General features: G+C 60.9%; 58 protein-coding genes and 5 tRNA genes. 18 read left to right on the top strand and 45 right to left on the bottom strand.

Translation table 11 applies throughout. From position 1 onward, the window contains the following. Positions 1-188: 188 nt before the first annotated feature. Positions 189-2,594: a TonB-dependent receptor gene (locus QMX97_RS14190; RefSeq protein WP_282397104.1), complete on the bottom strand. Its 2,406-nt coding sequence runs from the start codon at positions 2,592-2,594 to the stop codon at positions 189-191. Between the two features lie 255 nt (positions 2,595-2,849). Between QMX97_RS14190 and QMX97_RS14185 the strand changes: the two genes are divergently transcribed. Continuing rightward, positions 2,850-3,701 carry a lipopolysaccharide biosynthesis protein gene (locus tag QMX97_RS14185; RefSeq protein WP_282397103.1) on the top strand — a complete coding sequence of 284 codons (852 nt, stop codon included), beginning with the start codon at positions 2,850-2,852 and terminating at the stop codon, positions 3,699-3,701. Positions 3,702-3,759: 58 nt separating this feature from the next. Here the strand turns inward: QMX97_RS14185 and QMX97_RS14180 are convergent, their stop codons facing one another. From QMX97_RS14180 to thrS, 10 genes are all read right to left on the bottom strand, one after another. Continuing rightward, positions 3,760-4,308, bottom strand: coding sequence for a cytochrome b/b6 domain-containing protein (locus QMX97_RS14180; RefSeq protein ID WP_106803202.1), 549 nt, complete (start codon positions 4,306-4,308; stop codon positions 3,760-3,762). A gap of 249 nt (positions 4,309-4,557) precedes the next feature. Then, a tRNA-Pro gene (locus QMX97_RS14175) sits at positions 4,558-4,634 on the bottom strand. Positions 4,635-4,724: 90 nt separating this feature from the next. After that, positions 4,725-5,081, bottom strand: a complete 357-nt coding sequence (locus QMX97_RS14170; protein ID WP_003174972.1) for a MerR family transcriptional regulator — start codon at positions 5,079-5,081, stop codon at positions 4,725-4,727. Next, complete coding sequence (ihfA, locus tag QMX97_RS14165; RefSeq protein ID WP_002553164.1) at positions 5,062-5,364, bottom strand: integration host factor subunit alpha; 303 nt, start codon at positions 5,362-5,364, stop codon at positions 5,062-5,064. Before ihfA ends, QMX97_RS14170 begins: the two co-directional genes overlap by 20 nt. A 3-nt stretch (positions 5,365-5,367) precedes the next feature. Next, positions 5,368-7,746, bottom strand: coding sequence for a phenylalanine--tRNA ligase subunit beta (gene pheT / locus QMX97_RS14160; RefSeq protein ID WP_282397102.1), 2,379 nt, complete (start codon positions 7,744-7,746; stop codon positions 5,368-5,370). Positions 7,747-7,772: 26 nt separating this feature from the next. Next, complete coding sequence (pheS, locus tag QMX97_RS14155) at positions 7,773-8,789, bottom strand: phenylalanine--tRNA ligase subunit alpha (protein ID WP_034099107.1); 1,017 nt, start codon at positions 8,787-8,789, stop codon at positions 7,773-7,775. Between the two features lie 109 nt (positions 8,790-8,898). Next, positions 8,899-9,255 (bottom strand): 50S ribosomal protein L20, encoded by a 357-nt coding sequence (gene rplT, locus QMX97_RS14150; protein WP_002553161.1) that lies wholly within the window; start codon positions 9,253-9,255, stop codon positions 8,899-8,901. 30 nt (positions 9,256-9,285) lie between these two features. Then, entirely contained in the window at positions 9,286-9,480 is a 195-nt protein-coding gene (rpmI, locus tag QMX97_RS14145; protein ID WP_002553160.1) for a 50S ribosomal protein L35, read from the bottom strand. A 60-nt stretch (positions 9,481-9,540) separates the two neighbouring features. Continuing rightward, positions 9,541-10,092 (bottom strand): translation initiation factor IF-3, encoded by a 552-nt coding sequence (gene infC / locus QMX97_RS14140; protein WP_169850653.1) that lies wholly within the window; start codon positions 10,090-10,092, stop codon positions 9,541-9,543. Continuing rightward, positions 10,092-12,014, bottom strand: a complete 1,923-nt coding sequence (thrS, locus tag QMX97_RS14135) for a threonine--tRNA ligase (RefSeq protein ID WP_065903656.1) — start codon at positions 12,012-12,014, stop codon at positions 10,092-10,094. The genes infC and thrS overlap by 1 nt, the downstream gene beginning before the upstream one ends. 367 nt (positions 12,015-12,381) lie before the next feature. On the opposite strand from thrS, the gene QMX97_RS14130 reads away from it, so the two are divergent. Further along, positions 12,382-12,696, top strand: coding sequence for a hypothetical protein (locus QMX97_RS14130; RefSeq protein ID WP_083221367.1), 315 nt, complete (start codon positions 12,382-12,384; stop codon positions 12,694-12,696). A 289-nt stretch (positions 12,697-12,985) separates the two neighbouring features. Next, a complete protein-coding gene (locus QMX97_RS14125) occupies positions 12,986-13,198 on the top strand; it encodes a cold-shock protein (protein ID WP_003234260.1) in 213 nt (70 codons plus the stop codon). Between the two features lie 74 nt (positions 13,199-13,272). Here the strand turns inward: QMX97_RS14125 and QMX97_RS14120 are convergent, their stop codons facing one another. Together QMX97_RS14120 and QMX97_RS14115 are read right to left on the bottom strand one after the other, a co-directional pair. After that, complete coding sequence (locus QMX97_RS14120) at positions 13,273-13,593, bottom strand: I78 family peptidase inhibitor (protein WP_282397101.1); 321 nt, start codon at positions 13,591-13,593, stop codon at positions 13,273-13,275. Positions 13,594-13,737: 144 nt separating this feature from the next. Next, positions 13,738-14,046: a hypothetical protein gene (locus QMX97_RS14115; protein WP_065903662.1), complete on the bottom strand. Its 309-nt coding sequence runs from the start codon at positions 14,044-14,046 to the stop codon at positions 13,738-13,740. Positions 14,047-14,217: 171 nt separating this feature from the next. Here QMX97_RS14115 and QMX97_RS14110 point away from each other — a divergent pair, with 171 nt between their 5' ends. Further along, a complete protein-coding gene (locus tag QMX97_RS14110; protein ID WP_010209115.1) occupies positions 14,218-14,430 on the top strand; it encodes a hypothetical protein in 213 nt (70 codons plus the stop codon). A gap of 33 nt (positions 14,431-14,463) precedes the next feature. On the opposite strand, the gene QMX97_RS14105 is transcribed toward QMX97_RS14110, so the two are convergent. From QMX97_RS14105 to QMX97_RS14075, 7 genes are read right to left on the bottom strand one after another with little or no spacing between them, the layout of a single operon-like run. Continuing rightward, entirely contained in the window at positions 14,464-15,492 is a 1,029-nt protein-coding gene (locus tag QMX97_RS14105) for a nucleoside hydrolase (RefSeq protein WP_262133242.1), read from the bottom strand. 25 nt (positions 15,493-15,517) lie between these two features. Beyond that, positions 15,518-15,922 (bottom strand): D-ribose pyranase, encoded by a 405-nt coding sequence (gene rbsD / locus QMX97_RS14100; RefSeq protein ID WP_065903671.1) that lies wholly within the window; start codon positions 15,920-15,922, stop codon positions 15,518-15,520. Further along, on the bottom strand, positions 15,919-16,836 hold the full coding sequence (rbsK, locus tag QMX97_RS14095; protein ID WP_282397100.1) for a ribokinase: 918 nt from the start codon (positions 16,834-16,836) through the stop codon (positions 15,919-15,921). The genes rbsD and rbsK overlap by 4 nt, the downstream gene beginning before the upstream one ends. Positions 16,837-16,859: 23 nt before the next feature. Beyond that, positions 16,860-17,882, bottom strand: coding sequence for a LacI family DNA-binding transcriptional regulator (locus QMX97_RS14090; RefSeq protein WP_120449179.1), 1,023 nt, complete (start codon positions 17,880-17,882; stop codon positions 16,860-16,862). Between the two features lie 3 nt (positions 17,883-17,885). Beyond that, a complete protein-coding gene (locus QMX97_RS14085; RefSeq protein ID WP_010209107.1) occupies positions 17,886-18,863 on the bottom strand; it encodes an ABC transporter permease in 978 nt (325 codons plus the stop codon). After that, on the bottom strand, positions 18,860-20,413 hold the full coding sequence (locus QMX97_RS14080) for a sugar ABC transporter ATP-binding protein (protein WP_065903699.1): 1,554 nt from the start codon (positions 20,411-20,413) through the stop codon (positions 18,860-18,862). Before QMX97_RS14080 ends, QMX97_RS14085 begins: the two co-directional genes overlap by 4 nt. 57 nt (positions 20,414-20,470) lie before the next feature. Beyond that, entirely contained in the window at positions 20,471-21,427 is a 957-nt protein-coding gene (locus QMX97_RS14075; RefSeq protein WP_065903701.1) for a sugar ABC transporter substrate-binding protein, read from the bottom strand. Positions 21,428-21,990: 563 nt separating this feature from the next. On the opposite strand from QMX97_RS14075, the gene QMX97_RS14070 reads away from it, so the two are divergent. The 3 genes from QMX97_RS14070 to QMX97_RS14060 all read left to right on the top strand — a co-directional run bounded on the left by QMX97_RS14070 (position 21,991) and on the right by QMX97_RS14060 (position 24,203). Further along, positions 21,991-23,079, top strand: coding sequence for an asparaginase (locus QMX97_RS14070; RefSeq protein ID WP_065903702.1), 1,089 nt, complete (start codon positions 21,991-21,993; stop codon positions 23,077-23,079). A gap of 178 nt (positions 23,080-23,257) precedes the next feature. Next, complete coding sequence (locus tag QMX97_RS14065) at positions 23,258-23,509, top strand: DUF1654 domain-containing protein (RefSeq protein WP_177343942.1); 252 nt, start codon at positions 23,258-23,260, stop codon at positions 23,507-23,509. Positions 23,510-23,513: 4 nt separating this feature from the next. Beyond that, positions 23,514-24,203 carry an endonuclease I family protein gene (locus QMX97_RS14060; RefSeq protein WP_065903705.1) on the top strand — a complete coding sequence of 230 codons (690 nt, stop codon included), beginning with the start codon at positions 23,514-23,516 and terminating at the stop codon, positions 24,201-24,203. A gap of 31 nt (positions 24,204-24,234) precedes the next feature. Here QMX97_RS14060 and QMX97_RS14055 read toward each other — a convergent pair whose 3' ends face one another. Continuing rightward, the gene (locus QMX97_RS14055) at positions 24,235-24,600 is read right to left on the bottom strand and encodes a penicillin-binding protein activator LpoB (protein WP_065903706.1); all 366 of its coding nucleotides are present in this window, start codon (positions 24,598-24,600) and stop codon (positions 24,235-24,237) included. Between the two features lie 263 nt (positions 24,601-24,863). Between QMX97_RS14055 and csrA the strand changes: the two genes are divergently transcribed. The 3 genes from csrA (at position 24,864) to QMX97_RS14040 (ending at position 25,911) form a co-directional block, all read left to right on the top strand. Further along, complete coding sequence (csrA, locus tag QMX97_RS14050) at positions 24,864-25,058, top strand: carbon storage regulator CsrA (protein ID WP_027604095.1); 195 nt, start codon at positions 24,864-24,866, stop codon at positions 25,056-25,058. Between the two features lie 210 nt (positions 25,059-25,268). Next, the gene (locus tag QMX97_RS14045; RefSeq protein WP_106803193.1) at positions 25,269-25,520 is read left to right on the top strand and encodes a hypothetical protein; all 252 of its coding nucleotides are present in this window, start codon (positions 25,269-25,271) and stop codon (positions 25,518-25,520) included. Positions 25,521-25,614: 94 nt separating this feature from the next. Further along, positions 25,615-25,911, top strand: a complete 297-nt coding sequence (locus QMX97_RS14040) for a hypothetical protein (protein WP_106803192.1) — start codon at positions 25,615-25,617, stop codon at positions 25,909-25,911. Positions 25,912-25,930: 19 nt separating this feature from the next. On the opposite strand, the gene QMX97_RS14035 is transcribed toward QMX97_RS14040, so the two are convergent. After that, the gene (locus tag QMX97_RS14035; protein ID WP_282397099.1) at positions 25,931-26,608 is read right to left on the bottom strand and encodes an HAD family hydrolase; all 678 of its coding nucleotides are present in this window, start codon (positions 26,606-26,608) and stop codon (positions 25,931-25,933) included. Positions 26,609-26,818: 210 nt separating this feature from the next. On the opposite strand from QMX97_RS14035, the gene QMX97_RS14030 reads away from it, so the two are divergent. From QMX97_RS14030 to QMX97_RS14010, 5 genes are all read left to right on the top strand, one after another. Next, positions 26,819-27,589, top strand: coding sequence for an alpha/beta hydrolase (locus tag QMX97_RS14030; protein WP_065903721.1), 771 nt, complete (start codon positions 26,819-26,821; stop codon positions 27,587-27,589). Positions 27,590-27,701: 112 nt separating this feature from the next. Continuing rightward, positions 27,702-27,947 carry a DUF2790 domain-containing protein gene (locus QMX97_RS14025; RefSeq protein ID WP_065903723.1) on the top strand — a complete coding sequence of 82 codons (246 nt, stop codon included), beginning with the start codon at positions 27,702-27,704 and terminating at the stop codon, positions 27,945-27,947. Positions 27,948-27,989: 42 nt separating this feature from the next. Then, complete coding sequence (locus QMX97_RS14020) at positions 27,990-28,661, top strand: heavy metal response regulator transcription factor (protein WP_065903725.1); 672 nt, start codon at positions 27,990-27,992, stop codon at positions 28,659-28,661. Next, positions 28,658-30,058: a heavy metal sensor histidine kinase gene (locus tag QMX97_RS14015; RefSeq protein WP_282397098.1), complete on the top strand. Its 1,401-nt coding sequence runs from the start codon at positions 28,658-28,660 to the stop codon at positions 30,056-30,058. Before QMX97_RS14020 ends, QMX97_RS14015 begins: the two co-directional genes overlap by 4 nt. A 222-nt stretch (positions 30,059-30,280) precedes the next feature. After that, on the top strand, positions 30,281-30,493 hold the full coding sequence (locus QMX97_RS14010; protein ID WP_282397097.1) for a hypothetical protein: 213 nt from the start codon (positions 30,281-30,283) through the stop codon (positions 30,491-30,493). A gap of 16 nt (positions 30,494-30,509) precedes the next feature. Here the strand turns inward: QMX97_RS14010 and pcp are convergent, their stop codons facing one another. From pcp to QMX97_RS13995, 3 genes are read right to left on the bottom strand one after another with little or no spacing between them, the layout of a single operon-like run. Further along, on the bottom strand, positions 30,510-31,151 hold the full coding sequence (pcp, locus tag QMX97_RS14005; protein WP_282397096.1) for a pyroglutamyl-peptidase I: 642 nt from the start codon (positions 31,149-31,151) through the stop codon (positions 30,510-30,512). A 7-nt stretch (positions 31,152-31,158) separates the two neighbouring features. Further along, positions 31,159-32,109, bottom strand: a complete 951-nt coding sequence (locus QMX97_RS14000; RefSeq protein WP_065903735.1) for a DUF979 domain-containing protein — start codon at positions 32,107-32,109, stop codon at positions 31,159-31,161. Next, positions 32,106-32,822: a DUF969 domain-containing protein gene (locus tag QMX97_RS13995; RefSeq protein WP_065903737.1), complete on the bottom strand. Its 717-nt coding sequence runs from the start codon at positions 32,820-32,822 to the stop codon at positions 32,106-32,108. The genes QMX97_RS14000 and QMX97_RS13995 overlap by 4 nt, the downstream gene beginning before the upstream one ends. A gap of 339 nt (positions 32,823-33,161) precedes the next feature. On the opposite strand from QMX97_RS13995, the gene QMX97_RS13990 reads away from it, so the two are divergent. Beyond that, a complete protein-coding gene (locus QMX97_RS13990) occupies positions 33,162-33,707 on the top strand; it encodes a DUF4410 domain-containing protein (protein ID WP_065903742.1) in 546 nt (181 codons plus the stop codon). 68 nt (positions 33,708-33,775) lie between these two features. Here the strand turns inward: QMX97_RS13990 and QMX97_RS13985 are convergent, their stop codons facing one another. Next, complete coding sequence (locus tag QMX97_RS13985) at positions 33,776-34,405, bottom strand: flagellar biosynthesis protein (protein WP_282397095.1); 630 nt, start codon at positions 34,403-34,405, stop codon at positions 33,776-33,778. Between the two features lie 186 nt (positions 34,406-34,591). On the opposite strand from QMX97_RS13985, the gene QMX97_RS13980 reads away from it, so the two are divergent. Further along, a complete protein-coding gene (locus QMX97_RS13980; protein ID WP_282397094.1) occupies positions 34,592-36,019 on the top strand; it encodes a DHA2 family efflux MFS transporter permease subunit in 1,428 nt (475 codons plus the stop codon). 16 nt (positions 36,020-36,035) lie between these two features. Here the strand turns inward: QMX97_RS13980 and QMX97_RS13975 are convergent, their stop codons facing one another. Both QMX97_RS13975 and QMX97_RS13970 read right to left on the bottom strand, forming a co-directional pair. Further along, complete coding sequence (locus QMX97_RS13975; protein WP_120449185.1) at positions 36,036-36,470, bottom strand: hypothetical protein; 435 nt, start codon at positions 36,468-36,470, stop codon at positions 36,036-36,038. 148 nt (positions 36,471-36,618) lie between these two features. Next, positions 36,619-36,695, bottom strand: a tRNA-Val gene (locus QMX97_RS13970). A 184-nt stretch (positions 36,696-36,879) separates the two neighbouring features. On the opposite strand from QMX97_RS13970, the gene QMX97_RS13965 reads away from it, so the two are divergent. Further along, positions 36,880-38,163 carry an FAD-binding oxidoreductase gene (locus tag QMX97_RS13965; protein ID WP_065904552.1) on the top strand — a complete coding sequence of 428 codons (1,284 nt, stop codon included), beginning with the start codon at positions 36,880-36,882 and terminating at the stop codon, positions 38,161-38,163. A gap of 194 nt (positions 38,164-38,357) precedes the next feature. Here the strand turns inward: QMX97_RS13965 and QMX97_RS13960 are convergent. The 17 genes from QMX97_RS13960 to QMX97_RS13880 all read right to left on the bottom strand — a co-directional run bounded on the left by QMX97_RS13960 (position 38,358) and on the right by QMX97_RS13880 (position 55,169). Continuing rightward, a tRNA-Asp gene (locus QMX97_RS13960) sits at positions 38,358-38,434 on the bottom strand. A gap of 106 nt (positions 38,435-38,540) precedes the next feature. Further along, positions 38,541-38,617, bottom strand: a tRNA-Asp gene (locus QMX97_RS13955). 55 nt (positions 38,618-38,672) lie between these two features. After that, a tRNA-Val gene (locus tag QMX97_RS13950) sits at positions 38,673-38,748 on the bottom strand. A 99-nt stretch (positions 38,749-38,847) separates the two neighbouring features. Next, complete coding sequence (locus QMX97_RS13945) at positions 38,848-39,612, bottom strand: SDR family oxidoreductase (protein WP_065904573.1); 765 nt, start codon at positions 39,610-39,612, stop codon at positions 38,848-38,850. Between the two features lie 11 nt (positions 39,613-39,623). Further along, on the bottom strand, positions 39,624-40,835 hold the full coding sequence (locus QMX97_RS13940; RefSeq protein WP_282397093.1) for an O-succinylhomoserine sulfhydrylase: 1,212 nt from the start codon (positions 40,833-40,835) through the stop codon (positions 39,624-39,626). A gap of 65 nt (positions 40,836-40,900) precedes the next feature. After that, a complete protein-coding gene (purF, locus tag QMX97_RS13935) occupies positions 40,901-42,406 on the bottom strand; it encodes an amidophosphoribosyltransferase (protein WP_065904549.1) in 1,506 nt (501 codons plus the stop codon). A gap of 41 nt (positions 42,407-42,447) precedes the next feature. Next, positions 42,448-43,005 carry a CvpA family protein gene (locus QMX97_RS13930; RefSeq protein WP_003192538.1) on the bottom strand — a complete coding sequence of 186 codons (558 nt, stop codon included), beginning with the start codon at positions 43,003-43,005 and terminating at the stop codon, positions 42,448-42,450. 256 nt (positions 43,006-43,261) lie between these two features. Beyond that, positions 43,262-43,924 (bottom strand): SPOR domain-containing protein, encoded by a 663-nt coding sequence (locus QMX97_RS13925; protein ID WP_106803184.1) that lies wholly within the window; start codon positions 43,922-43,924, stop codon positions 43,262-43,264. Further along, entirely contained in the window at positions 43,908-45,215 is a 1,308-nt protein-coding gene (gene folC / locus QMX97_RS13920; protein WP_282397092.1) for a bifunctional tetrahydrofolate synthase/dihydrofolate synthase, read from the bottom strand. Before folC ends, QMX97_RS13925 begins: the two co-directional genes overlap by 17 nt. Then, positions 45,212-46,132 (bottom strand): acetyl-CoA carboxylase, carboxyltransferase subunit beta, encoded by a 921-nt coding sequence (gene accD / locus QMX97_RS13915; RefSeq protein WP_025856447.1) that lies wholly within the window; start codon positions 46,130-46,132, stop codon positions 45,212-45,214. Before accD ends, folC begins: the two co-directional genes overlap by 4 nt. A gap of 244 nt (positions 46,133-46,376) precedes the next feature. Continuing rightward, positions 46,377-47,009, bottom strand: coding sequence for a phosphoribosylanthranilate isomerase (locus tag QMX97_RS13910; RefSeq protein WP_065904545.1), 633 nt, complete (start codon positions 47,007-47,009; stop codon positions 46,377-46,379). 64 nt (positions 47,010-47,073) lie between these two features. Continuing rightward, complete coding sequence (gene truA, locus QMX97_RS13905) at positions 47,074-47,898, bottom strand: tRNA pseudouridine(38-40) synthase TruA (protein WP_106803181.1); 825 nt, start codon at positions 47,896-47,898, stop codon at positions 47,074-47,076. 214 nt (positions 47,899-48,112) lie between these two features. Next, on the bottom strand, positions 48,113-50,674 hold the full coding sequence (locus QMX97_RS13900; protein WP_282397091.1) for a FimV/HubP family polar landmark protein: 2,562 nt from the start codon (positions 50,672-50,674) through the stop codon (positions 48,113-48,115). Positions 50,675-50,835: 161 nt separating this feature from the next. Further along, positions 50,836-51,840 (bottom strand): aspartate-semialdehyde dehydrogenase, encoded by a 1,005-nt coding sequence (locus QMX97_RS13895; protein ID WP_282397090.1) that lies wholly within the window; start codon positions 51,838-51,840, stop codon positions 50,836-50,838. 251 nt (positions 51,841-52,091) lie between these two features. After that, positions 52,092-53,204, bottom strand: a complete 1,113-nt coding sequence (gene asd / locus QMX97_RS13890; RefSeq protein ID WP_005789767.1) for an aspartate-semialdehyde dehydrogenase — start codon at positions 53,202-53,204, stop codon at positions 52,092-52,094. Between the two features lie 64 nt (positions 53,205-53,268). Further along, positions 53,269-54,351, bottom strand: a complete 1,083-nt coding sequence (gene leuB, locus QMX97_RS13885; protein WP_065904535.1) for a 3-isopropylmalate dehydrogenase — start codon at positions 54,349-54,351, stop codon at positions 53,269-53,271. Positions 54,352-54,404: 53 nt separating this feature from the next. After that, positions 54,405-55,169, bottom strand: a complete 765-nt coding sequence (locus tag QMX97_RS13880; protein ID WP_106803177.1) for a class I SAM-dependent methyltransferase — start codon at positions 55,167-55,169, stop codon at positions 54,405-54,407. Positions 55,170-55,343 lie beyond the last annotated feature (174 nt).

Below are 55,343 nucleotides of genomic sequence, written 5' to 3'. Positions count from 1 at the left end.
GGGCTGCGTAGCAGCCCCAAAACAGATCAGCATGGAATGCCTGGCACACCGCATTTTGCTTGAAAGGGGCTGCTGCGCAGCCCAACGCGGGGCAAGCCCGCTCGCCACAAAAGATCCTGCGCACCCCGTCCTGCAGGCTCACCTTAGAAAGCCTGAGAAAGCCCCCCCAGGCATACCCGTCACAGCGATCAGAAATCGACAGTAGCCGACAGCAAATACGTACGCGGTGTCGACAGGGTCAGCCCCGGCTCGCTGTCATCCGACGCTCCCGCCGAACTCCAGTAGCGTTTATCGGCGACGTTTTCCACGTTCGCGCGCAAGGTAATGTGCTTGTCATCCACCTTGAACGCATAGCGCGCGCCGACGTCGACACGGTTCCAGGCGTCGATCTCCTTGACGTTGGAGGTGTCCAGGTACTGCGAGCTGGAGTAGATGCCACGGCTGGTCAGGGTCAAGCCTTCGAGGCCCGGCACATCCCATTCGGCGCCGAGGTTGACGTTGTACTTGGGCGTGGCCGGCGCGCGGTTGCCGTTGGTGGCGCCGTTGGTGGTGTCCTGCAGCTTGCTGTCGATGTACATCACCCCGCCGAGCAGGCGCACGCCCTTGAGCGGCTCGCCGAACATGCTCAGCTCCGCACCGGTGTTCTGGCGCTTGCCGTTGGGACCGAACACCGTCGTGATGGCATTGGTTTCGTAGGCAGGCTGCTTGATACGGAACACCGCAGCGGTCACCGCAAAGGCGCCGGCGTCGTATTTGGCGCCGACTTCCACCTGGCGGCTGATGAACGGCGGGAAGATTTCATCGTCGTTGGCCGAGGTCGACGGCGCGACCTTGCCCTGGCTCAGGCCTTCCATGTAGTTGGCATACAGCGACAGTTTGTCGGTGGCCTTGAACAACAGGCCACCGGACGGCGAAACCTTTTCCTCGTCGTAGGCGGTGCGGCCTTTGACCCCGTTGTTCCAGTCATCCACCTTGACCCGCTGCCAGCGCGCGCCGAGGGTCAACAGCAGGCGGTCGTCGAAGAAGCCCAGGGTGTCGGACAACGCCACGCCGCTGAAGCGGTTCTCGGTGTAGACCTTCGGATCGGGGCGGGTTTGCACCGAGGGTGTCGGTATCTGCACCGGGTTGTAGAGGTTGCTGCGACCCTGCGCATACCGTGCGCCGCCGTTTTCGAAATCCATATAGAAGTAGCTGGCGGCCAGGTTGACCTCATGGCTCACCGAGCCGGTCTGGAACCAGTTGCGCACGCCGGCGGTGTAGGTGCGCACATTTTCATCGCGGGTGAAATCGCGCGGCAGCACCAGGAAGTCGCCGGCGGCGTTGGTCACAGACACTGCATGGCGCAGGAAGTCGTGGTTACTTTTGCGCGCGCCCATACCGCCGTACAGCATCACGTTATCGCTGAGGTCGTACTCGGCGTTGACCGTCCCGAAGGTGTCGTTGGTGCTGGCCTTGCTCCAGGACTGCGCGTAATTGCGACGCACATCATTGGCGCTCGGCACCGGCGCATTGGCTGCCACCTGCACCCGCTCCTGCGGGGCATCAGTGTCGCGCTCGGTGTGACCGATATCCGTGGAGAGGCGCAGGCGCTCGCCACGAAAATCCAGGCCGAGCACGGCCATTTCACGGTCGACACTCTGGTGGTCCCACTCGGTGTCGCCGGACTGCTTGACGCCGTTGAAGCGGATACCGAACTTGTTGTCCTCGCCAAAGCGCCGCCCTACATCCACGGCGCCGCCGGCCTGGCTGTCGGAGGCCCAGTTGCCGGTAAACGAGTTGATGTCCTTGTCGGTGGCGCGCTTGGGCACCACGTTGATCCCGCCGCCCACGCTGCCACGCGGCGAGATGCCGTTGATCAACTGGGTCGGGCCTTTGAAGATGTCGACGCGGTCGGCCATTTCCATGTCGATGGTGTAGGTCGGCAACACGCCGTAGAGGCCGTTGTAGGCCACATCGCTGTTGAACAGGCTGAAGCCGCGGATGGTGAACTGTTCATAGCGCCCACCGGCCGGGTTGGTGGCGCGTACCGACGGGTCGCTGGCAATCAGGTCACCGAGCGTGCGCGCCTGCTGGTTTTTCACCGCGTCCTGGGTGTAGGTGGTCATGCTGAACGGGGTTTCCATGAAGTCCCGCGTGCCCAGCAGGCCCTGCGAGCCGCGCCGCGCCACCTGGCCACCGGCGTAGGTGTCGCCGTCGTAAAGGCCGGTGGTGCCGAGAATCGAGGTCGGCGCCAGCTCCAGGCTGCTGCCATCCGGTATCGGCACCAGCATGTAATCGCGGTCGCCCATCGGTTGCAATTGTAGGCCCGACCCTTGCAGCAAGCGGGCAAAGCCCTCCTCCACCCCATATTCACCGGACAAGCCACTGCTGCTGCGGCCGCTGACCAGCGCCGGGTCGACGGACAGGTTGACGCCCGACAACCCGGCAAACCGGGTCAGCGCCGCGCTCAGGCTGCCGGCCGGCACCTGGTAACTGCGCCGGGCGGCGGTGTCTTCGGCATAGCTGACGGGGACGAACAACGGGCTGGCGCTGAGGCTCAGCATCAGGCTCAGTTTCAGCAACGGGCGCAAGCGCAAAGGTAGAACTGCGGGCATTGGAGGAAGCTCTCGATTTTGTTCACTTGCCTGGAATGACAGGCGAGGCGAAAAAAGGGGACAGGCTTCGGCCAACTTTCTTCAACATCGCAGGGAAATGGCGACGCCACCTCCCTGAAAAATGGGGAAAAGAGCCACAAGAGTTTCGGATTTTTCGAAGCGTCCGTTTATGTAGTCTTTTTTATAAAGGAACTCCCACGAAGCTTCCGGGTCGGCTGATGTACCTATTTTCATTTCACTACACGGATGGGTCGGATGAAACAGATGTCCTTCGTCGAGACCGAGCATGCTGGCGCCGCCAAGGACGCTCTGTATGCCCGCCTCTCAGGCCCCAGGCACGGTAACGCAAGCCAGCAGGCTGTGCACGACTTTGATAGCTGTCGGAATATCGAATCAGGCGCCGTATTCATTATTGCCTCCGGCCTGTCAGCCAAGTCGTTTCCGTTCGAAACGTTTGCGCACGTGCCTATGATCACGATGAATGGCGCTGTCTCGATGTTTCTGAACACAGACATCCAACCGTTTTTTTACGCCTGCACCGACAGAAGCTTCTCCAAGCAACAGCCGGATTTATTCAAATACGCTATGGCAACCAGCAAACGCGTGGCGCTGTGGGAGGACCACGCGCAATCGTCCCGTGCGCGTCCGACCGGGCAGCTCTATCGGCTGACCAAGGCGAAAAGACCCTCCTGGCTCGATGCGGCCATGGGCAGACACGCTGCCCTGGTGGCCGACCACTCCCTGCTCGCAATGCGCAAAAGGCCGGTAGGCTTCAGCAAAGACATGAGCAAGGGCTTTTTCGACGCACGAACCGTGGCCTACCTGGCCATCCAGTTGGCCTACCACGCAGGCTTCACCAAGGTCTTTCTGGTCGGCGTCGACCTGCATGAAAATTCGGGACGGTTCTACGAGACCCAAGACTCGGTCAAGTCGCCCTGCGGGCTCGATGAGCACTATGAAACCCGCATCCTTCCCTCGCTCGAACTGATGTCCAGGAAGGTCATGGGTAATGACTTCATGGTGTACAACTTCTCCGACTGCTCGCGGATCCCCGAGAGCGTCATACCCCGCGTGACGCTGGGGGAAGTCCAGGCGATGCTCCAGTAAGCCTGCGCGCAGCACTTCCAGGGCCCAAGCCCTGGAGCGCGCCGATCACGCTCCCTCTTCAATCGCCGCGGCCGGGCAGCATGCCTGCGAGCACGTTGTCCTTGTCTATGAAGTGATGCTTCAGCGCCACCAATGCATGCCCACCCACAAGTACCCCGCATAGCCAGGCAGTGTAGGTGTGGATGGCCTTCGCCAAGTCATAGAGACTTTGATCGGGCTCCACCAGCGGCGGCAACAGCAACAACCCGGCGAGCAGGATGGGTTTGTCTGCAACCGAACTCCAGTACCAGCCAGACATCGGCAACCCCACAAGCGCGACGCCGTACAACAGCAGATGACCGACGAACGCGCCCCGCTGCATCAGCGGGCTCATCGTCGCAGGCATCGCCGGGGCCGCATGTGTAAGGCGCCAGCCAACACGCAGCACGATAAGCAAGAGCAGAACGCTGGCCATCGCCTTATGGACAAAGGTGAGCTGGTGCTGAGGGTTAAGCTCATCGCGCCAATGCACCGCCACAATCCCGACAAACCAAGCCACCACCCAGATCAGCGCCATGCCCCAGTGCAACCACTTCGCGGTGGCCGTATAGCTTTCTGCCTTCGACATTCGGATAGCCCTCCCTTTTTGAGAAGCTTGGATTATCGTCAATGGGCGTTATCGAAAAACCGTAAAATGCCGATGATGATGATCGAGTTTTCTGATTTTTCAGGGGGGATGGAGGGTCTTCAGATAGGCTGCAGCAGTAGCAAAGTGGGGACTACACCGACCTTCGTGGCCAGCCTGCGAGGCGCGATTACTTTTTTACGGGCATGAAAAAGCCCAATCGTTTCAGATTGGGCTAAGTCATTGAAAATATGGTCGGGACGGAGTGATTCGAACACTCGACCCCTAGCACCCCATGCTAGTGCGCTACCGGACTGCGCTACGCCCCGACTAGGCGTGTTACTGGGTTTGCTTCGCAACGAAGCGATCAGGAATATACCGCAAGCTTTTGAAATGTGGAAGTATTTTAAAAGCCGGATTTATTTCTTCAAAACCACCAGCACATCTTCGAGTTCGGAGATCATCTGGCGGATCAGTTGCTTGTACTGGGTGGTGTCGTCTTTGGCTTCATCACCGGACATGCGCTGGCGCGCACCACTGATGGTGAACCCCTGGTCGTACAGCAACGCACGGATCTGTCGGATCATCAGCACATCCTGGCGCTGATAATACCGACGGTTCCCGGTGCGTTTGACGGGGTTGAGTTGAGGAAACTCCTGCTCCCAATAGCGCAGCACGTGCGGCTTTACCGCGCATAGCTCGCTGACTTCACCAATGGTGAAGTAGCGTTTGCCTGGGATGACGGGTAGCTCGTCGTTATGACTTGGTTCCAGCATAAGCCTCAACTCGGGCCTTCAACTTCTGCCCTGGACGAAAGGTGACCACACGGCGAGCCGTGATCGGGATTTCTTCTCCCGTTTTTGGATTGCGGCCAGGCCGCTGGCGTTTGTCCCGCAGGTCAAAATTGCCGAAACCGGACAATTTGACCTGCTCATTGTCTTCCAGAGCGTGCCTGATCTCTTCAAAAAACAGCTCGACCAATTCCTTGGCCTCGCGTTTGTTCAGACCCAACTCTTCGTACAGACGTTCCGCCATCTCAGCTTTCGTCAAAGCCCCCATACGTCACTTCCTTAACGTGGCGTTCAACCTTTGTTCGAGCGAGGTGAGGATATTTTGTGTCGTGGTATTCACCTCATCGTCATTAAGAGTGCGCGATGGATGCTGCCAGGTCAAGCCAACTGCAAGGCTTTTTCTATGCGGATCAATGCCTTTACCCTGATAGACGTCAAATAGCCTGAGGTCTGTCAGCCATTCCCCTGCATTTTCACGGATTACATCCAGAACGGCAGTGGCGGCCACTTCACGGTCAGCGATCAGCGCCAGGTCGCGACGCACTTCAGGGAAGCGCGACAACTCGCTGAATTTAGGCATCTTGCCCGCGGCGACTTCAGCCAGGACCAGCTCGAAAACGAAGACTGGGCGGTCCAGCCCCAGGGTTTTCGACAGCTCAGGGTGAATAGCCCCCACGAAACCCACCAGGCGACCTTCGCGCTCGATGCGTGCAGTCTGGCCCGGATGCAGTGCCGGATGCTGACCCGGTACAAAAGTGAAGTCATCCAGCGCACCGGCAAAGCCCAGTACCGCTTCCACGTCGGCCTTGACGTCGAAGAAGTCCACGCCATCGCGGCCCTGCGCCCAGCCTTCCGGCAGACGGCTGCCACAGACCACACCCGCCAGCATTGGCTCTTGCTTGAGGCCATCGAGTTGACCGACGAAACGCAGGCCGCTTTCGAACATGCGCACGCGGTCTTGCTGACGGTTCAGGTTGTGGGAAAGCGCCTTCACCAAGCCAGGCCACAGCGACGAACGCATGGCAGCCATGTCATTGGAGATCGGATTGGCCAACAGCAGCGGCTCGACGCCCGGGTTGAACAGTTCGAACTGCTTCGGGTCGATGAAGCTGTAGGTCACCGCTTCCTGGTAGCCACGGGCAACCAGCAGACGGCGCAACTCAGGCAAGTGCGCACGCGCCTCGGCCTTGGGTTGTGGTGCCAGGCGGGCTTGCGGGTAGCGAACCGGCAGACGGTTGTAACCGTATAGACGCGCCAGTTCTTCGATCAGGTCGACTTCCAGGCTGATATCGAAGCGATGGCTTGGCACTTCAACGTGCCACTGCCCTTCCCCACCGGCGGTAATACCCAGGCCGAGAGCGGACAACAGTTGCTCGATTTCAGCCGGAGCGATCACCAGGCCGAGCATCTGCTCGACGCTTTTGGCACGCAGGGTAATCGGCGCAATGGACGGCAGGTACTGCTCACTGACGGTTTCAGTGATCGGACCCGCCTCACCACCGGTGATTTCCAGCAGCAGGCCCGTGGCGCGCTCCATGGCTTCACGGGCGAGTTTCCAGTCCACACCACGCTCGTAGCGGTGCGAGGCATCGGTGTGCAGGCCGTAGGAACGCGCCTTGCCAGCGATGGCGATCTGGTCGAAAAACGCGCTCTCCAGAAAGATATCGCGGGTAGTCGCGGATACACCGCTGTGCTCGCCACCCATCACACCGGCAATGGCCAGGGCGCGGGAATGGTCGGCGATTACCAGGGTATCGGCACGCAGGCTGACTTCCTGGCCATCGAGCAGCACCAGCTTCTCGCCTTCTTCGGCCATGCGTACGCGGATGCCACCGTTGATTTCGGCGAGATCGAACGCGTGCAGCGGTTGGCCCAATTCCAACATCACGTAGTTGGTGATGTCGACAGCGGCATCGATGCTGCGCACGTCAGCGCGACGCAGACGCTCGACCATCCACAGCGGAGTAGGCTTGGACAGGTCGACGTTACGGATTACCCGACCCAGGTAACGTGGGCAGGCGTTGGGTGCCAGCACTTCGATCGAGCGCACTTCATCGTGCACTGCCGCTACAGGAGCGACCACGGGGCGGGTCACGGGGGCGTTGTACAGCGCGCCCACTTCACGGGCCAGGCCGGCCAGGGACAGGCAGTCGCCACGGTTCGGGGTCAGGTCGACCTCGATGCTGGCGTCTTCCAGTTCCAGGTAGACACGAATGTCCTGGCCAACCGGCGCGTCGGCCGGCAGCTCCATCAAGCCGTCGTTGCCCTCGCCCACCTGCAGCTCGGCCTGGGAGCACAGCATGCCGTTGGACTCGACGCCACGCAGCTTGGCCTTCTTGATCTTGAAGTCGCCTGGCAGCTCGGCACCGATCATGGCGAACGGGATCTTCAGGCCCGGGCGCACGTTAGGCGCTCCGCACACGACCTGGAAGGTCTGCGCGCCATTACTGACCTGGCACACACGCAATTTGTCGGCGTCTGGATGTTGCTCGGTGCTCAGCACCTCGCCCACCACCACGCCACTGAAAACACCGGCGGCCGGCGTCACGCTATCGACCTCAAGGCCGGCCATCGACAGACGAGCAACCAGCTCGTCGCGACCTACCTGCGGGCTTACCCAGCCACGCAGCCATTGTTCACTGAATTTCATCCTGCTCTCCTAAAGATTCGTTACGACTAGCGAAATTGCGCGAGGAACCGCAAGTCGTTGTCGAAGAACAGACGCAAGTCATTCACGCCGTAACGCAGCATGGCCAGGCGCTCGACGCCCATGCCGAAGGCAAAGCCCGAGAACTCTTCCGGGTCGATCCCGGACATGCGCAGCACATTGGGGTGAACCATGCCGCAGCCCATCACTTCCAGCCAGCCGGTCTGCTTGCAGACGCGGCAGCCTTTACCGCTGCACATCACGCATTCCATGTCGACTTCGGCGGACGGCTCGGTGAACGGGAAGAACGAAGGACGGAAGCGCACCGCCAGCTCTTTCTCGAAGAACACCCGCAGGAACTCTTCGATGGTGCCCTTGAGGTCGGCGAAGTTGATGTCGCGATCAACCAGCAGGCCTTCGACCTGGTGGAACATCGGCGAGTGGGTGATATCGGAGTCGCTACGGTACACACGGCCTGGGCAGACGATGCGGATCGGCGGCTTGTTCGCTTCCATGGTGCGGACCTGTACCGGCGAGGTATGGGTGCGCAACAGCATGTTCGCGTTGAAATAGAAGGTGTCGTGCATCGACCGGGCCGGGTGATGGCCTGGGATGTTGAGCGCCTCGAAGTTGTGATAGTCGTCTTCGACCTCAGGGCCTTCGGCAATGCCGTAGCCGATGTGGGTGAAGAACTGCTCGATTCGTTCCAGAGTCCGGGTGATCGGATGCAGACCGCCCGAGGCCTGGCCACGGCCAGGCAAGGTCACGTCAATCGACTCGGCGGCGAGCTTGGCCGCTAGATCGGCCTCCTCGAGCGACGCCTTGCGCGCATTGAGCACCTCTGTGACACGCTCCTTGGCAACGTTGATCAGCGCACCGACTTGCGGACGCTCTTCAGCCGGCAAATTCCCCAGGGTCTTCATCACCTGAGTCAATTCGCCCTTTTTGCCAAGGTAGTGAACCCGGATTTGCTCCAGGGCATTGATATCTTCAGCGCTTTGCACAGCCTCAAGAGCTTGAGCGACGAGCGCGTCCAGGTTTTCCATGTACAGACTCCAGATACAAAATAGGGGAAGAGCTTGAAGGCTCTTCCCCTATTTATGACGTTTAACACCTTGGGCCACAGGAGTGACCCAGGGTGACTGTCGGGGGTACTTAAGCCAAGGTGGCTTTAGCTTTCTCGACAATCGCAGCAAACGCCGCTTTTTCGTTCACTGCCAGATCAGCCAGAACCTTACGGTCGATCTCGATGGACGCTTTTTTCAGGCCAGCGATGAAACGGCTGTAGGACAGACCGTTAACACGAGCACCAGCGTTGATACGAGCGATCCACAGAGCGCGGAACTGACGTTTTTTCTGACGACGGTCACGGTAGGCGTATTGGCCTGCCTTGATTACCGCTTGCTTGGCAACACGGAATACGCGTGAGCGTGCGCCGTAGTAGCCTTTAGCAAGTTTCAGAATTTTTTTGTGACGTTTACGGGCAATGACGCCACGCTTTACACGAGCCATGAGTTACTTCCTCTATTCTTGATCCAAAAATTAACGAAGGCGCAGCATGCGCTCGACTTTTGCCACGTCAGACGGATGCAGCAAGCTGCTACCGCGCAGTTGACGCTTACGCTTGGTCGACATTTTGGTCAGGATGTGGCTCTTGAAAGCGTGCTTGTGCTTGATACCGTTAGCAGTTTTCAGAAACCGCTTAGCAGCACCACTTTTAGTCTTCATCTTTGGCATGTTCGGATACTCCGCATTCAGTTGATAAACATAATCAGAAGGCCTGCCGTGCCCTGTTGATTACTTCTTCTTTTTCGGGGCGATGACCATGATCAGCTGGCGTCCTTCCATCTTAGGATGCTGTTCGACCGAACCGTACTCGAGCAGGTCAGCTTCAACCCGCTTGAGGAGTTCCATCCCCAGCTCCTGGTGGGCCATCTCACGGCCGCGGAATCGCAAGGATACCTTGGCCCTGTCCCCATCACTCAGGAAACGTACCAGGTTGCGCAGTTTTACCTGGTAATCCCCTTCCTCCGTCCCTGGACGAAACTTGATTTCTTTTACTTGAATCTGCTTCTGGTTTTTCTTCGCCGCAGCAATCTGCTTCTTCTTCTCGAAGATCGACTTGCCGTAGTCCATCACCCGGCAAACAGGCGGGACTGCGTCGGCGGAGATTTCCACCAGGTCCAATTTGGACTCTTCAGCGATACGAAGCGCTTCATCAATCGAGACGATGCCAATCTGCTCGCCGTCAGCGCCAATTAACCGAACCTCGCGTGCCGAGATATTCTCGTTGATCGGGGCTTTCGGTGCAGCTCGTTTATCTTGTCTCATTTCACGCTTAATAATAATTACTCCGAATCTGGGCGACCACGCCGGGAAACCGCTTGCGCGAGGAACTCAGCGAACTGGGCGACGGGCATCGAGCCCAGGTCAGCACCTTCACGAGTACGCACAGCGACAGTCTGCATCTCGACTTCCCGATCTCCGATAACCAAAAGATAGGGAACCTTGAGCAAAGTATGCTCGCGGATTTTAAAGCCGATCTTTTCATTTCTCAAGTCGGACTTGGCACGAAATCCGCTTTCGTTGAGAGTTTTTTCAACTTCAGCGGCAAAATCGGCCTGTTTATCAGTGATATTCATGATCACTGCCTGGGTCGGAGCCAGCCACGCAGGGAATGCCCCCTCGTAGTGCTCGATCAGGATCCCGACGAACCGTTCGAACGAGCCGAGGATCGCCCGGTGCAGCATAACCGGGTGTTTACGGCTGTTGTCTTCGGAGACGTATTCGGCTCCCAGACGGATCGGCAGGTTAAAATCGAGCTGCAAGGTACCACATTGCCAGACACGGCCAAGGCAATCTTTCAGCGAGAACTCGATCTTCGGCCCGTAGAAGGCCCCCTCGCCCGGCTGCAGGTCGTACGCAAGGCCCGCACTGTCTAGCGCTGCGGCCAGGGCAGCTTCGGCGCGATCCCACAGCTCGTCGGAACCGACGCGTTTTTCCGGACGAGTGGACAGCTTCATTTCGACTTCGGTAAAGCCGAAATCGCGATAGACATCCATGGTCAGCTTGATGAACGCGGCGGATTCGGCCTGCATCTGCTCTTCGGTGCAGAAGATGTGGGCGTCGTCCTGGGTGAAGCCGCGCACACGCATGATGCCGTGCAGCGCACCCGAGGGCTCGTTACGGTGGCAGGCACCGAACTCGGCCAGGCGCATCGGCAACTCGCGGTAGCTCTTCAGGCCCTGGTTGAATACCTGCACGTGGCACGGGCAGTTCATCGGCTTGATGGCGTAGTCGCGGTTTTCCGACTGGGTGGTGAACATGTTGTCGGCGTAGTTGGCCCAGTGCCCGGATTTCTCCCACAGGCTGCGGTCAACGACTTGTGGAGTCTTGATCTCCAGGTAGCCGTTTTCGCGCTGAACCTTGCGCATGTATTGCTCGAGCACCTGGTACAGGGTCCAGCCGTTCGGGTGCCAGAACACCATGCCCGGCGCTTCTTCCTGGAGGTGGAACAGGTTCAGGCGCTTGCCGATCTTGCGGTGGTCGCGTTTTTCAGCTTCTTCGATGCGCTGGATGTAGGCCGCCAGCTGCTTCTTGTCAGCCCAGGCAGTGCCGTAGATCCGCTGCAGTTGCTCGTTCTTCGCGTCGCCGCGCCAGTAGGCACCGGACAGCTTGGTCAGCTTGAACGACTTGAGGAAGCGTGTATTCGGCACGTGCGGGCCACGGCACATGTCGACATATTCTTCGTGGTAATACAGGCCCATGGCCTGCTCGTCCGGCATGTCTTCCACCAGACGCAGCTTGTAGTCTTCGCCACGGGCGGTGAACACGTCGATCACTTCGGCGCGCGGCGTGACCTTCTTGATCACGTCGTAATCTTTTTCGATCAGCGCGTGCATGCGCTGCTCGATAGCCGCCAGGTCGTCCGGCGTGAAAGGACGCTCGTAGGCGATATCGTAATAGAAGCCTTCTTCGATGACCGGGCCGATCACCATCTTCGCGGTCGGGTACAGCTGCTTGACTGCATGGCCAATCAAGTGCGCGCAAGAGTGGCGAATGATCTCCAGCCCCTCTTGATCCTTGGGCGTGATGATTTGCAGGCTGGCGTCACGGGTGATCAGGTCGCTGGCATCCACCAGCTTGCCGTCGACCTTGCCGGCCACGGTGGCCTTGGCCAGGCCTGCACCAATGGATGCGGCGACCTCGGCTACGGAAACCGAATGATCGAATGAACGTTGACTGCCGTCGGGAAGAGTAATAGTTGGCATGGCGCCTCCTCTCCTAGTGGTGACCCCTACCAAAGGTCACGTGGGTTGGGATGAGCCAGTACAAGATCCAACACCAGGCCGTTCAGTGATGAACGCCTGCCTTACAGCGGCAGGAGCCTTTCGGCCAACCGATAATCGAACCAGAGTGACTGGAGTGAGCTAAAAAGAAACATGGCAAGGCGGCAATTGGCACGCCCGGAATTCGCCAAGCGCAAGATGCTAGCACAGATGAACGGTCATCGCGCCGACGGCATCTTGCGTAAACGCAAATTCCGGCCTTTATAGCTGCAAAAGTGAACTTGAGCTGTACGCCATGCCTCAAACCCACTGAGAATCGCCGTTCGTCCTCGACCCAAAGGAGCATCCCATGATGCGTTTCACCTCTACCCTCGCTCTCGCCGCTACCCTGAGCCTCCTTTCCCTCGGCGCGCAGGCTGCAGCCCCATCCAACTGGCCAGCCGGTGCCCGTGACAGCTTCGTTAAAGACTGCAGTGCAGCCGCCCAACAGAACGTGGACGCCAAAACTGCCAAAGACCATTGCGAATGTGGCGCCGACAAGATCAACGCAGAATTGAGCACTGCCGAGATCAAGGAGCTGATGACCAATCAGAACGCGGATCCTGCGCTCAAGAACAAGGCAGTCGCGGCGATTACGTCGTGCAAAGTCGTGAAGAAAAAGTAACTACGACCCGAAATCAGACGGTCGTTTTGCTGAAAAAAAGGCCTGAAAACTGCCATTTCGCACAAATTACGCAGCTTTTACGGCTTTTTTTAACAGCTGATATTTCGTGCTAAAGCCCCGTAGATCGGGGCTTTCAGCCAAGAACAGCACTAAACGCAACGCTATTGATTAGCAAACAATGCCTTGGGGGGGCTCCCAAGTCGAACATTTCGACTATGATAGCCCAGTGTGCCCAGTTGGCCTGAGCAGCACAGCACTACTGAAAATATATGTTTCTTGGAGATACACCATGTCTAATCGCCAAACCGGCACCGTTAAATGGTTCAACGATGAAAAAGGCTTCGGCTTCATCACTCCTCAAGGTGGCGGTGACGACCTGTTCGTACACTTCAAAGCTATCGAAAGCGACGGTTTCAAAAGCCTGAAAGAAGGCCAAACCGTTTCCTTCGTGGCTGAGAAAGGCCAAAAGGGTATGCAAGCTGCACAGGTTCGCGGCGAGTAATTCTCCGCTGAGCTAAAAAAAACCCCGTCCATGTGACGGGGTTTTTCATGCGCGCTGCAAAAGCCGGCAGGCTATCAGCCGCAATTGACCCGCGTGATCACCAGGTTATCGTCGGTGTTGAGGTTCAAGCGGTCGGAGCGGTATTCCAGGGTGATCATATCGTTGGGCTTGAGGATGCGCGCGTTCTGCGCACCGGCACGGGTACGGGCCTGCTCCAGCAACTGGGGCGAAGCTTTCTGGCCGATCGTGAATTCGGCGGCCTTCGACTCACAGCGGCTATGACCGGCATCGGCCACGGCGGCGTCTCTGGCTGGCTCAGAGGCACCCTGGGTGCTGCAACCCGCCAACGCGAGTGCTGCCAACAAAGTACCGAATGATGCGAGCTTCCAAGGCATGAAGCCTCCTATGATAAAAAATGGACAGAGATCGTGCGACAGCAGTCGCGCGGATTGGTTTCAAGACGTAAACCGCCGCCGGGCAAGTCTGCCTGACTCTGCACAGGCATTCGCCCGGTCAATCGTGACCAGATATGAAAACAATCAGTAGATATCGATGTAGTCAAACGGCGGCTTCGGCCAGTTCTGCTTCAACGCATTGAAAATCTGCGTGACCCATACCTCATCGCTTGCCGCCACATTGCCTACGTAACCAGAGCCTTTGGCCCAGGTTTCCAGGCGAAACAGCAGCCCATCGATGTCCACGCCGCCCACAGCCTTCCCGGAAGAGATGTAGGCAATGCCGCCCTTGGTTACCCGCAACTGGGTATGTTCGTCGTCGCTGGCACTGGCGATCAGTTGACGCACGGCAGCCAGGGTCAGGTTCTCGGGGTTGTTCAAATCGATCTGCACGCGGTGTTCCCCGGCAATTGGACAGGCGGACAGTGTCGCACAGGGCTGGGCATCTGCCGAAGCGCTTGATGCCTAAGTAGCAGTGCCAAACGCCGCGCAAAATGGTTAACTGCGCCCGTGAGAACCGCGTTCCAGCGCATTGCCCAGTACTTTCAGCCCCGTGAGATTTCCATGACCACCGTAACCCTCCAAGCCGACATCAAAGCCAAGTGGCCCCAAGGACAGAGCTCCTACAGCCCCGGAAGCCCGGAGGAATTGGCGATCATCGGTATCGACCTGCTGGTCAAGGAACTCGGCACTCAGGCGGCGCAAGCCTTCATCGGCCAGATATTCGAGAAATACCCGGCCGACCACATGGGCGCACACGACCCCGAGCGCGAATAAGAACCGGTCGGCGAGCGCCGACCGGCAGCAGCGTTACTTCAGGCGCGCGAGGCGCTCGGTGAGCAGGTCGAAGAAGCCCTGGGCGTCGCCGTTTTCAACCCAGAACGCGTTCTTCGGTTGTTTCAGGCCGTCGTACCAATCGACGATGGTCTGGCCGAAGGTCGGGCCTTCACGGCTGTCCACCACCACATTGACCTCACGGCCGCTGAACAGCGAAGGCTTGAGCAGGTAGGCAACCACGGTAGCGTCATGCACCGGGCCGCCGGGAATGCCGTAGTGCTCCATGTCGCCCTTGACGTATTCATTCAGGATATCGCCGACGATCTTGCTCGCGTTGTTCTTGATATCGGCGATCTGTTTCAAGCGCGCTTCACTGGTCAGGACCTTGTGGGTCACGTCCAGCGGCAGGTAAGTCAGCTTCACCCCGCTCTTGAGCACGATCTCGGCCGCTATCGGGTCCGCGAACAGGTTGAACTCGGCCACAGGCGTGATATTGCCGCCATTGAAGTGCGCACCGCCCATCACCACCACTTCCTTGATGCCCTGGGTGATTTCCGGCGCCTGGGTCAGCGCCAGTGCGAGGTTGGTCTGCGGACCGAGCATGGCGATGGTGATGCTGTGGGGCTTGGCGGTGCTCAGGGTCTTGATCAGGTAGTCGACGGCATTGCCGTCAGCCAGGCCCTTTTTCGGTTCATGCACGGTGACCCCGGAAATCCCCTCCTTGCCATGGATGTTCTCGGCGTAGATCGGCGTGCGCAGCAGTGGCTGTGGCGCACCGGCGTACACCGGAATGTCCTCGCGCCCTGCCCACTCGCGGGCCAGGCGTGCGTTGCGAGAGGTCTTGTCCAGGCGCACGTTGCCGGCGACGGTGGTCAGCGCACGAATGTTCAACTCATCCGGCGAGGCCATGGCGAACAGCAACGCCACCACATCATCGGCGCCAGGATCGGTGTCGATGATCAAGTCGATTTTTTCCGCCGCTTGGGCGCTTGCAGCAGTGAGCGCGGACAAAAGCAGAACACTCCGAAACAGATTTTTCAGGGTTGGGAGACCACGTTGCATAAAACACTCCTTGTCGTTGGGAACTCTAGAAAGTTACGCCGGACACCAGCGCGATATTGCAGTAAGGCTGGCATTCGCCGGTGCGCACCACGGCGCGCGCCTTGCGGCTGAGTTGTTTGAATTCGTCATGGTTGACCAGCCGCCGCTCACCCAGGGCCGCCTGTTCGGTGAGCGTATTGAGCTCGGCCAGCGCCGGCGGCTGCTTGAGCAGGATCTCTTCGGCCAGCACATGGCTTTCCACCTGCATCTCACTGAGCACGATGCGCAAGGTGCTGATGAAATCCGGGATGCCCTGGGTCAACGCCAGGTCGATCAACTCGACGCCGGGCGGTACCGGCAAGCCGGCATCGCCGATCACCAGGATGTCGCCGTGACCCAGGGAGGCGATCACGCGCGACAGGGCGATATTGAGCAGAGGGGTCTTTTTCATGAGGGCACAAAACCTTGTACGTCGTGCAGCGTGGGAATGGAGGGTTGCGCACCGGCACGAGTGACCGACAGCGCTGCCGCGACCTGGCCAAAACGAATCGCCTCGGCTTCGCGCTTGCCATTGGCCAGCGCGGCCGCGAAGCCACCGACAAACGTATCGCCGGCCGCAGTGGTGTCCACTGCCTTGACCTTGGGTGCCGGCAAATGCTCGAACACTTGGCCGTCAGTAAACAGCACGCCCTCGGCCCCCAGGGTGATGATGACCTTACCGGCGCCCGCCTTGATCAACTGCGTCGCAGCGACCTTGGCGCTGTCGAGGGAATCAACCGTCACGCCGCTCAGTGCACTGGCTTCGCTTTCGTTGGGGATCAGGTAGTCGATCGAGGCGTACCATTCGGCTGGCAAGGGCGCGCTGGCCGGGGCCGGGTTGAGGATCACCGTCTTGCCCAGTTCGCGACCGCGCTTGAGGGCATAACCCACGGTATCCATCGGCACTTCCAGCTGGCAGACGATCACGTCGGCCGCCTGCAGCACGGCGTCAAACGCCTGCAACGAAGCGGGCGTCAGCTGACCATTGCTGCCGGCGACGATCACGATGGCGTTCTGGCTGTTGTCATCGACCACAATCAACGCCACGCCGCTGGAGCCATCTACGGTGCTGACGGCCTGGCAATCGATGCCTTCCACCAGCAACGCGTCACGCAGCTGAGTGCCATACGCATCGCTGCCGACGCAGCCGACCATCGCCACCTCCGCCCCGAGCCGCGCCGACGCCACAGCCTGGTTCGCCCCCTTACCGCCGGGCACGGTGGAAAACGTCTGGCCAACCAAGGTTTCACCGGCACGCGGCAGCCGGCTGGCACGGGTGACCAGGTCCATGTTCAAGCTGCCTACTACCACTACTTTTGCTGGCATACATCAGTACTCATCAATTCGGTTCAGCGGTATTGCGCAAACGTACCGGCGATAGGCGCCGTCGACTCGCGCAACACGATGCTCGGCGTCACGATCCGTTGATCGATCGGCAGTTGGGGTGTTGCAATTCGTCGCAATAAAAGCTCGGCCGCGGTCTCGCCCAGTTGCACGATCGACTGCCCGACCGTGGTCAACGCCGGGTAGACATAGCGACCCATTTGAATGTCATCGAACCCGATCACCGACAGCTCGCCGGGTACACGGATATTACGCTCGGCAGCGGCGCGCAATACGCCGAAACCAATCATGTCGTTGCTGGCGAAAATCGCACTGGGCGGGTTTTCCGCCAGCAGCTTCACCGCCGCGGCATACCCGCCGGTGCTGGTGAAATCACTTTCCTGCGCGCGATCAGCCGCCACCTCGACGCCCGCCTCGCGCAGCGCGCGGTGATACCCCGCCAGGCGCATCTGCGCGACACGGGTATGGGCCGGGCCGCCGATGCAGGCGATGTCCCGATGGCCCAGCTCGAGCAAATGCCGCGTGGCCAGGTACGCGCCCTGCTCATGGTCGATGCGCACCAGGTCGACATCAATGCCGTCCAGCGCCCGGTCGACGATCACCATCGGCGTGCGCACCGCGCTCAAGCCGGCGGCGAGGCCACTGTCATCGCCGCCCACCGAGGTCACGATCAATCCGTCGACGCGCTTCTCCAGCAATACGCGCAAATAGCTGCGTTGCTTTTCGGCGTTGTCATCGGAGTTGCAGAGGATCACGCAGTAGCCGTTACGCTCGCAATAATCTTCGATGCCGCGCGCCAGTTCGGCAAAGTATGGGTTGAGGCTGTTGGGCACCAACAAACCAATGGTTGCCGTGGTCTTGGCCTTGAGCGAACGCGCGACGGCGCTGGGCACGTAGTCGAGCTGCTTGATCGCCGCTTCGACTTTGATCCGTACCGGCTCGCTGACCGGGCGCGTCTTGTTCACCACGTGGGACACCGTGGTGTAGGAAATGCCTGCAAGCGCCGCCACATCCTTGATCGTTGCCATGGTTCAGCCTCGACGACTGGCGCGCTGGCTGCGGTAGGTATCGAGCACCACGGCAATCACGATCACGGCCCCGGTGATGATGCGTTTGGTCGGTTCCGTGGCACCGATCTGCGCCAGGCCGGCGGCCAATACCGAAATGATCAACACGCCGAAGAAGGTGCTGATCACCGAACCGCGTCCGCCCATCAGGCTGGTGCCGCCGATCACCACCGCTGCAATCACTTGCAGTTCCAGGCCGGAGCCGGCATTCGGATCCGCCGCTTCCAGGCGTGAAATCTGGAACAGGGCTGCCACACCGGCCAACAGGCCCATGAGGCTGAACACCAGGATTTTATACGGCTTGGGGTTGATCCCCGCCAGGCGCACGGCCTCTTCGTTGGTGCCGATGCCGATCAGGTAACGCCCGAAGACAGTGCGGGTCAACACCAGTTGGGCCGCTATGATCACCAGCAAGGCGATGATGAACGACGGCGAAATGCCAAAGGCAATCGGGTTGGACAGCCAGGCAAACGAGTCGCCGATGTAGGCGGTGCGCGAACCGGTCATCTGGTACGCCACGCCGCGGGCCATTTCCAGCACGCCCAGGGACACGATAAACGAGGGGATCCGCCAGGCCACGGTGATCGAACCGGTGATAGTGCCGGCCAATGCGGCGCAGCCCATGCCGAGCACGGCCGCCGGCAAGACGCTCCAGCCCCAGCCGAGAATCGCCACGCTGACCGCCGACGCCGCCAGTGCCAGCACCGAGCCCACCGACAGATCGATGCCACCGATGATCAGGATAAAGGTCATGCCGACCGCCAGCACCATCAAGTCTGGAATCTGGTTGGCCAGGGTGCTGAAGGTGTCATAGGACAGGAAGTGGTCGCTGAGCACCGAGAACAGCGCAATCATCGCCAGCAACGCGCCCGCCAGCCCCAGGTAGGTGCCCAGGCCGTAGAAGTTGCCGCCAGTTTTACCGGGGGAAGTTGTTGTTTTCATGGGGTATCCCTAAGCACTGCGTCATTGAGCAGCGCATCACGTTTCTGATAGCCGGCAAAGGCGGCGGCGAGCAATTCGTCCTGGGTCCAGCTGTCGCGCTCGAAGGTCTCGATCAGGCGGCCGGCGGACAGCACGCCGATGCGGTCGCAGATCAGCATGAGTTCGCGCAGGTCACTGGACACCACCACCAGCGCTTTGCCCTGGCGGGTCAATTCGCCGAGCAAGGCATAAATGTCGAACTTGGCACCCACGTCGATGCCACGCGTGGGCTCGTCGAAGAGCATCACCGAGCAGTCGCGCTCCAGCCAGCGGCCAATCACGACTTTCTGCTGGTTGCCGCCCGACAGCTCCGACACCAGCTGCGCCGGGCTGGAACTGCGGATACGCATGGCGTCGATCTGGCGCTTGGCCAGGGCGGTTTCGTCGCGGCTGTTGACCACGCCGCCGCCGGAGATTTCCGGCATGTTGCCCAAGGCGATATTGGCGCTGATGGACTGGGTCAACAGCAGGCCTTCGCCCTTGCGATCCTCGGTGATCAGCGCAATGCCATGGCCGACCGCGTCCACCGGCGAACGAATGCTCACCACTTGGGCCGGTGAGCCCAGGGCCACCGTGCCGCTGTCGGCCAGGTCGGCGCCGAAAATCAGGCGCAGCAACTCGGTGCGACCGGCGCCGATCAGGCCGGAGATGCCATAGATCTCGCCGGCACGCACTTCAAAGGAGACGTCGCGGACCTTGTCCGCGCGGGTCAGGCCTTTAACCGTCAAGGCCGGGCCGCCGATGCTGCGCGGCCCCAGGTCAATGTGTTCGCCCAGCTCGCGACCGACCATCAAGGTGACCAGTTGCTCGCTGTTGTAGTTGGCCATCGGCTCGACGCACACCAGCTTGCCGTCACGCAGGACCGCAATGCGTTGGGCGACACGGGCGAGTTCTTCAAGCCGGTGTGAAATGTAGATGATCGCCACGCCCCGGGCCTGCAGGCGGGTGATTTGTTCAAACAGCATCTCGACTTCACGGGCAGTCAACATGGCCGTGGGTTCGTCGAGGATCAGTACATGGCAGTCGCCGATCAGGTTGCGGGCGATCTCGACCATTTGCTGGTGACCGATACCGAGGCTGCCGACCAGGGTGTCCGGGTCGATGGCGTCCAGGCCGACCTGGGCCATGGCTTCGATGGCGGCTTTGCGCAACTGCTTGCGACTGATCCAGCCACAGTGGCTGGGCAGATTATCCAGGAACAGGTTTTCGGCCACGGTCAGCGTCGGCAGCAGGTTGAGCTCCTGCATGACCATGCGCACGCCCAGTTCTTCAGCCTGGGTGCGGCTGCCGGGGCGGTAATCCTGGCCGTTGAACTGCATATGCCCGGTCGTCGGCGTGACTAGCCCGCCGATGATTTTCGACAACGTGCTTTTACCGGCGCCGTTCTCACCGGTCAGCGCCAGCACTTCCCCACGATTGAGCGTCAGGGTGATGTCGGACAGAACCGGTTGGGCATAGGTCTTGCCGATACCGCTGACCGAGAGGACAGCGTTCGGGGCGGAAGATGACATAGGAAAATCTCCAGGCGCCCGCTCAGGACGAGCGGGCGCTGTTGGGTACTGCCAGGATTACTTCTTGAGGACGAGTTCGACCGGGGTTTCGATCACGCCATCTTTGGCATCGACTTTCTCACCCTTGACCAGCTTGAGCGCGTTCTGGATACCGAACACAGCTTGCTGGGCAGCGGCCTGGTCAGCGGTCGCCAGGACGCGGCCGTCCTGCAGCATGGGCTTGATGGCTTCGATGTTGTCGTAGCCAACTACCAGCACCTTGCCAGCCTTGCCCGCCGCACGCACGGCGGAAACCGCGCCCAGCGCCATGTTGTCGTTACCGGCCAACAGGGCCTTGAGGTCCGGGTATTCGCTCAGCATGGCCGAGGCGACTTTCTGGCCCTGGTCGATTTCCCAGTTGCCGGATTGGGTCGAGACGATCTTCATGCCGGCAGCGTCCATCGCATCCTTGTAGCCTGCGGTGCGCTGCTGGGCGTTGGTGGTAGTCGGTACGCCTTCGATGATGCCGACCTTGTCACCCGCGGCCAGTTGCTTGGCCAGGTAGTCGCCGACCAGCTTGGAGCCTTTGCGGTTGTCCGGGCCTACGAAGGGGATGTCGAGGTTTTTACTTTTCAGCACGTCCGGGTCCAGGCGGTTGTCGATGTTGACCACCTTGATGCCGGCATCGGAGGCTTTCTTCAACACCGTCACGAGTGCCTTGGAATCGGCGGGCGCGATGACGATGGCGTTGACCTTGGCGAGGATCATCTGGTTGACGATATCGATCTGCGCGCTGGTATCGGTTTCGTTCTTGATACCGTTGGTGATCATGTCGAAATCGGCGGCGTGGTCTTTCTGATAAGCCTTGGCGCCGTCCTGCATGGTCACGAAAAATTCGTTGGCGAGGGATTTCATCACCAGGCCAACCTTGGGTTTGGCGGCGTCATCGGCGAATGCAGAGGAAAGAGGTAAAACGGCGGATGCGGCAGCAAGCACAGCGACAGCAAGAAGACGTCCAGCGAATGGCAGCTTCATGGGTTCACTCCGATCTTATGATTATTGTGAGCAACGCTTGCACCGAAGAGTGCTTCGGCAGCCCTCCCACCCGGGGTGGCTGATACGAGCTGTCACGTTACTCCAGGAGTGCGCCGTGAAACATCTCGCAAACGTTTGCGTTAATCAAACTATGAGAACCTTGTCGAGATTTGTCAACGGTAGAAACCGGTCTTTCATCCAAGCCCTCTAGCGCCTGGCCTCGCAGTGTGCAAGGCGCGAGATTAAACATCGCGACCTGCCCTTCGTTCTCTAAAACGACAGGCTTTGCCGGATCATTCGCCACCGCCCCCATGAAACCAGTGCGCATTTTCGGACAACCGAACGCAATCGCGGCCAATGTTCGGAAAGCCGGACGAAGGGGGTTCGAACGCACTCAAAAACAAAAAATAAGTTGTTTTAAATCAACAGCTTAATTTATATCCGTGAATACAATCAGCCTGGTACAGATCCTGCTCTCATCCTGCACCTCGTGGCATTCAGAACCGCCCGGGTGTTCTAGATGAACCTGCTACAGCACTCATCAAAAACCAGAGAGAAAAATAATGAAATCTGCACTGAAGAACATTGTCCCGGGCGCATTAGCCCTCCTGCTGCTGTTCCCTGTTGCCGCCCAGGCAAAGGAAGCCGAAACCAAGACCAAGCTTTCCAACGTGGTGATTCTCGCCACCGGCGGCACCATTGCCGGCGCTGGCGCCAGCGCGGCCAACAGTGCCACCTACCAGGCGGCGAAAGTCGGTATCGAGCAATTGATCGCTGGTGTTCCTGAGCTTAGCCAGATCGCCAATGTACGCGGCGAACAAGTGATGCAAATTGCGTCCGAAAGCATCAATAACGAAAACCTGCTGCAACTGGGCCGTCGCGTCGCCGAACTGGCCGACAGCAAGGACGTGGATGGCATCGTGATCACCCACGGTACCGACACCCTGGAAGAGACCGCCTACTTCCTGAACCTGGTGGAAAAAACCGACAAGCCAATCGTCGTGGTCGGCTCCATGCGCCCAGGCACCGCCATGTCGGCGGACGGCATGCTCAACCTGTACAACGCCGTGGCCGTGGCCGGCAGCAAAGACGCGCGCGGTAAAGGCGTGCTGGTGACCATGAACGACGAGATCCAGTCGGGTCGTGACGTCAGCAAGATGATCAACATCAAGACCGAAGCGTTCAAGAGCCCATGGGGCCCGCTGGGCATGGTGGTTGAAGGCAAATCCTATTGGTTCCGCCTGCCTGCCAAGCGCCACACCATGGATTCGGAATTCGACATCAAGACCATCAAGAGCCTGCCGGACGTGGAAATCGCCTATGGCTATGGCAACGTGAGCGACACAGCGGTCAAGGCCCTGGCCCAGGCTGGCGCCAAAGCCATCATCCATGCCGGAACCGGCAATGGTTCGGTGTCTTCCAAGGTGGTCCCTGCCTTGCAGGAACTGCGCAAGCAAGGCGTACAGATCATCCGCTCTTCCCACGTGAATGCCGGTGGCTTCGTTCTGCGTAATGCTGAACAACCTGACGACAAGTACGACTGGGTCGCCGCACATGACCTGAACCCGCAAAAAGCCCGCATCCTGGCCATGGTCGCCCTGACCAAGACCCAGGACAGCAAAGAGCTGCAACGGATGTTCTGGGAATATTGATTCCTGGCCATACCTTGTAGGAGCTCGCCTCTCCAGGCGCGCTCCTACACATTTCACTCCCCCGCCTTACGCAAAACTACCTGAACAGCTGTCAGACGAACTTCTTGAAATTTAAGCAGTTGCGAAATCGCCCACAGTTAAATACTGTATGTGCGTACAGCTTATTAAGGAATACTCCGTGGCAAAGTCCTCTTCCGCAGCGCCAACCCCGCCTGATGCCTACGAACGCCTGGCCATTCGTGTGCAAAAGATCATCAACTCGACCAACGCCCAAAAAGCCAAGGCAGCCTTGATCTTCCGCCTGCCGGACGAGCCGGAGGATGAGTGGGAGCGGTTGCTGGAAGAAATTGCGGAGAACGACAACGTCACCCTCGCCTATCGGGACGACGGTGGCGTGCAGATTTTCTGGGTTGTACCGAAGGAAGATTGATTCAATGAGTGTCCGTTTTATCGCTGTGTGCTGCCTGTTCTTTGCTGTCAGTGCCCAGGCCCAGGCACCCCGCACCTTCAGCGAAGCCAAGAAAGTCGCCTGGAAACTCTATGCCCCCCAATCCACCGAGTTCTACTGCGGCTGCAAATACACCGGCAACCGCGTAGACCTGAAAGCCTGCGGCTACATCCCGCGCAAAAACGCCAACCGCGCCGCCCGCATCGAGTGGGAGCACATTGTTCCGGCCTGGCAGATCGGGCACCAGCGCCAGTGCTGGCAGAACGGCGGGCGCAAGAACTGCACGCGCCACGATGACGTGTTCAAGCGCGCCGAGGCAGACCTGCACAACCTGGTGCCGAGTATCGGCGAGGTCAACGGTGACCGTAACAACTTCAGTTTTGGCTGGCTGCCGGTGCAAAGCGGGCAGTACGGTTCATGCCTGACCCAGGTCGACTTCAAGGCCAAGAAGGTCATGCCCCGCCCGTCCATCCGCGGAATGATCGCGCGCACCTATTTCTATATGAGCAAGCAGTACGGCTTGCGCCTGTCGAAACAGGATCGCCAGCTCTACGAAGCTTGGAACAAGACCTACCCGGTGCAGGCTTGGGAGCGCCAGCGCAACCAGACCGTGGCGTGTGTGATGGGACGTGGCAATGAGTTCGTCGGCCCGGTGAACCTGAAGGCCTGCGGTTGAAACTGGGCGGTACTCCCGCCCATCCAGCCGGTTATTGCGCAGCCGCGTGCTCGATGACTTGCGATTCGGTATCGGTTTTCTTGGCGCGGGCCAGCTTTTCAGTGAGTTGCACCTGCTTGGCCTCGGCTTCAGCCTTGGTGGCGAACGGCCCCAGCAGCACTTCGTCCTTGCCGTCGACCTTCACGATGTAAAAATTGAAACCATGTTCCAGCAACCAGGCCGTGAGGTCGGTGAGCGCCTGTAATTTGTGGTCGGGTGGCCCGACCCATACATCCCACTCCTGAGCGGCAATCGCGCCGGTTTGTGGCTGGCTTTCAGTCACGGCAGGCTTGGCCTTGGGCGCATCGACGCTTTTGCCTTCACCGCAACCGGCCAATGCCAACACCGCAATTGCCATCGCTACTTTACGCACTGCCCTGCTCCTTAAAGGATTAAAGAGGCGACTTTATCATTCACTGTCTATTCTGGCCGTCATAAACGTTGGCTTAAACAATGCGAATGATGTATCGCAGACCTGTATGATGCCGGCATGGGAATTAATGCCGCCTCTATGCGTCCTAAAAGAGGCAGCCACAGGGAAGCGCTTAGCAGTAAGCTACACACATCTGACATCTGCCCTGTCTGAAACACGTGTCCTTAAAAGTAATCAAGGAGAAGTCCATGCTTATACTCACCCGCAAAGTCGGTGAAAGCATAAACATCGGTGATGACATCACGATCACCATCCTGGGCGTCAGCGGCCAGCAAGTACGAATCGGCATCAACGCACCCAAGGATGTTGCCGTGCATCGCGAGGAGATCTACCAGCGCATCCAGGCCGGCCTGAGTGCCCCGGACAAAAACCAGACGCCTTGAAGAACCTTCAGTAGCCAGCCCTTTCGTTCACTGTAACGGCTGGCGAAAACCCCTTCGAACCGCTCTAGTGTCTATTGCGTGATTGACGCCTCGAATGCATTCATCTTCGCGCCAAGATGAAACTGTCTTCACGCTTTGAACTTGTCGTGTCATCCATAGCCGAATCTTCTACTGATACCCTGCCATCCGTGTGCGCGAAGGAGCACGTCGATGAGGCTAACCCCTGCGCAACCATTCGCTCTACGAGCCTGGATCATCGCCCTCCTGATAGGGCTGGCATTCGTGGGGCTGGAATATGGCTTGAGGCTTGAAATCGCAGGCACCGACCCCGCCGATCCGCCGTCCTGGCTCGACCTCACACTGGTGCTGGGTGGATACCTCTTCATGTTCTGCCTCAAGCCCATCCAGAGGGCCGTACAGCTTAAATTGTGTCAACAAACCGCTCAGAAAAATGCACGTTGATGCGCAGCGCTTCGCTATCAGATCGCCGGTATTTACAGCGACGCAGCACGACCTATGCTTTGCTCTGCACGCTCACTGAAAGGTGCTGAAACCGATGGACACTTTGAGCAAATCGCAAATCGAGTCTGCACTGGCTGCCCGTCTGCCGAGCTACAAGGTCACCTGCACATTGCACGCCGACGGCACCCTGTCGGCGGTGCTCAGCGGCCCGGAAACCGACCATTTCGCAATTACCGGAATCGTGCGCGCGCACTATCGTGGGGCGGAAGCCATTGCCCGGCTGGCGAATGAAATTCTCAGGGAAATGGTGCTGTCCCGCCAGGCGATGAGGAATGACCGGATGCAGCCTCCCTCTGCTTCACCTGGCTGCGAACAAGGCCGAGACCAGTAACGGGCTCGGCCTTTTTGTATCAGCCCACTTCATTCTGCAAGGACAGCAAGCCATCAGCACCGCGCTGCACGCGCAGGTGGGCATAGCCGTCAATCCTGGCGTGTTCGGTCACCATGGGCTTGAGGTGCGTCGACGTTACGACCATCACGTCCGCCCCTGCCGCTTCTCCCGCACGAATCCCCACCGACGCATCTTCAAACACCAGGCAGTCCTGCACCGGCACGCCCAGGCGCTGCGCGCCCAACAGGTAACAGGCCGGGTCGGGCTTGCCAATGGCGACGTCTTCGGCCGTGACCAGCACCGCCGGCGGCGCAATCCCGGCCGCTCGCAGCCGACGCAACGCCAGCTCACGAGGCGCTGAGGTGACCAGCGCCCATTGATCGCCCGGCAGGCGGTCCAGAAACGCGACCGCGCCGGGGATCGCGACAATGCCTTCGACATCATTGATTTCCGCTTCGGTAATCCACTGCGCCTCTACTTCGGGATCAACCCCCGGCAACGCCTGGCGGGTGATGGTATCGATCGCGCGGGCGCCGTGAATGGTGGTCAGGAACGCCGCCACGTCCAGGCCGTGGCGTTCGGCCCAGGTGCTCCACACCCGCTCGGCGGCGGCGATGGAGTTGAGCAGGGTGCCGTCCATATCGAACAGAAAGGCGCGGTAACGGCGGGCAAATACGGCTGAACCTCGGATGGACACTGCGTGGCTTCCTCGTGGGCGGTAACAAATAATCGGCCCGATGCAATCTACGGATCACCTCGGTGCTTGTAAACGCCGCCAACCCCTCGATCGCATTACAGCTTTGTAATCAAGCTGTAAGTCTTGTCAGCACCCTCACTTCATACAGTGGCGGCGTCAGTCACCCACACCGGTTGACGCCACCTTCCCACTGATGAAAAGGGTCACCCCATGAAACCTGCAAGCAAACTCTGCCTGATCGCCGCCAGCCTGCTGATGCTGGGTACCGGCACCGCCCTGGCCGGCACTGTCGCACCGGTCAAAGCCAACAACGTGGTGCTGGTGCACGGTTCCTGGGCAGATGGCTCGAGCTGGTCAGAAGTGATCACCCGCCTCCAGGCCGCCGGCCTGCACGTCACCGCCGTGCAAAACCCACTGACATCGGTGGCCGACGATGTCGCCGCCACCAACCGCGTACTGAATCAACAGGACGGTCCTACCGTGCTGGTCGGCCATTCCTACGCCGGCACCGTGGTAAGCGATGCCGGGGTGAACCCCAACGTCAGCGCCCTGGTGTACGTGGCGGCCCGCGCCCCGGATGCCAATGAAGACTTTGTCGCGCTTTCCGCCAAGTACCCGACCATGCCGGTGCGGGCCGGTGTGGAAGATCACGATGGCTACCTCACGCTGAGCCAGGACGCGTTTCTCAAGTACTTCGCCGCCGACGTGCCGCACGCCAAGGCCATGGAGCTGTACGCCGTGCAGCAACCCATCACCAAGAGCCTGTTCAGCGGCCGCACCGTGAACGCCGCCTGGCACACCAAGCCCTCCTGGTACGCGGTGTCGACCCAGGACCAGACCATCAACCCGGACCTGGAACGGTTCCTCGCCAAGCGCATGAACGCCAGCACGATCGAGCTGCCCTCGAGCCACTTGTCGCTGGTGTCCCACGCCAAGGAAATCACCGACCTGATCCTCGAAGCCTCCGGCCGCCAGCCTTGAGCCCTTGCATTACAAACTTGTCATGAACCTGTTGGTTGGCTGTTCGGAGCGCTTGGTTACCGTGAACCCACTGCCACGCTCTGGCAGCCAACCTATTAAGAGAGAGATCGCCATGAAACTGTTTATCCTCGGCTTTGCCGCTTTGCTTGCCACTGGCACCGTGTTCGCCGCCGAACCCGTCATCCACGACAAGACCGGCTTTTTCGTGCACCTGGATGTCGACAAAGTCTTGTCGAGTACCGATACCTACGGCCAATGCGGCATCGTTCCCGCGCGTCTCGACTACCTGGACCACCAGGGCCGCGAACACGTGCTGGACTACCAGGTACAGGCGATCGGTTGCCCGAGTGACAATTGATCAGACTACACTTGCGCAACGCACAGAAGCAGGGCAACTCCCATGAACATTCTTGTAGTCGAAGACGAACCCAAGGCCGGCAATTACCTGCTTAACGGCCTGCAGGAACTGGGCTACTCCGTCAGCCTCGCCCGCGACGGCGTGGACGGTTTGCACCAGGCCCTGGAAACCTCGTTCGACGTGATCGTGCTGGATGTGATGATGCCGAAGATGGACGGCTGGGAAGTCCTGCGCCGCTTGCGCAAGGAAGCCGATACGCCGGTGCTTTTTCTGACGGCCCGCGACGATATCGCCGACCGCATCAAGGGCCTGGAACTCGGCGCCGATGATTACCTGATCAAGCCCTTCTCCTTCGCCGAACTGGTGGCGCGCCTGCGCACCCTGACCCGCCGTGGCCCGAGCCGGGAAGAAGAACAGCTGCAGGTCGCCGACCTGCAGATCGATGTGCTGAAACGCCGCGTGACCCGCGCCGGCACACGCATCACCCTGACCAACAAAGAGTTTGCCCTGCTGCATTTGTTTGCCACTCACCAGGATCAGGTGTTGTCGCGCTCGCTGATTGCCTCGCGAGTGTGGGACATGAACTTCGACAGCGACACCAACGTGGTGGACGTGGCCGTGCGGCGCCTGCGCCTGAAAATCGACGACCCGTTCCAGCTCAAGTTGATCCACAGCGTGCGGGGCATCGGCTACCGCTTCGATACCCAGCCATGACCCGCCGTCGCCATTATTCACTGACCCTGCGCCTGGCGGTGATTTTCGCCTTGCTGGCCTTCGCGCTGCTGGCCACGCTGGGCGTTGCGCTGTACCGCGAACTGGAGCGTGAGTTGATCAAGCGCGACGACGCTGCGCTGATCTATCGCACCGATCAGTTACGCAACCTGCTCAACGACAGCAATACATTGGATCTGATCAGGACCAAGCCGGAGCTGTTCCAGAACATGCTGGGCAACAGCGAGTCAGTGCTGAGCATCGCGGCGCCGGGGCAGAAGCCCTTGCTGCTGGTCAACCCAGGCAATATCGAGATGCCGGTGGTGCCGGCCGTTGCCAAAGACCACGCGCTGGGCCTTGCCGATGTGCACCATCTGCCTGGGGTCAACAATGTCCCCTTCGCCGCCGTGGCGGCGTCGATCGATTCCGGGGACCTGGGCAGCCTGCAAGTCACCACCGGACGCTTGATGACCGAACGCACCGCCATGCTCGCCAGCTATCGCCTGAGCGTGTTTATCCTGGCGAGCATTGCCGCGATCATCCTTGCCCTGGTCGGGTACTTGCTGGTGCACCGTGGCCTGCTGCCTTTGCGACGCCTGGCCCGGCATGCCCAGGGCATCGGCGTCGGCAACCTGGCCGAGCGCCTCGACAGCCACGGCGCGCCAAAAGAGTTGCTGCCGATGATCGACGCGTTCAACACCATGCTCGAACGCCTGGCCAGAGGGTTTGTGCAACTGGGCCAGGTGTCCACAGACATGGCCCACGAACTGCGCACGCCGATCAACAACCTGCTGGGCGAAACCCAGGTCGCGCTGCAACAGAGCCGCAGCATCGAGAGTTATCAACAGTTGCTGGCGTCCAACGTCGAAGAGCTTGAACGCCTGGCGCGGATGCTCGACAACATGTTGTTCCTCGCCCGCACTGATCCGGCCAGCGCCCTGCGCCAACGCCAGGAACTCAGCGCAGCGGATGAAGTGGAACGTATCGCCGATTACTTCGAAGGCCTGGCCAGTGACGTGGAGGTCAGCATTCGTGCCGAAGGTGAAGGTGTGATCTGGGCTGAACCGATGCTACTGCGCCGGGCCCTGGCGAACCTGTGCGCCAACGCGATCAAATATGGCGCGCCGCGTTCCGAGCTGCTGATCCAGGCGGTGCCACAGGCCGAAGGCATCACCCTGAGGGTCAGCAACCAGGGTGAAACCATTGCTGCCGAGCACCTGCCACGGCTGTTCGAGCGCTTTTTCCGGGTGGATGAATCGCGCGAGCGCTCGGCCCAGTCCAATGGCCTGGGCCTGTCGATTGTGGCGACCATCATGCAGTTGCATAATGGTCGATACAGCGTGAGCAGCGAGGCCGGACTGACGTGTTTTGAGTTGTTTTTTCCGAGGCGGGACGACTGAATCGCGCGCCCCAGGCGCCTGGTGTTATTTTGCAAAAATTTGGCTGTCACCCCTGGCCGGAGTTCCCACTATTCTTTCCCCAAAGCGCGCGCTCAGTATTGGAAACAGGTGAAGTGCAGTGGAAAGGAAACACTATCGATTCGGCGGGACAAACTCGCTGGACACCCCACCTCAAGGCAGAGGTGGTGGCGGTAACGACGGAGGTTCAGGCATGGAAAACGATTGGGTCTACTGGAAAAGGGGCTGGCTGAAATGAAAGAAAGGCTGATCACCGTTTCGAGCAGGGCAGACTCCCTGGAAAAGCACTTCGCGACCAAGGCCGACCTTACGACCACCGAGGTAAATCTCATCAAATGGTACGTGGCCACCGCCTTCGCAATGACTGGCCTGGCGTGCGCCATCACCTTCGGGCTCACCCGCCTGTTTGCTACCTGACGATGACCCGCGCAGGTCAGCTGACCTGCCCGCCCGTTTCCATCACATCCACTGATGTATGCCAAGCGGCCAGCAACGCCACCCGGAGTCCCTCGACCTGCGTCTCCAGTGCCATTGACGCCGCGCCCGAAGCCAGCACTTGTTCGGGCAGATATGGCACGTGGATAAACCCACTGCGCACGGCGCCAGCAGCCAGTGCATGCTGCAATAGGTAAAACACCTGGTTACACACGAAGGTACCGGCCGTATGCGACACCGTCGCCGCAATCTCCGCTTCGCGCACCGCCTTGACCATCGCCTTGATCGGCAGCGTGGTGAAGTAGGCTGCGGGGCCGTCAGCCACCACGGCGGCATCAATCGGCTGCTCGCCGAGGTTGTCGGGAATACGCGCGTCATTCAGGTTGATCGCCACCCGCTCCATGGAAATAGCACTGCGCCCCGGCCCCAGCCCCGTGGCGATCACCATCGCCGGCTGCAATTGGTCGATCAAGTGGATCAGGCACTCACCCGCCGTGGCAAACGCACACGGCAGCCGACGCGCAACAACCTGCACATCGGCGCCCAGTTGCCAGCCATCCAGCAGGCGTACCACTTCCCAGGACGGGTTTATCGGGTCTTGATCAAAGGGCTCGAAACCCGTCAACAATAGAGTCTGCATCGTGGCCTCACATCAACAGGTAAAGCAGGACAATATTGACCACCAGCATCATCAGCGCGGTCGGCAGCTGGGCCTTGATCACCGCGTTTTTGTCGGGCAACTCCAGCAGTGCTGCTGGCACGATATTGAAGTTGGCCGCCATCGGTGTCATCAACGTACCGCAGTAACCCGAGAACATGCCAATCGCGGCCATCACTGCGGGGTTGCCGCCGTAGATCCCCACCAGCACCGGCACGCCGACGCCGCCGGTCATCACCGGGAATGCCGCGAAGCCGTTCCCCATGATCACCGTGAACAGTGCCATGCCCAGCACATACACCATGACTGCCACCAGCTTGAAATCCAGGTTGATGTAGGTGGTGGTGACATGCGCGACGGCCGTACCGACTCCGGCTTCATTGAACAACAGCCCCAGCATCGCCAGCATTTGCGGCAGCACCATGGCCCAGCCCAGGGCCTCGGTCAGGCGCCGCGATTCGCGCAAGGCTTGCACCGGGGTGTCGCGGGTCAGCCAGCACGCCAGGCCGAGGGCGATCAGGCACCCGATGCCGAGGGAAACGAAGGTGGTGTTTTTCGGGTCCAGCAGCGGTACGCCGCCGATCTCGGTGTGCTTGAGTAATACCGAGCCGATCACCGTCGTCAGGGGAATCGCCAACGCCGGGATAAACAGTTTGTGCCCCAGGCGACCGGCGCTGGCGCGGGACGCCTTGTCATGCAGCTCGGCGTGCGTGCCACGGCCGACGCCACCCAGCCCGGCAATCAACGCCATGACCACCACGCCCACACCAATGACCACCGAGGGCAGGCGCTCGCCCACCAGGAACGGAACCGCGAACAGCAACCAGAACAAGGCGCTGGACCAGCGCTTGGGGTGGGTCCGATCCATCAGGATCATGCCCGCAGTGATCAGCAGCAGCACTCCGGCGAGCCAGTACAGGTACTGAATGGAGATGATCATTGCGCGGCCTCCACGGCAGTGGCGACAGGCGTCATCTCACGGGTCAGCCGCCGGTCGAACCGATGCAGGCGAATCGCGTGAATGATAAACGCGCAGATCGCCGTCGGGATGCCCCACACCGCGATGTGCAGCGGCTCGACATCAATCCCCGAGCCCAGCAGGAAGGTGTGCATCAGCGCAATCGCACCAAAGGCGACGAAGATGTCCTCACCGAAAAACAGACCGACGTTGTCCGTCGCAGCGCACATGGCCAGCACCTTGTGGCGCAACTTGTCCGGCAACTTGCCGTAGCGTTTTTCCGCTGCGCCCTCTGCCATCGGCGCCAGCAGTGGGCGCACCATCTGCGGGTGTCCGCCGAGGCTGGTCAAGCCCATGGCGGCCGTGGATTCGCGCACAAACAGATAGATGATCAACAGGCGCCCTACCGTGGCGCGCTCGAACCGCGCGATCCAGTTCTGCGCGTGCAGGCGCAACCCATGGCGCTCCAGCAAGCCGATAACCGCCAGCGGCAATAACAGAATCAATTGCAGGGCACGGGTCTGAAGGAAACCGTCGCCCATGGTCGCGAGGATTTTTTCCAGCGGGAAGTGGGCGGCAAGCCCGGTGGCGATGGCGGCGGCGGTCACCACCAACAGCGGATTGAAGCGCAAGACAAAGCCAACCACGATCACAAGTACGCCGATCAACGGCCATAAGTTCACAACAGTTTGCATGGCGGTGAGGTCCTTTAATGCGCGCTGCGGCGCCGTTACAGCAGGATGTGAACAAAGGGTTCACAGCAGGAAGTGGCGTGCAGTCGGCTCGGTTTTTTATTGTTGACCCGGAAGGTCGAGCGTCAGTGGCGGCAACTTTGCTGCCTGGGGGCGGGAGGTGTCCAACAAGAAAAATTGTTGCTGCAAACCAATAAATTTTGTCGGGGTTTGCTGCGCACACGTAACAAGATGTGGACAGGTAACCCGCGAGTCACGCATCTTAGCGCCGCCCGTTGATCGGGTGCGGCACCGGGTACCGGCGCACGCCTCTCTCACTATTGTTGTGGATATGGAAATTCGATGAAAACCCAAAAGGTCCTGATCGCCCTCTCGTGCGCCGTTGCGCTGTCCCTGCTGGGCGGCTGTGCAGCGAAGGTTAAAAGTGGCGGCAGCGCAGCACTGGCCATCCCGGAAGCGGCCAAGCAGAACCTGGTGGTGAGCATCCAGGGCGAAAAACAGGTGGAGCAAAACCCTGACTGGAACCTGCTCAAGCGTGACTGGAATAACGCGCTCCAGGTCGAAGCACGCCAGGCCGGCTTCACAGTCACCGAAAGTCCTAAAGTCGCGGCCAATGGTGAAGACGGCGTGGGCATCAGCATCAACGTGAGCAAGTTTCGCTACATCGAACCGGGTTCGCGGTATGTCGCGGGTGCGCTGGTGGGTAATGCCTGGGTGTTCTCCCGCGCTGACTACTCCGACTTGAAATCCGGCGCGCCCATTGGCTCACGCACCTACGACACGTCGTCCTCGGCCTGGGAAGGCGTGGCTTCGGCAATGACGCAGAAGCAGGTCCAGGCGATCGCCAAGCAGATGATCAGCGACATCAAGAGCGCCAAGGCCCAGTAAGCCACCGCGCCTGCAAAAAGGGCCAACCGCTGGGTTGGCCCTTATACTGCAATCCCGCCTGGCTGGCTTCAGAGTTGCTTGAGGGTCTCACGCGACACTTCTTGCAGACCGGCCTCGGTGATTTTCTTCCAATCACTCTCCGTCACCGCCTGCATGCTTTCATTCTTGCGCGTCACCACATTCAGCGCAGTGGCGCCCGGGGTTTCGATACGCAGGTGGGCTTTGTTACTCACGTCGACAGAGAAGAAGCCTGGGGTAAACCAGGACCAGAATTCGACAATATGCACGTTCACTGGCGCTGCATCCGGAGTGCCTGGCTCGGTGACGACCTGGTAACCGGCCTGCTTGTAAGCCGCGACTACCGACTCATTCACCAGCTGGGAAACGGTGCGGCCAGAGGGCAGCAACACGTCGCCCAACCCTTTGCCGTAACCGTTGCGCTTACGGGCAATGGCGCGCTCGGTAATCGACTTGTCATTGACCTCGTCATTTTTCAGCGATGGAGTATCCGGGCTTCGTGGAGCGATCTGGAAAACGCGATCATCCACGGTGCTGATCAGGACTTTCTTGCCATTGCTCGTTGCTGCGGCCTGGCTTGTGCTGAGCGGCGCAACCTTGACATCCACTTCCGACCGACTCGTGGCGCATCCCGCCAGAACCATCAGTGCCGCAATCCCCACCACTAACCGAACGCTCATGACTACCGCTCCTTATCGCCATCATTGGCATGGCCGGATATCGGCCGGCGACGATTGTACATGCGCGATATCATTTAGACATCACCCCGGCTTTTTTGAAATAACTGCATGCCGGTGAGTGTGCACTCAAGCCCGACCCGGTATCGTCAACCCAGAACGACCGTCAATGAACAAGGGGCAGCACCGGTGACTTCTTCCGCCACACCCACCGCCGAGCATGGCCTCAGCATCCAGACCCGCCTGATCGCCCTGGTGGTCGCCGTGACTTTCTTCATGGAAAACCTCGATGCCACGGTGATCGCCACGGCATTGCCGACCATGGCCACAGCGTTCGGGGTCACGCCGGTCGACATGAACATCGGCATCACCGCCTACATCCTCGCCGTGGCGATCTTCATACCGTTGTCCAGCTGGATCGCCGATCGATTAGGTGCGCGCCGGGTCTTTGCCGGCGCGATCATCGTCTTCACCCTCGCCTCGCTGCTGTGCGGGCTGAGCCAGAGCCTTGAAATGTTCGTCTTTGCGCGCGTCCTGCAGGGCATCGGTGGCGCACTGATGGTGCCCGTGGGGCGGCTGGCGGTGCTGCGCAATACGGATAAAAAAGACCTGGTCAAAATGATCGCGATCATCACCTGGCCCGGCCTGGTGGCGCCGATCCTGGGGCCAGTGGCCGGCGGACTGATCGTCACCCATGCCTCCTGGCCCTGGATCTTCTACGTGAACCTGCCGCTGGGCGTATTGGCGTTGGCCGCCGCACTGTGGCTGGTGCCGGAAGGTCGCGAAGCCAGCGTGCGCAAGTTTGATGCGAAGGGGTTCGTACTGCTCGCAGGCGCCTGTGTCGCCTTGCTGGGCGGGCTGGAATGGCTGGGCAGCGAGGCCGGCGAAATGCTCATCCCAGGCGTGGTGCTGGTCGCAGCGGGCATTGCGTTGGCGGTGTGGGCCGTGCACCACTGTCAGCACCATACTGACCCGTTGTTGCCGCTGCAGACCCTGGCGATCAATACCTTTCGCGTGAGTATCTATGGTGGGTCGCTGTTTCGCCTGGCCATCAGCGCGCTACCGTTCCTGCTGCCGCTGTTGTTTCAGGTGGCCTTTGGCTTATCCCCGGTGGACGCGGGCCTGTTGGTGCTGGCGGTTTTTGCCGGCAACCTGGCGATGAAACCCCTGACCACGACCATCATGCAGCGCTTCGGCTTTCGCCAGGTGCTGCTGGTGAATGGCGTGATCGGGGTGGCGTCGATTGCGGCGTGCGCCCTTTTCACCGCGCAGACCCCGCTCGCGGTCATCGCAGTGGTGCTGTTTGTGGGCGGGTTGTCACGCTCGATGCAGTTCACCTGCTACAACTCGATTGGCTTTGCAGATGTGCCCAAGCCACGCATGAGCGAGGCGTCGGCGTTGTTCAGCATGTCGTTCCAGCTGGCCATGGGGATGGGCGTGACGGCAGCGGCGCTGTTGTTGCGCGCGTCGATGAGCGTGCAGGGGCATGAGATTCACGCACAAGTGGGTGACTTCCGGGTGGCGTTCATTGGGGTGGCATTGCTGGGGGCGCTCGCGCTGGTAGACGTCTATCGACTGCCAGCGCACGCGGGAGAAAGTGTGTTGAAGCGCGGTTGAACGCCGCCTCGTCGAATTAGGCGGTGGTGCTGACGATTGATCCCGTCGCACTGCCGCCCTCAGCGGTGACAGCCTGCAACAGCGCGGCAGTCGCTGTCTGCAACGCAGCGGCAGTGGTTGCAATCTGCGCTTGCGCCGCCGCAACCGCAGCAGCCTTGGCCGCCTCGCTCTGGTTGCTGGACTGTGCCTGCTGCATGGCTTGTTGCTGCTCTTGAAGCTGCTTTTGCAACTGCTCGATCTGCTTCTTCAACTCCTTGACCGTGTCCGACTCCGTCGAGCTGGAAGACGCCTGGCCACCGCCGCCAGCACCCGCAGTCGCTTGCGTGCCAGCGTTCATATTGACGGTCAGGCCGCCGGTACGGTTGGTGCTCTCGGTTGCCTGGGGAACCGTCGAGGTTGCAACGCTTTGACTGCTGGCTACGGCAGGAGGATTGCTAATGTTGATGAGCATGCCAAATGTCCGATGATGAAGGCTTACCGACTGCATCGGCGTGTCGGTCGATTAATTGAGGGCGGCGTCAGGATTAAATCCGAGGCAACAAAAAAGGGCCCACCTTTCGGTGGGCCCTTCTAGACCGCCCAGCAGAGCGGATTTTGTTTGGTAGGCGCGATTGGACTCGAACCAACGACCCCCACCATGTCAAGGTGGTGCTCTAACCAACTGAGCTACGTGCCTGCTGTGAGGCGGCATTCTACGGAATTCCGGAGGGGTGTCAACATCTTTTTTGCAGCTAACCCTATGAATATGCGAATTTTTTATTTGCGGCCGGCACATCGGTATTTTTTCGGTGGCTGGCAGGCAATTTTCAACTCAGGTAGGATCGGGGCACTCGTAAAAAATATAAAACAGAGGTTCCAGGATGGCGAACACCCCCTACCCCCAGTCGTATTACGCCGCTTCCGCGAATGCCGTACCGCCACGCCCAAGCCTGCAAGGCGAGGTCGAAACCGACGTGTGCGTGATCGGTGCCGGCTACACCGGCCTTTCCAGCGCGCTGTTCCTGCTGGAGAACGGTTTTCGCGTGACCGTGCTGGAAGCCGCCAAGGTCGGCTTTGGCGCCTCTGGTCGCAATGGCGGGCAGATCGTCAACAGTTATAGCCGTGACATCGACGTGATCGAGCGCAGCGTCGGCCCCAAGCAGGCACAGTTGCTCGGGCAGATGGCGTTCGAGGGCGGCAAGATCATTCGCGAGCGGGTGGCGAAGTACCAGATCCAGTGCGACCTGAAGGACGGCGGCGTGTTCGCTGCACTCAACAGCAAGCACATGGGCCACCTGGAGTCGCAGAAGCGCCTGTGGGAGCGTTACGGCCATACGCAACTGGAGTTGCTGGACGAACGTCGCATCCGCGAGGTCGTGGCGTGTGACAACTATGTCGGCGGCCTGCTCGACATGAGCGGCGGGCACATCCACCCCCTCAACCTGGCGCTGGGCGAAGCAGCGGCGGTGGAATCCCTGGGCGGCAGCATCTATGAGCAGTCCGCGGCAGTGCGCATCGAGCGCGGCGCCAATCCGGTGGTGCACACCGCCGAGGGCAAAGTCAGGGCCAAGTTCATCATCGTCGCGGGCAATGCCTACCTGGGCAACCTGGTGCCGGAGCTGGCAGCCAAGTCGATGCCTTGCGGCACGCAAGTCATCACCACTGCACCGCTGGGTGACGAACTGGCCAAGTCGCTGCTGCCGCAGGATTACTGCGTCGAAGACTGCAACTACCTGCTCGACTACTACCGCCTCACCAGCGACAAGCGCCTGATCTTCGGCGGCGGCGTGGTGTATGGCGCGCGTGACCCGGCGAACATCGAGGCGATTATCCGTCCGAAGATGCTCAAGGCCTTCCCGCAGCTCAAGGACGTGAAAATCGACTACGCCTGGACCGGCAATTTCCTGCTGACCCTGTCGCGCTTGCCACAGGTCGGCCGCCTGGGCGACAACATCTACTACTCGCAGGGCTGCAGCGGCCATGGCGTGACGTACACACACTTGGCCGGCAAGGTACTGGCAGAAGCCCTTCGAGGCCAGGCAGAGCGTTTTGATGCGTTTGCCGACCTGCCCCACTACCCATTCCCGGGCGGCCAACTGCTGCGCACGCCGTTTGCCGCACTGGGCGCCTGGTACTACGGCTTGCGCGACAAATTAGGCTTTTGAGGCAAAACCTGTAGGAGCCCGCTCGCGGGCGATGGCGTCCGTGAGTTCGCCATCGCCCATGAGCGGGCTCGTACAATTCATAAATCGCAGACACAAAAAACCCCGGTCTTTCGACCAGGGTCTTTGCTATCGGATCAAAGTAGCCAGAGGCTTTCTTTGTGCTTCAAGGCGTTCAGTGGGCCTTGAGGCAGATATGGCGCAGCGGACGGGACTCGAACCCGCGACCCCCGGCGTGACAGGCCGGTATTCTAACCGACTGAACTACCGCTGCGTATCGCTTGACCAGCTACGGGTAAACCCCACAACCGTCTTGAAACATCTGATCGACCAGCCTTGGCTGTTCAATCTCAAGCCCGACGAATCGAACCTGGAAAATATGGCGCAGCGGACGGGACTCGAACCCGCGACCCCCGGCGTGACAGGCCGGTATTCTAACCGACTGAACTACCGCTGCGCGTCGGTGCAACCTTTAACGTTGCGTCTTGCCCGAAGGCAAAACTCTCAAGAAGTGGTGGGTGATGACGGGATCGAACCGCCGACCCTCTGCTTGTAAGGCAGATGCTCTCCCAGCTGAGCTAATCACCCTTTGCTTCGTTGAGGCCGCGAAATTTACGCAGGTAGCGGACCTAAGTCAATAGCCTGCTTGAAGTTTTTCTGAAAAAGACAAAATGGCTTCAAGACCGCCTACTCGCTGTAAATCATCTTCTTGCTCATGCCACCGTCGACCACGAACTCCTGCCCGGTGACAAACCCGGCCTGACGCGACAACAGCCACGCCACCATCGCCGCCACATCCTCCACCGTCCCCACCCTGCCCGCCGGATGCTGGGCATGGTCGGCGTCCGTCAACGGCTCGGCACGGCGCGCCGCAGGATCACGCGCATCGATCCAGCCGGGGCTGACGGCGTTCACCCGCACCTCCGGACCCAGGCTGATCGCCAATGCGTGAGTCAGCGCCAGCAAGCCGCCCTTGCTCGCCGCGTAGGCCTCGGTGTCCGGCTCCGATTGACGGGCCCGGGTCGACGCCAAGTTGACGATCGCCCCGCCATGGGCGCGCAGGTACGGCGCACAGTGCTTGGCCAGCAACATCGGCCCACTGAGGTTCACCGCCAGCACACGATTCCAGTAAGCCAGGTCGAGGCTTTCCAGGGTGATATTGCGCGGGTCGGCCACTGCCGCGTTGCACACCAACGCATCCAGGCGACCAAATTGCCCCAGCACCTCGGCGACACCCTGGGCCACCTGCTTCTCGTCCGCCACGTCCATGGTGATAAACCAGGCGTTGTCGCCCAGCACCTTGGACACCTTGGAACCGCGTTCGCGGTCCAGGTCCGTCAATACCACCTGCCAGCCTTCACTGATCAGCCACGCAGCAATCCCGAGGCCAATGCCCCGGGCCGCCCCAGTGACCAATGCGACGCGGCCGTTACTGGCCGCTGCAGCTTCCATGGACCACTCGATCACAAGGCTGCCAGCCCGCGAGCCAGGTCAGCTTGCAGGTCGGCTACATCTTCCAGGCCTACCGCAATACGGATCAGGCTGTCGCGGATACCGGCAGCTTCGCGCTCCTGCGGCGCCAGGCGGCCGTGGGAGGTGGTGCTTGGGTGGGTGATGGTGGTCTTGCTGTCACCCAGGTTGGCGGTGATGGAGATCAGTCGAGTCGCGTCGATAAAGCGCCATGCGCCCTCCTTGCCACCCTTGACCTCGAAACTCACCACGGCACCGAAGCCGCGCTGCTGGCGCTGGGCCAACTCATGCTGCGGATGGCTCTTGAGACCGGCGTAATGCACCTTCTCGATACCGTCCTGCTGTTCCAGCCATTCGGCCAGGGCCTGGGCGTTGGTGCAGTGGGCCTTCATTCGCAGGCTGAGGGTTTCCAGACCCTTGAGGAAAATCCACGCGTTGAACGGGCTCAGGGTCGGGCCAGCCGTGCGCAAAAACCCGACGATTTCCTTCATCTGCTCGCTGCGACCGGCCACCACACCGCCCATGCAACGGCCCTGGCCGTCGATGAATTTGGTTGCCGAGTGCACCACGACGTCCGCGCCCAGTTTCAGCGGCTGCTGCAACGCCGGGGTGCAGAAGCAGTTGTCGACCACCAGCATCGCGCCCTTGGCGTGAGCCACTTCGGACAACGCGGCGATGTCCACCAGCTCTGCCAGCGGGTTGGACGGCGATTCGACGAACAGCAACTTGGTGTTGGCCTTGATTGCCGCGTCCCAGCCGGAAAGATCCGCCAGGGGCACGTAGTCCACCTCGATGCCGAAGCGCTTGAAGTACTTCTCGAACAGGCTGATGGTCGAACCGAACACGCTGCGCGAAACCAGCACATGGTCGCCGGCGCTGCACAGGCTCATCACCACCGCCAGGATCGCCGCCATGCCAGTGGCGGTAGCCACGGCCTGCTCCGCGCCTTCCAGGGCCGCGATACGCTCTTCGAACGCACGCACGGTCGGGTTGGTATAACGCGAATACACGTTGCCCGGCACTTCACCGGCGAAGCGCGCAGCGGCGTCGGCGGCGGTGCGGAACACGTAGCTGGAAGTGAAGAACATCGGGTCACCGTGTTCGCCTTCCGGCGTGCGGTGCTGGCCAGCGCGCACAGCCAGGGTATCGAAAGCTACGCCATCGAGGTCGCTGTCCAACCGACCGGCATCCCATTCCTGACTCATGCTGTGACTCCTTACTCAATTCTTTATTTAAGATACAAAACCGGCCCCTCAGGGCCGGTGTCTACTCAGTTGTTGTACAGATCGATGATCGCGCTGACCGCCTGGGTCTTGATCTTCGAGGAGTCGTTGCGCGCCTGCTCGATCTTGTTCAGGTAGGCCTCGTCGACATCACCGGTCACGTACTTGCCGTCGAACACGGCGCAGTCGAACTGGTCAATCTTGATCTTGCCACCGCCGACCGCTTCGATCAGGTCCGGCAGGTCCTGGTAGATCAGCCAATCGGCGCCGATGAGGTCGGCGACGTCCTGGGTCGTACGGTTGTGAGCGATCAGTTCGTGGGCGCTCGGCATGTCGATACCGTAGACGTTCGGGTAGCGCACGGCAGGCGCTGCGGAACAGAAGTACACGTTCTTGGCGCCGGCTTCACGGGCCATCTGGATGATCTGCTTGCACGTGGTGCCACGCACGATGGAGTCGTCCACCAGCATCACGTTCTTGCCGCGGAATTCCAGCTCGATGGCGTTGAGTTTCTGGCGTACCGACTTCTTGCGCGCCGCCTGACCCGGCATGATGAAGGTACGGCCGATGTAGCGGTTCTTCACGAAGCCTTCGCGGAACTTGACGCCCAGGTGGTTGGCCAATTCCAGCGCAGCAGTACGGCTGGTGTCCGGGATCGGGATGACCACGTCGATGTCGTGCTCAGGACGCTCGCGCAGGATCTTCTCGGCCAGCTTCTCGCCCATGCGCAGGCGCGCCTTGTACACCGAAACGCCGTCGATGATCGAATCCGGACGCGCCAGGTAGACGTGTTCGAAGATGCACGGGGTGAGTTTCGGCGCCACGGCGCACTGACGGGTGTGCAGCTTGCCATCTTCGGTGATGTACACCGCTTCGCCCGGCGCCAGGTCACGGATCAGGGTGAAGCCCAGCACGTCCAGGGACACGCTTTCGGAGGCGATCATGTACTCGACGCCCTCGTCGGTGTGACGCTGGCCGAACACGATCGGACGGATGCCGTGCGGGTCACGGAAGCCGACGATGCCGTAGCCGGTAACCATCGCCACCACCGCGTAACCACCGACGCAACGGTTGTGCACGTCGGTCACGGCGGCGAACACGTCCTCTTCGGTCGGCTGCAGCTTGCCGCGCTGGGCCAGCTCGTGGGCGAATACGTTGAGCAGCACTTCCGAGTCGGAGCTGGTGTTGACGTGGCGCAGGTCAGATTCGTAAATCTCCTTGGCCAGCTGTTCAACGTTGGTCAGGTTACCGTTGTGCGCCAGGGTAATGCCGTAAGGCGAGTTGACGTAAAACGGTTGAGCTTCGGCCGATGTGGAGCTACCGGCAGTCGGGTAACGCACATGGCCAATGCCCATGTGCCCGACGAGGCGCTGCATGTGACGCTGATGGAACACGTCACGCACCAGGCCATTGTCCTTGCGCAGGAATAACCGGCCGTCGTGGCTGGTCACAATACCGGCAGCGTCCTGGCCGCGGTGCTGGAGGACGGTTAGCGCGTCATACAGCGCCTGATTGACGTTCGACTTACCGACGATACCGACGATGCCACACATGCGACGCAACCCCTACTTAATGAATCTTGACTGAACACAGCTTACTGAGGCGTTTTGGCCGGCAAGAGGTGTTCCTTGAACGGAAGATCAGCGGGTACGCTGATTCCGCTGGCCAGCCACTGACTGCTCCACCCCAATATGAGGTTCTTGGACCAATCTGCAACCAATAGAAATTTTGGCACGAGTACCGACTCCTGCCACCACGAATCCTGCTGTACCGGCCCCAGGCTTAACAGCCCGACCGCCACAACCACCAGCAACGCGCCACGCGCGGCGCCGAAGGCCATGCCGAGAAATCGATCGGTCCCGGAGAGGCCGGTGACACGTATCAACTCGCCAATAAGATAATTGACCATTGCCCCCACCAGCAGCGTGGCGATGAACATGATGGCGCAGCCCGCGATGACGCGAGCCGAAGGTGTCTCGATGTATCCGGCCAGGTAAACCGACAATGAACCGCCGAACATCCAGGCTACGACTCCTGCGATGATCCAGGTCAGCAACGACAGTGCTTCTTTTACGAAGCCGCGGCTTAGACTGATCAAAGCGGAGATGGCGACGATTGCAACGATCGCCCAGTCAACCCAGGTAAATGGCACGTTTGAGCCTACGGACGGATAAGGCGGCGCATTTTAGCAGAGCGTCGGGCTGTCGGTAAGCTGTGATTGCGGGTGCTTTGCAAATCAATGGTTTGGAGACCCCGTCCAACTTCAACCCAGCCCCAAAACCAATGTGGGAGCAGGCTTGCCTGCAATGAGGGCGGCGCATTCAACATCGCTGTCGACTGCAACCACCGCCATCGCGGCAAGCCAGCTCCCACATTTGGCCAGCATTCCAACCAGAGAGTGACAGTGATCAACCGCGCTCAGGCTGGAAACGGGTGACGAACCCCTTCAAGTTCTGCTGGCGATCCAGCAAGTCGCGCAGACGGTCGGCCTCGGCACGCTCGATCAGCGGCCCGATAAACACCCGGTTCTTGCCGTCGGCACTGCGGATATAGGCGTTATACCCCTGGCTACGCAGCTTTTTCTGCAGCGCATCGGCGCCGTCGCGATTGCCCAGGCTGGCGACTTGAATCGACCAACTGATCGGCAGGCCATTCGGGTCGATACGGCTCTGCCCCACGTCCGGCTTACCCGGTGCGGCAGGCTGCGGCGCGACCGGCTTGGGCGCAGGTGCCGGCGCTGCGGGCTTGGCTGCGGCGACAGGCGCGGCCGGAGCCGGCTTGACCACCGGCACGCTTGGCTGCACGGGCATCGACGGCGCCTGTTGCGCGGCCACTTCATCATCGGTCGGCACCGGCTCTTCTTCCGGCAGGGCCTGCGGCTCGGGCACCACCACTGGCTCAACCTGCACCTGCGGCACCGCCGGTGCCTGCGGCGCGGCTGGCGCCTCCACCACCACCTGGCGCTGTTCGTCCTGGCGGGAAAACAGCATCGGCAGGAAGATCACCGCCAATGCCACCAGAACCAGGGCTCCGACCATTCGCTGCTTGTATGCGCTATCCAGTAATGCCATGTGCAGCTTCCTCCGTGGAGCGCCGGGCCAACCACTCAAGCGCCTCGGCAACACAATAAAATGATCCGAACAACAGAATTTCGTCCTCGGCCGTCGCCACCGCACACTGCGCCTCAAGGGCTGCGGTCAGGCTTGCATACGACGCCACCGGCGCACCAAGGTTCTGCAACGCCTTTTCCAACTCAACCGCAGGACGGCTTCGCGGCGTATCCAGCGGCGCGACCGCCCAAGCCTGGACGCTCGCCAGCAGCGGCGCAACCACGCCATCCAGGTCCTTGTCCGCCAACAACCCGAAGACCGCCAGGCGACGCCCGACCGGTGGCGTGCGTGACAGGCGCTGCGCCAGGTACTCGGCCGCATGCGGGTTATGCCCCACATCCAGCAGCAGGTTCAGGCGCTTGCCTTGCCATTCGAATTCACGACGATCCAGGCGCCCCACTACGTGGGTCGCCAGCAACGTCGCCGCAATCTGCGCGGCATCCCACGGCAGATCCAGCAGCAGATAGGCTTGCAGCGCGAGCGCGGCATTTTCCATCGGCAGGTTCAACAGCGGTAGGTCATGCAGCTCCACCACCTGGCCACGCGCATCACGCCCGCGCCACTGCCAGTGCTGGTCACCGATTTCGAGATTGAATTCACGACCGCGCAGGAAGAACGGGCAATCCAGCTCGCGGACCTTGTCGAGCAAGGTAGACGGCGGATCCACGTCCCCACACAGCGCAGGCTTGCCCTGGCGAAAGATCCCGGCCTTTTCATAAGCCACCGACTCACGGGTATTGCCCAGGTAGTCGGCATGGTCCACACCAATGCTGGTGACCAGGGCCATGTCGGCATCCACCACGTTGACCGTGTCCAGGCGCCCTCCCAGGCCAACTTCCAGCACTACCACATCGAGTTGCGCGCGCTCGAACAACCAGAACGCCGCCAGGGTGCCCATTTCGAAGTAAGTCAGGGAGATGTCGCCCCGGCCAGCATCAAGTGCCGCAAAGGCTTCGCAGAGTTGCTCATCCGTGGCTTCGACGCCATTGAGCTGCACCCGCTCGTTGTAGCGCAGCAGGTGCGGAGAGTTGTAGACGCCGACTTTCAGCCCTTGGGCCTGCAGCAGCGCCGCGACAAAGGCACACGTAGAGCCTTTGCCGTTGGTGCCGGTCACCGTGATCACTCGCGGCGCCGGCCGACCCAACCCAAGGCGGGCCGCTACCTGTTGCGAGCGCTCCAGGCCCATGTCGATGGCGGACGGATGCAACTGCTCAAGGTAGGCGAGCCATTCGCCGAGGGTACGTTGGGTCATAGGTTTGCAGGCACCGGTGGGACGACGATTGGCTCGACTTTAGGCGCGACGTACACAGGGGTCGGCAGGCCCATCATTTGTGCCAGCAGGTTACCCAGGCGTGGACGCAGTTCGCCGCGCGGGATGATCAGGTCGATGGCGCCATGCTCCAGCAGGAACTCGCTGCGCTGGAAGCCTTCCGGCAGTTTTTCGCGCACGGTCTGCTCGATTACGCGCGGGCCGGCGAAGCCGATCAGGGCTTTTGGCTCACCGACGATCACGTCACCAAGCATCGCCAGGCTGGCGGAAACGCCGCCGTAGACCGGGTCGGTCAGTACGGAGATGAATGGAATGCCTTCCTCGCGCAGACGCGCCAGTACCGCAGAGGTCTTGGCCATTTGCATCAGGGAGATCAGGGCTTCCTGCATACGCGCACCACCAGAGGCGGCGAAGCAGATCATCGGGCAACGGTTTTCCAGGGCGTAGTTGGCAGCGCGAACAAAGCGCTCGCCGACGATGGCCCCCATGGAACCGCCCATGAAGGAAAACTCGAACGCCGACACCACAACCGGCATGCCCAGCAGCTTGCCGCTGACGGAAATCAGTGCGTCCTTCTCACCGGTCTGCTTTTGCGCAGCGGTCAGGCGGTCCTTGTACTTCTTGCCGTCGCGAAACTTCAGGCGGTCAACCGGCTCCAGGTCCGCCCCCAGCTCGTTACGGCCTTCGGCGTCGAGGAAGATATCGATGCGGGCGCGGGCGCCGATACGCATGTGGTGATTGCACTTGGGGCAAACGTCCAAGGTCTTTTCCAGCTCGGGGCGGTACAACACCGCGTCGCAGGATGGGCACTTGTGCCACAGACCTTCAGGAACCGAGCTTTTCTTCACCTCGGAACGCATGATCGAAGGGATCAGTTTGTCTACTAACCAGTTGCTCATGCTTTCTTTCTCCAGTACCGGTGGCTTGAACACAGCCCCGCGTATGCCCTTGAGCTAAATTCATATGTGGCGATGACACAGGTGGGACGGGGTCAGGTGTTCGACCAGCCATCTCCCGCCTGCATCCTCAGCCTTCCAGACAACCTGCCAGCGCAGGCTTGCCACTTCATTGCCGGGCCACCCACAGGCGGCGCCGGGCTGTTTTACACAGTGGTAGTTATGGACGGCGGCAGACTGCCAGCCGTCACATCCCGCCACTGCTGTTGCGCACAGCCTGCATGAATGCGCGAATCTTGCTGTGATCCTTGATGCCCTTGCCCTGCTCTACCCCACCGCTGACGTCCACCGCATACGGGCGCACCTGCGCGATCGCCGCGCCGACGTTGTCGGGGTTGAGCCCCCCGGCCAGGATGATCGGTTTGCTCAGCCCCGGAGGAATCAGCGACCAGTCGAACGCCTCACCGGTGCCACCGGGCACGCCTTCGACATACGTATCCAGGAGGATCCCGCGTGCACCGGTATAGGCGGCGCAGGCACGGGCGATATCGTCACCGGCCTTGACCCGCAACGCCTTGATATACGGACGCTGGTAGCTTTCGCACTCATCTGGGGTTTCGTCGCCGTGAAACTGCAGCATATCCAGCGGCACGGCATCCAGGGTTTCGTTGAGTTCGCAGCGGCTGGCATTGACGAACAGGCCCACGGTGGTCACGAACGGCGGCAAGGCATTGATGATCGCCCGCGCCTGCAACACATTCACCGCCCTCGGGCTGCGCGCATAAAACACGAAACCGATGGCATCCGCCCCCGCCTCGACTGCCGCCAGCGCGTCTTCTATGCGGGTAATCCCGCAAATCTTGCTGCGAACGGCAGACATATCGTAGAAACCTCAGGGGTTGAACCGAGAAAGTCCCGGATGGTAACAAAAGCTTTTCCGGGCGTCAGCCGCCAAGTTCACTGAAACCTGTGAGGAAGTGTGGCCCGATGAAACGCTCCGGCAGCTCGAACTCGTCACGGTACTCCACTTGCACCAGGTACAGGCCGAACGGATGCGCCGTCACCCCGCCGGTGCGGCGTATGCGGCTTTCCAGCACTTCCTTGGCCCATTCAACCGGACGCTCGCCGGTACCGATGGTCATCAGTACACCGGCAATATTTCGTACCATATGGTGCAGGAACGCCCCGGCACGGATATCCAGCACGATCATCTTGCCGTGACGGGTCACGCGCAGGTGGTGGACTTCCTTGATCGGCGACTTGGCCTGGCACTGCCCCGCGCGAAAGGCGCTGAAATCATGCACGCCGACCAAGTGCTGCGCGGCCTCGGCCATGCGCTCGGCGTCCAGCGGGCGGTGGTTCCAGGTAATTTCCTGGTTGAGGTGCGCCGGGCGGATCTGGTCGTTGTAGATCACGTAGCGATAACGCCGGGCAATCGCCTTGAAACGCGCATGAAAGTGCGCCGGCATGACCTTGGCCCAGCTGACGCTGACGTCATGCGGCAAATTGATATTGGCGCCCATCACCCACGCCTTCATCGAACGCTCGGCCTGGGTGTCAAAGTGCACCACCTGGCCGCACGCATGCACGCCAGCATCGGTGCGTCCGGCGCACATCAGCGATACGGGGGAGTCGGCGACTTTCGCCAGGGCATTCTCGAGGGTTTCCTGCACCGTCAACACACCCGAGGCCTGACGCTGCCAGCCGCGATAGCGCGAACCTTTGTATTCCACGCCCAGGGCGATGCGGTAAAAGCCGTCAGCCGCCATTTCGGCGACCGGATTATCTATATTTGCCAAGAACTGAGAGCCTGATGAGTTGCGCAAAGGCCGCCATTATGCCGATTTGTGCGGGAGCTGGCTTGCCTGCGATGCAAGCGACCCGGTCTTTCGGTAAAACCGAGCGAAGGGTATCGCCGGCAAACCAGCGCCGACAAAAGCAAAACGGCGACCCGAAGGTCGCCGCTGCATCAACTATTGACTGTTACGCCAGCCGGCCGAGCATTTCCTTGGCCTCGCCGCGCTGCACTTCATCACCTTCGGTGAGCACTTCGGAAAGGATATCCCGCGCACCGTCGGCGTCGCCCATGTCGATATAGGCTTGGGCCAGGTCGAGCTTGGTGGCGACTTCGTCAGTGCCGGAGAGGAAGTCGAACTCCGGCTCATCTCCGCCCAGCGCCGCGTCTTCAGCGGTGAAGGACGGCTCGATGGAGGGGTGTTCCAGGCTCTGCGACAGGCGATCCAGCTCGGCGTTGACGTCATCCAGCTCCGAGGCGAAGGCATCAGGCTTGGCGGTGGCCTCCGGTTCGTCGGCCAGGGACAGGTCGAAATCTTCCGGCAGGTCGAAGTCATCCAGCGCCGCAGGCGTCAGGGTCGGTGGCTCAACTGCCGGCACATCCTTCATCTGGTCTTCAAGGCCGGAGAGGAAGTCGTCGTCGGACTGCGCCGAAACCGGGGCATCCAACTGCAGGTCGAGGTCGAAGTCCGACAGATCATCCGGGCTCGCCTTGGCTTCGGTCTGCTGCTGCAGGAGCGATTCAAACGTCTGCTGATCACCCTTGACCTCGGCCGGCGAAGCCGCTTCGAGATCGTCCAGGCTCAGGTCGAAATCGGTGTCGAACGCCTCTGGCTCAGGGGCCGCGGGTTTGTCTTCAAGCAAATCCTTGACGTACTGGGCATCCAGCGCGGCCGCGGCGACGGCGGCACTGACGCCTGCCGCCAGCACCGCCATGGCCGGGAAGCGGCTCTTGAGCTGCTCGACCTGGGCATGGTTTTCACCGTTGGCGACCAGTTGGCGCTCCTGGGTGACAAAACCATCCTTGTCGTTTTGCAGGCCGTAGACTTCCATCAGCTTCAAGCGCAGGTCGCTGCGCTTGGGCTCGTGCTTGATCGCTTGCTCCAACACGTCAGCGGCCTGGTTCAGATGGCCACGGTCTATATGCGACTGCGCCTGTACCAATGCGTCGTTGGCGTTTTCCGGGGCCACGGCAACGGCCAGCGGCGCGAGCACCGAAGCAACCGTCGGCGCCACCACCGCCGGTTCAACCACGGGGGCCGGCGCGGGGGCGGCCGCCAGTTTGACGTTCGGCGGCGGTACTTCCAGGCCTTCGAAGCTGTCGGGCGGCAGGTCATGGTCGATATTGGAGGTGAAGGCCGGCTCTTCAGCCAGGGCCCGCGCCATGCGCAGGTGCTTTTCCTCTTCCAGGCGCGCATTGCGATGACGCGCCCACAACAGCAGGAGCAGCAGCACCAGCAAGCCCGCCGCACCGCCGATCACCCCCAGGACGATCGGGTTGGTCAGCAGGTCATTGAATTTGCCTTCGGTGGTGGCGGGCGCAGCCTCCGGCTTGATCGGCTCGGGTGCGGGCGCTGCTGGCGTAGCGGCAGCGGCCGGGGCCGGGGCTGCAGGGGCCGTTGAAGCGGCCGCCGGGTCGCTGGTCAACTGCGCGGGCAGCGCCGCCGTGGCCTGCGCGCTCGGATCACCCTTCTCCGCCTGCAAGCGCGCGAGTTGATCGTTCTTCAGCTGAATCAGCTTTTGCAGCTTGTCCAACTGGCTCTGCAAGTCGGCCGCACGGCTTTTCAGCTCTTCGTTGTCGCGGCGAGTGGTGTCGAGTTGTTCCTGGGTCATCGCCAGCTTGTCGCTCAGCGCCTGGCCGTCGCCGGCCTTGCCCTTGCCGCCTTTGCGCGCGGCTTCGGCCGAGACCAGGCTCAGGTTGTCCTTGGCGTTGGTGCTTGCCGGTGCATTACCGGCCTGGGTACGCCGGGTGGCGTCCAGCTGTTGCTTGCCTGCCGCCTGATTCGTGCCCGAACGGCGCCCCTCACGCCAGGCGGCGTTCTGTGCGCTGACTTCGGCAATCGCCTGTGGTTGCGCGAGTGCGGTGCTTTGCACCGTGTCGGGCAGGCGCAGGACCTGGCCGGTTTTCAGGCGGTTGATATTGCCGTCGATAAACGCATCGGGGTTGAGCGCCTGGATAGCCAGCATGGTCTGCTGTACCGAACCGCCGTTGCGGTTCTTCGCGGCAATTTCCCACAAGGTATCGCGGGAGGTGGTTGTGTGTTGCGCAGGCTTGGTCGCGGCAGGCGCGGTGCTGGCTGCAGTCCCCGCACGCGGTGCAGGGACTGCTGCCGTCGGCGCTGGCTGGTCGAATTTTGCCGGGTCAAGCAACACGCTGTAGTCGCGCATCAGGCGGCCGTTGGGCCATTGCACCTGCAGCAGGAAGCGTACGTAGGAATCGGGCAACGGCTTGCTGGAGGTGACACGCACCACGCTGCGGCCGTTGGGATTGACCACCGGTGTAAAGGTCAGGTCATTGAGAAAGGCCTGGCGGTCAACCCCGGCATCCACAAACGCCTGGTCGGAAGCCAGGCTCGGGGTGATCTCGGACGCCGTGAGGCCACCGACATCGAGCAATTCGATTTCCACCGACAACGGCTGGTTCAACTTCGACTTGAGGGTCATCTCCCCCAGCTGCAGCGCCTGCGCCATACCGGAGGACAGCGCCGAGGCGGCCGCTATTGCTAACACCAGTTTGCGAACTTGAACCATAGCCTCATCCTTTGTTTGAACACTCCCCGGCCTGCGAGAAGGTTGGTAACCGCTGCCATAAGGCATGGCGAGCCGATAGGTCACCGACACGCTTCTGTTCCGCTTCGGGCCAAGCATAGCGCCTGGCTAGAATCAATCTACAAATTGCCGCCAAGTATCTTTTACGCAAGGCCTTTTATCAACAACTGCGCCAGCTGTACGGCGTTAAGCGCTGCGCCTTTGCGTACGTTATCTGACGCCAGCCACAAATTTAGTTCCGCCGGGTCATCCACACCGGCGCGCACTCGGCCCACATAGACCACATCCTGGCCCACCGCGTCGCCCACGGCGGTGGGGTAATCGCCCTCCTCGACCAGCTCGATGCCGGGCGCTGCATCCAGCGCGCGATTGACGGCAGCCAGATCCACCGCCGCCCCCAATTGCAACGACACTGTCAGGCTATCGCCAAAAAACACCGGGGCTTGAACGCAAGTGGCGGAAATCTTCAGGGCAGGCAAGCCCAGCACCGCGCGCAGTTCGTGGACGAGGCGTTTTTCCAGCGCGGTGTGGCCCTGGGCGTCTGGCGTGCCGACTTGCGCCAGCAGGTTGAACGCCATCTGCCGATCAAAGAACTGCGGCTCCAGCGGACGCACGTTCAGCAGCTCGGCGGTTTGCCGGGCCAGCTCGCTGACGGCCTCACGGCCCTGGGAGGAGACTGCCAGGCAGGCGGTGACATTCACCCGCTGGATATCCAGCAGGCCGCGCAATGGCGCCAGGACCACGGCCAGGTTGGCGGCAGAGGGGCTGGCGAGCTGGAATGGCTTTTTCAGCCCCTTCAGCACCTCAGCATTGGCCTCCGGCACCACGTGGGGCGCCTGCTCTGCGGGCAAGGCGCCCGACAGGTCGATCACCGAGCATCCGGCGGCCGTGGCCCGCGGCGCGAAGCTCAGGGTCACTGCCGGCCCCGCCGCGAAGAACGCCAATTGCGCCTTGCTGAAATCGAACTCGTCGACTTCCTTGACCCGCACATTCTTGCCGCGAAACGGCACCGATGCCCCGGCGGAGTTGCTGCCCGCCAGCAGATACAGGGTGCCCACCGGAAAATCCAGTTCTTCGAGGATCTGCACCAGGGTTTCACCAACGGTGCCGGTGGCGCCGATCACGGCGATTTCAAAGGTCTGGGTCATGGGGCTGCCTCGGGCATTGCGGGGGGAGCGGCACTTTACCGGGTGGCTGGGGGTGAGGCAATTAGCCTGGGTTTTTGGGGGATGGCTGATGGCCTCTTCGCGGGCAAGCCCGCTCCCACATTCGACCGAGTTTCTTCAGTTGAAATGCGATCAAATGTGGGAGCTGGCTTGCCTGCGATGAGGCCCTCCAGGGCAATAAAAAACCCCGCACCTGTCACCAGGTCACGGGGTTTTTCAATGCAAGGAAGCGATCAACGCTCCAGCAGAATCCGCAGCATGCGACGCAGCGGCTCCGCCGCGCCCCACAGCAGCTGGTCGCCCACGGTGAATGCGCCGAGGAACTGGCTGCCCATGTTCAACTTGCGCAGACGGCCCACCGGTACATTCAGGGTGCCGGTGACCTTGGTCGGGCTCAGCTCCTGCATGCTGATATCGCGGTTGTTCGGCACCAGCTTGACCCACGGGTTGTGCTGGCTGATCAGCCCTTCGATATCGGCGATCGGCACGTCTTTGTTCAGCTTGATGGTCAGCGCCTGGCTGTGGCAGCGCATGGCGCCGATGCGCACGCAGATGCCGTCCACCGGGATCGGGTTCTTGAAGCGCCCGAGGATCTTGTTGGTTTCGGCCTGGGCCTTCCATTCTTCACGGCTCTGGCCGTTCGGCAGTTCCTTGTCGATCCACGGGATCAGGCTGCCGGCCAGCGGTACGCCGAAGTTCTCGGTCGGGTAGGCATCGCTGCGCATGGCTTCGGCCACACGGCGGTCAATGTCGAGGATCGCGCTGGCCGGGTCGGCCAGTTGATCGGCGACGGCCGCGTGGGTCGCGCCCATCTGCTTGATCAGCTCACGCATGTTCTGCGCGCCGGCACCGGAGGCCGCCTGATACGTCATCGCGCTCATCCACTCGACCAGGCCGGCTTCGAACAAGCCGCCCAGGCCCATCAGCATCAGGCTGACGGTGCAGTTGCCGCCGACGTAGTTCTTGGTGCCGGCATCCAGCTGCTGGTCGATGACCTTGCGGTTGACCGGGTCGAGGATGATCACCGCGTCGTCCTGCATGCGCAGGCTCGAGGCGGCGTCGATCCAGTAGCCCTGCCAGCCGGCTTCACGCAGCTTGGGGAAGACTTCGCTGGTGTAGTCGCCACCCTGGCAGGTCAGAATCACGTCGAGGGTTTTCAGCTCTTCAATGCTGTAGGCGTCCTTGAGCGGGGCAATATCCTTGCCCACGGACGGCCCTTGGCCACCGACATTCGAAGTGGTGAAAAACACCGGCTCAATAAGATCGAAATCCTGCTCTTCCAGCATCCGCTGCATGAGCACGGAACCGACCATACCGCGCCAACCGATCAGACCTACACGTTTCATCGCAACTACACCTTGTTAAAAAGTGGGCCGCCTTGCAGCAACAACTGCAAGCGGGCCCGAGAGATTACAGATTCCGCAGCGCGGCGACTACTGCGTCGCCCATTTCTTGTGTGCCGACCTTGGTGCAACCCTGCGACCAGATGTCGCCGGTACGCAAACCTTGATCCAGCACCAGGCTCACGGCCTTCTCGATTGCATCCGCCGCTTCGCCCAGGTTGAAGCTGTAGCGCAGCATCATCGACACCGACAGGATGGTCGCCAGCGGGTTGGCAATGCCCTGCCCCGCGATGTCCGGCGCCGAACCATGGCAAGGCTCGTACATGCCCTTGTTGTTGGTGTCCAGGGACGCCGACGGCAGCATGCCGATGGAGCCGGTGAGCATCGACGCCTGGTCGGACAGGATGTCGCCGAACAGGTTGTCGGTGACAATCACGTCGAACTGCTTCGGCGCACGCACCAGTTGCATGGCGGCGTTATCGACGTACATGTGGCTCAGCTCGACGTCCGGGTAGTCCTTGGCGACTTCTTCGACGATTTCACGCCACAGCTGGCTGGACGCCAGCACGTTGGCCTTGTCCACCGAGCAGACTTTCTTGCCACGCACGCGGGCCATGTCGAAGCCGACACGGGCGATCCGGCGGATTTCGCTCTCGCTGTACGGCAGGGTGTCGTAGGCCTGGCGCTCACCATTTTCCAACTCGCGCACGCCGCGTGGCGAGCCGAAATAGATACCGCCGGTCAGTTCGCGCACGATCAGGATATCCAGGCCCGCGACCACTTCCGGCTTGAGGCTCGAGGCATCGGCCAGTTGCGGGTAGAGGATCGCCGGGCGCAGGTTGCCGAACAGGCCCAGTTGCGCACGGATTTTCAGCAGGCCGCGCTCAGGACGGATGTCACGCTCGATCTTGTCCCACTTCGGGCCACCCACGGCGCCGAGCAGCACGGCGTCAGCCGCGCGGGCGCGGTCCAGGGTTTCGTCAGCCAGCGGCACGCCATGCTTGTCGATGGCGGCGCCGCCAATCACGTCGTGGCTCAATTCGAAGCCCAGGCTGTACTTGCTGTTGGCGAGTTCCAGGACTTTGACCGCTTCGGCCATGATTTCCGGACCAATACCGTCGCCAGGGAGAATCAGAATCTGCTTGCTCATGCGTTCCTCATTTCATCAAGCGACCTGCCCGTGGGCAGGTCGGAAAAAGTTAATCAGCGCTCGGCGAAGACCACCAGCACGTCGGTGCTGAAGGTGCCGTCGGCTTGAATCTCGTAATAATCGCGCACTTCCTGGCCCATCGCCTGCTGCAGCTCAAGGATCGCGGCGCGCAGCGCCTGCGGCGTACGCATGCGTTCGACCCACGAGGTGTATTCCAGGCGCAGGCGCTGGCGGCTGCTGGTGCGCACACGCAGGCCGGCTTCGCTGAGCTGGCGCAGCCATTCGGCGGCGGAGTAATCACGCACGTGGCTGGTGTCGCGCAGCACCTCGACGGTTTGCAGGTAAGTGTCCAACAGTGGGCTGCCCGGTGACAACACATCGACGAACGCCGCCACGCCACCCGGCTTGAGCACCCGGCGCACTTCACGCAGGGCCAGGCCGAGGTCGCTCCAGTGATGGGCCGAGTAGCGGCTGAACACAAAGTCAAACTCGCCGTCGGCAAACGGCAGGCGTTCGGCGGCACCGTGGACAGTGCGGATATTGCCCAGGCCACGGTCCTTGGCGGCGCCGGCCACCACGTCGAGCATCTGCTGGGACAGGTCGTAGGCCACGACTTCCTTGACCAGTGGTGCCACCTGGAAACTCACATGCCCGGCGCCGCAGCCCAGGTCCAGCAGTCGTGCACTGCCCTGCCCGGCCAGCTCGGCCTGGAGCAGCGCGAACTCGGTGCCCTGGGCGTGCACGGCACTGCTCAGGTAGGCCGAGGCTTGCTCGCCGAATTGTTTTTGCACGACTTGGGTGTGGGCGGTGTTGGTCATGGTGATGTTCCTGGCTTTTGTGTTGTTCGTACAGGCCCTTTCGCGAGCAAGCCCGCTCCCACATTTGATCGCATTTCAACTCAAGGAACTCGGTCGAATGTGGGAGCGGGCTTGCTCGCGACGGGGCCAGTGCCGCCTACATAGAATTTCGCATCACGAAACAACCAAGGCTGG

This window comes from Pseudomonas sp. PS01298 (assembly GCF_029959745.1).
Lineage (GTDB): Bacteria > Pseudomonadota > Gammaproteobacteria > Pseudomonadales > Pseudomonadaceae > Aquipseudomonas > Aquipseudomonas aylmerensis.
The sequence above is the reverse complement of the archived record's forward strand: the minus strand, read 5'-3'. Positions and strand labels throughout refer to the sequence as shown.

What these genes read in the sequence shown, in the direction of transcription:
- QMX97_RS14055 (WP_065903706.1), bottom strand. Translation starts at nt 24,600, where the DNA reads ATGGCAATTGCGGTGTTGGCATTGGCCGGTTGCGGTGAAGGCAAAAGC.
- QMX97_RS13945 (WP_065904573.1), bottom strand. Translation starts at nt 39,612, where the DNA reads ATGGAAGCTGCAGCGGCCAGTAACGGCCGCGTCGCATTGGTCACTGGG.
- purF (WP_065904549.1), bottom strand. Translation starts at nt 42,406, where the DNA reads ATGTGTGGCATCGTCGGTATCGTCGGTAAGTCGAACGTCAATCAGGCG.
- csrA (WP_027604095.1), top strand. Translation starts at nt 24,864, where the DNA reads ATGCTTATACTCACCCGCAAAGTCGGTGAAAGCATAAACATCGGTGAT.
- folC (WP_282397092.1), bottom strand. Translation starts at nt 45,215, where the DNA reads ATGACCCAACGTACCCTCGGCGAATGGCTCGCCTACCTTGAGCAGTTG.
- rbsD (WP_065903671.1), bottom strand. Translation starts at nt 15,922, where the DNA reads ATGAAAAAGACCCCTCTGCTCAATATCGCCCTGTCGCGCGTGATCGCC.
- QMX97_RS13965 (WP_065904552.1), top strand. Translation starts at nt 36,880, where the DNA reads ATGGCGAACACCCCCTACCCCCAGTCGTATTACGCCGCTTCCGCGAAT.
- rpmI (WP_002553160.1), bottom strand. Translation starts at nt 9,480, where the DNA reads ATGCCAAAGATGAAGACTAAAAGTGGTGCTGCTAAGCGGTTTCTGAAA.
- QMX97_RS14180 (WP_106803202.1), bottom strand. Translation starts at nt 4,308, where the DNA reads ATGTCGAAGGCAGAAAGCTATACGGCCACCGCGAAGTGGTTGCACTGG.
- QMX97_RS14060 (WP_065903705.1), top strand. Translation starts at nt 23,514, where the DNA reads ATGAGTGTCCGTTTTATCGCTGTGTGCTGCCTGTTCTTTGCTGTCAGT.
- QMX97_RS14130 (WP_083221367.1), top strand. Translation starts at nt 12,382, where the DNA reads ATGATGCGTTTCACCTCTACCCTCGCTCTCGCCGCTACCCTGAGCCTC.
- QMX97_RS14105 (WP_262133242.1), bottom strand. Translation starts at nt 15,492, where the DNA reads ATGCAACGTGGTCTCCCAACCCTGAAAAATCTGTTTCGGAGTGTTCTG.
- QMX97_RS14110 (WP_010209115.1), top strand. Translation starts at nt 14,218, where the DNA reads ATGACCACCGTAACCCTCCAAGCCGACATCAAAGCCAAGTGGCCCCAA.
- QMX97_RS14000 (WP_065903735.1), bottom strand. Translation starts at nt 32,109, where the DNA reads ATGATCATCTCCATTCAGTACCTGTACTGGCTCGCCGGAGTGCTGCTG.
- QMX97_RS14025 (WP_065903723.1), top strand. Translation starts at nt 27,702, where the DNA reads ATGAAACTGTTTATCCTCGGCTTTGCCGCTTTGCTTGCCACTGGCACC.
- ihfA (WP_002553164.1), bottom strand. Translation starts at nt 5,364, where the DNA reads ATGGGGGCTTTGACGAAAGCTGAGATGGCGGAACGTCTGTACGAAGAG.
- rbsK (WP_282397100.1), bottom strand. Translation starts at nt 16,836, where the DNA reads ATGCCAGCAAAAGTAGTGGTAGTAGGCAGCTTGAACATGGACCTGGTC.
- QMX97_RS13995 (WP_065903737.1), bottom strand. Translation starts at nt 32,822, where the DNA reads ATGCAAACTGTTGTGAACTTATGGCCGTTGATCGGCGTACTTGTGATC.
- QMX97_RS14075 (WP_065903701.1), bottom strand. Translation starts at nt 21,427, where the DNA reads ATGAAGCTGCCATTCGCTGGACGTCTTCTTGCTGTCGCTGTGCTTGCT.
- QMX97_RS13925 (WP_106803184.1), bottom strand. Translation starts at nt 43,924, where the DNA reads ATGGCATTACTGGATAGCGCATACAAGCAGCGAATGGTCGGAGCCCTG.
- QMX97_RS13895 (WP_282397090.1), bottom strand. Translation starts at nt 51,840, where the DNA reads ATGACCCAGACCTTTGAAATCGCCGTGATCGGCGCCACCGGCACCGTT.
- leuB (WP_065904535.1), bottom strand. Translation starts at nt 54,351, where the DNA reads ATGAGCAAGCAGATTCTGATTCTCCCTGGCGACGGTATTGGTCCGGAA.
- QMX97_RS14170 (WP_003174972.1), bottom strand. Translation starts at nt 5,081, where the DNA reads ATGCTGGAACCAAGTCATAACGACGAGCTACCCGTCATCCCAGGCAAA.
- thrS (WP_065903656.1), bottom strand. Translation starts at nt 12,014, where the DNA reads ATGCCAACTATTACTCTTCCCGACGGCAGTCAACGTTCATTCGATCAT.
- QMX97_RS13910 (WP_065904545.1), bottom strand. Translation starts at nt 47,009, where the DNA reads ATGTCTGCCGTTCGCAGCAAGATTTGCGGGATTACCCGCATAGAAGAC.
- QMX97_RS14125 (WP_003234260.1), top strand. Translation starts at nt 12,986, where the DNA reads ATGTCTAATCGCCAAACCGGCACCGTTAAATGGTTCAACGATGAAAAA.
- QMX97_RS13880 (WP_106803177.1), bottom strand. Translation starts at nt 55,169, where the DNA reads ATGACCAACACCGCCCACACCCAAGTCGTGCAAAAACAATTCGGCGAG.
- QMX97_RS14080 (WP_065903699.1), bottom strand. Translation starts at nt 20,413, where the DNA reads ATGTCATCTTCCGCCCCGAACGCTGTCCTCTCGGTCAGCGGTATCGGC.
- QMX97_RS14040 (WP_106803192.1), top strand. Translation starts at nt 25,615, where the DNA reads ATGGACACTTTGAGCAAATCGCAAATCGAGTCTGCACTGGCTGCCCGT.
- QMX97_RS13975 (WP_120449185.1), bottom strand. Translation starts at nt 36,470, where the DNA reads ATGCTCATCAACATTAGCAATCCTCCTGCCGTAGCCAGCAGTCAAAGC.
- pheT (WP_282397102.1), bottom strand. Translation starts at nt 7,746, where the DNA reads ATGAAATTCAGTGAACAATGGCTGCGTGGCTGGGTAAGCCCGCAGGTA.
- pheS (WP_034099107.1), bottom strand. Translation starts at nt 8,789, where the DNA reads ATGGAAAACCTGGACGCGCTCGTCGCTCAAGCTCTTGAGGCTGTGCAA.
- QMX97_RS13990 (WP_065903742.1), top strand. Translation starts at nt 33,162, where the DNA reads ATGAAAACCCAAAAGGTCCTGATCGCCCTCTCGTGCGCCGTTGCGCTG.
- QMX97_RS13900 (WP_282397091.1), bottom strand. Translation starts at nt 50,674, where the DNA reads ATGGTTCAAGTTCGCAAACTGGTGTTAGCAATAGCGGCCGCCTCGGCG.
- QMX97_RS14085 (WP_010209107.1), bottom strand. Translation starts at nt 18,863, where the DNA reads ATGAAAACAACAACTTCCCCCGGTAAAACTGGCGGCAACTTCTACGGC.
- QMX97_RS14090 (WP_120449179.1), bottom strand. Translation starts at nt 17,882, where the DNA reads ATGGCAACGATCAAGGATGTGGCGGCGCTTGCAGGCATTTCCTACACC.
- QMX97_RS14120 (WP_282397101.1), bottom strand. Translation starts at nt 13,593, where the DNA reads ATGCCTTGGAAGCTCGCATCATTCGGTACTTTGTTGGCAGCACTCGCG.
- QMX97_RS14030 (WP_065903721.1), top strand. Translation starts at nt 26,819, where the DNA reads ATGAAACCTGCAAGCAAACTCTGCCTGATCGCCGCCAGCCTGCTGATG.
- QMX97_RS13985 (WP_282397095.1), bottom strand. Translation starts at nt 34,405, where the DNA reads ATGAGCGTTCGGTTAGTGGTGGGGATTGCGGCACTGATGGTTCTGGCG.
- QMX97_RS14015 (WP_282397098.1), top strand. Translation starts at nt 28,658, where the DNA reads ATGACCCGCCGTCGCCATTATTCACTGACCCTGCGCCTGGCGGTGATT.
- truA (WP_106803181.1), bottom strand. Translation starts at nt 47,898, where the DNA reads ATGGCGGCTGACGGCTTTTACCGCATCGCCCTGGGCGTGGAATACAAA.
- asd (WP_005789767.1), bottom strand. Translation starts at nt 53,204, where the DNA reads ATGAAACGTGTAGGTCTGATCGGTTGGCGCGGTATGGTCGGTTCCGTG.
- QMX97_RS14070 (WP_065903702.1), top strand. Translation starts at nt 21,991, where the DNA reads ATGAAATCTGCACTGAAGAACATTGTCCCGGGCGCATTAGCCCTCCTG.
- accD (WP_025856447.1), bottom strand. Translation starts at nt 46,132, where the DNA reads ATGAGCAACTGGTTAGTAGACAAACTGATCCCTTCGATCATGCGTTCC.
- QMX97_RS14045 (WP_106803193.1), top strand. Translation starts at nt 25,269, where the DNA reads ATGAGGCTAACCCCTGCGCAACCATTCGCTCTACGAGCCTGGATCATC.
- rplT (WP_002553161.1), bottom strand. Translation starts at nt 9,255, where the DNA reads ATGGCTCGTGTAAAGCGTGGCGTCATTGCCCGTAAACGTCACAAAAAA.
- QMX97_RS14185 (WP_282397103.1), top strand. Translation starts at nt 2,850, where the DNA reads ATGAAACAGATGTCCTTCGTCGAGACCGAGCATGCTGGCGCCGCCAAG.
- pcp (WP_282397096.1), bottom strand. Translation starts at nt 31,151, where the DNA reads ATGCAGACTCTATTGTTGACGGGTTTCGAGCCCTTTGATCAAGACCCG.
- QMX97_RS14190 (WP_282397104.1), bottom strand. Translation starts at nt 2,594, where the DNA reads ATGCCCGCAGTTCTACCTTTGCGCTTGCGCCCGTTGCTGAAACTGAGC.
- QMX97_RS13940 (WP_282397093.1), bottom strand. Translation starts at nt 40,835, where the DNA reads ATGAGTCAGGAATGGGATGCCGGTCGGTTGGACAGCGACCTCGATGGC.
- QMX97_RS14020 (WP_065903725.1), top strand. Translation starts at nt 27,990, where the DNA reads ATGAACATTCTTGTAGTCGAAGACGAACCCAAGGCCGGCAATTACCTG.